Here is a 57,671-nt window from a genome sequence, read left to right as displayed (position 1 = left end):
GAGGATATTACCCGCCTGAAGGAAAGCCAGATGGATCGGCTGAAAAAACGCTTCGGCATGCTCTTTCAGTCGGCCGCTCTGTTCGATTCGCTTACCGTCGAGGAGAACATCGCGCTCCCGCTCAGGGAGCACACCAAGCTCGACGAGCACATCATAAAGATCATGGTAAAGATGAAGCTCAACCAGGTAGGCCTCCGCGGCTTCGGCCATCTTATGCCGTCGCAGCTTTCAGGAGGCATGAGGAAGCGCGTCGGACTCGCCCGCGCTGTGGCCCTCGACCCGGAGATAATCTTCTATGACGAGCCGTCGGCCGGCCTCGACCCTGTCGTGACCGCGGTCGTCGATAAACTGATAGTCGACCTCGCCGGCGCGCTGTCGATCACTTCGGTCGTGGTCACCCATGACATGAATTCCGTCTTTAGGATAGCCGACAGGATAGTGATGTTATATAAAGGCAAGGTCCTGCAGATAGGGACTAAAGACGAGATAAGGAATTCCAAGAACGAATATATACAGCAGTTCATAAACGGGACCATAGAAGGCCCGATGCGGTTCTTCGCGCCGGATGAGGGATACCTCGAGGAATTGACAAAATAATGGTTCGCTTGGCTCACCATAAAAAGGAGCAATGACATGGCTAAATTCAATAACGAGATAAAGACCGGGATAGTCGTCGTAGCCGCGGTATTGGTGTTTATGTATATCTCCGCGATGATGGGGGGCGGGAAGAAGGTTATCGGGGGCTACGACCTTAATGTCATGTTCAGTTACGTAAACGGCCTCGAAGACAAGGCGCCGGTAAAACTGGCGGGCGTCAACGTAGGAGAGGTGAAGAAGGTCGCGCATATCTATGATAATGATGAGACCAAAGTGCTTGTCCAGCTCACCCTTAACGACGGGACCAGGGTCAGGGAAGATTCAAAGATAATGATAAGCACGACCGGGCTGATAGGGGAGAAATACATCGAGATAACCGGCGGGAAAAAAGGTTCGCCAGTCGTCGAAAAAGGCAAGACATTGACAGGGGTAGACCCGTTCGTTATGGAAGAGCTCATAGCTAAAGTGGATTCCGCGGTGCAGGATTTGCAGAAACTTATGGGCGATGCCGACACCGTCCTCGTAGAGAATAAGGACGATATCAGGGCTACGATAATGAATCTCAAGGATTCATCCGCGAACCTCAAGGACTCTTCCGAGAACTTAAAGGAATTCAGCGACGAAGTGAAGCGGAATCCCTGGAAGCTTCTCATGAAAGGCAAGGAAGTCCCGCCAAAGTCCGGTCCCAAGAAGTAATAACAGAAGAGGAAGGATATGAGGCTTAAATTTCCGGTATATTTTTTGTTGTTCGGTTTCCTGTTCTTTAGCCCCTTGTCCCTTTGCGCCAAGGAGCTGGAAAGGGAAGCGAGGGTGATCTTCGCCAAAGGCGACGCGAAAGTCCAGAGGGCCGGCAAGGCCGAATGGATCTCCGCGAAAAAAGGCATGCTTCTAGCCGACGGCGATACCGCCAAGACAGGAAAGGGCGCGGCCATAGAGATCTCTTTTGATAGCGAGAACAAGAACCTGGTCAGGCTTGAGGAGAGCTCGACGCTTGTCCTGCGCGGAAGGATGCTTAAACAGATAGAGCTGCCCCAGGGCAGGATACGTTCGCTGGTCAAAAAGCTTGATAAAGGGACTTCCTTTGAGATAAAAACACCCACCATCATCGCCGGGGCAAGGGGAAGCGGATGGGATGTCTCCGCTTCCGAAAAAAGGGATAACGTCAAGGCCTTTGAGGATGAGATATTCGTCCAGGCTTACGACCAGGACGGTAAATTAATAAAAGAGATCCTGGTCAGGGAAGGGTGGGAGGTGATGATAGACAGGTTCCAGGCGCCCGGCGAACTCATTGAGCTGGCGGATAGGGACAAACAGGATTGGAACTCATGGCGCGACGACCTGAACGACCGCCTGCAGGCCGGCGGCGAAAAAGAAATAGACAGGTCCGGCGAATTTAATGATATCCAGGCGATAGAAGCGGCGACCGAAAAACGGGACGATTTTAAGCAGGACCTCCGGGAAACGGAAGACAAAAATATAATAAACGACAGGATCCGGCAGGAGGGGACGGTTGGAAGAGGAGGCGGCGGTCAAGTCGGAGGCCCGCATTATTAACATATCCGTAATGCCGCATAGGGAGATAATGAATAAATTGTCACTGTTTCTTTTCGCGCTGTTTATAGTATTGATATTCTCTTTTCCTGTAAACGCGGCTGACATAAAAGAAGAACAGACGACCGAAAAATACCTCGGAAAGTCAGAGGAGAAGGCCTACAAGAAGGTTGAGGCCGTAAAAGAAGGGCAGAGATACCGGACGAAATTGTTGGCCGCGGCGATCCAGGGATACGATAATAACGTCTTCCTTGACCCGCGCAGGGCCCAGGACACATTTTCAGAGGCCATCGTCGACGCCGGCGTCTCATATCCGTTAAGCGGCAGGTGGGATGTCACCGGCGGGATATCGGCGCATAACATAACTTACTGGAAGGAGACCGACGCCAACCTTACGGACGTGGACTTAAAATTCGGTTTCGACGGGAAACTCCCGGGCGGCATGACGCTTACGGCCTACAATGACGTCGAATTGGTCGAATACCAGGCGAACGCCGACGGCAATTACCTCGGCGACAAGGTCGGGCTGGTGCTGAAACAGAAGCTGCCGAATAATTTCTTCCATTCGTTCAATTACGAGTATTTCTACAGGCATTATTCCGACATGAGGACGCTCGACGCCTCGGGCATGATATCCGACCGTAAGAGGCAGGACAGCAGGAACACCGTCTATTACGACCTGGGTGTCTATTTGAAAAAGACGATGTTCAAGGTCTTCGGCGAATATTACTACAACGACTCCAACGACAATTTCCTCGATTATTACGATTATCAATCCCTGAGGCTCGGATCTTCGATGATATACCTCCTGACCGGCAAGATGAGCGCCTCTTTTTCATATTACAGGCAATTCAGGAATTATTCGGGCAGGACTATCCCGGGAGACGCTACTCAAGCGGAGAAAGACAGGACCTGGGTTTCATCCGCGTCGCTTTTTTACGACATTTACAAGAATGCGACTTTAGGCCTCAGCTATTCATACAGGCAAAACCTCTCTAATAACCCTACCCAGAAATACTCCGGCTCCATCACCTCCCTGGGACTTTATTGCAGGTTCTAGCGTAACTTCTTTTCCCGCCTTCCGAAAATATTTCAAAAATAATTGAAAGAATTTGCCCAAAACTTACGTCTATATAGCTGAAAGGAGGGCATGCAGATGCTCAATTTCAGCGTAAAGAGGCTGTACAGGTTCGACGGAGAAGGCTCGCTCAAGGCGTTCGCGGACGTCGCCATCGGCGAGGAGTTCCTGGTGAAGGGGTTCCGGGTGGTGGAGGGTAAGAACGGATTATTCGTATCCGGCCCCCAGCAGGCCGGTAACGACGGCAAATGGTACCCTACGGCCTACCCGTTAAATGACGAAGCCAAGAAAGAGATCGATAAGGTCGTGATGGAAGCCTTTGGAAGTGGGGAATAAGGAATTGGGGGACCTCGGCGAGACGCACGCGGCGAGGTCCCTCGCCTTAAGAGGCTACAGCATAATCGCGCGGAAGTTCCGCTGCAGGTTCGGGGAGATAGATATAATCGCGATGGACCGGGGAACGCTCGTATTTATTGAGGTCCGCTCCAGGTCGGATGACGGGTACGGGCTTCCGTACGAGACGATAAACCATACCAAGAGACAGCATATAAGGCGGGTCGCGACCGTTTTTCAGATGAAATATGGTCTTTTGGACCATGATTCAAGATTTGATTGTGTTTCGGTGATCTTCGACAAAAAGGGCAACATAAAGGATACTGAAATCATAAAGGACGCATTCTGGAGCTAAAATGCTTGCGAAAATAGAAAGCAGGACAGTGCTGGGGATAGAAGCGAAGAAAGTTGATGTAGAGGTGGATACCAGCGGAGGCCTGCCGGGTTTTACGATAGTCGGCCTCCCGGATACCGCGGTCAGGGAAAGCAGGGACAGGGTCGTCTCGGCGATAAAAAATTCCGGTTTTAAATTGCATCCGAAAAAGATAACGATAAACCTGGCGCCGGCGGATCTGCGGAAAGAAGGGGCTTCTTTTGACCTGGCCATAGCGTTGGGCTTGCTCGTCTCCGCCGGGGACCTGGAGCAGGGCCATGTGGACGGAAAAGTATTTTGCGGGGAGCTATCGCTTGACGGCGGGCTGAGGCCGATAAACGGCGCCCTGCCTATCGCGATAGGTATTTCGGAGAACGGGGGGAATGATTTTATCCTGCCGTCGGAAAACGCCAGGGAGGCGGCCATCGTCAGCGGGATCTCGGTCTTTTCGGCGAAGGACCTCGGCGAAGTGGTGAATTTCCTGAAGGGCAACGCGAAGATCGAACCGTTGAAAGTCGATCTTGCCGGGGCGCCGAAGCCGTCCGGCGGTTCTGATATAGATTTCAGCGACGTAAAAGGGCAATGGCACGTAAAGCGCGGCCTCGAGGTCGCGGCCGCCGGCGGCCACAACGTCCTTATGATCGGCCCGCCCGGCTCCGGCAAGACGATGCTCGCCCAGCGGCTGGTAACCATATTGCCGGGGCTATCCTTCGGGGAGATGCTCGAGACGACAAAGATCCACAGCGTCTCGGGGCTGCTCGACAGCAGGAACTTCCTGGTCTCGCGGCGCCCGTTCCGCATGCCGCACCATACGGTCTCATATGCCGGCCTTGTCGGGGGAGGCAAGGTTTTAAAGCCCGGGGAGATAAGCCTCGCGCATAACGGCGTGCTATTTTTGGACGAGCTCCCGGAATTCCATCGCGACGCTTTGGAGGCTTTGCGCCAGCCGCTTGAAGGAGGGACGATCACCGTTTCGAGGGCCGCGTATAATTTCAGTTACCCGGCCAAATTCATGCTCGTCGCCGCGATGAACCCGTGCCCGTGCGGATATTTTACCGACCCGAAGAAGGAATGCCACTGCGCCGCCGGCGATCCAACGTTACCTTTCTAAGGTCTCGGGCCCGCTATTGGACAGGATAGATATACATCTCGAGGTCCCGTCATTGAGATATAAGGAGCTCTCCAATAAGAGCAGGGGCGAGAGTTCGGCGGATATAAAAGAGAGGGTGGATAAGGCGAGGAAGATGCAGGGGGAAAGGTATAAAGGGCTGAATATATTCTGTAACGCCCATCTCTCCCCGAAACACCTCGAGCAATTCTGCCGAATAGATAAAGAAGCGGCGGAACTTTTGAAGCTGGCGATCCTGGAGCTAGGCCTGAGCGCGAGGGGCTATGATAAGGTGCTCAAGATCGCGAGGACGGTAGCCGACCTCGCGGGAACAGAGACGATATCTGCAGAACATATCTCCGAGGCGATAAATTACAGGAGCTTGGACAGGAATCTGGGGTTTTGAAAAAGTCGAGGTTGTTATACGTGTTTGCCGAAATCCGAGACCTTCGGTTTCGCCAGTTTTTCAAAATCCGCGTATTTCATCTTCACCGTATCGGTGTGAGTCCCGCCGTTGAATACGATCTCCACATCTTCCTTAAGCATCTTGTCGGCGCAGGTCTCGAGGCCGAAGAGGTTCCCGAACGGCGGCATCGAGCCGGGCTTGTAATCCGGGATGACCTTCTTGATATCCTTTTCAGTGGCGATCTTTATGGACTTGCACTTCAGGACGGCCTTGAGCTTCTTCGCGTCGATGAGGTGTATCGCGGGCAGGACAGCGAGGACGAACCTGTCGCCGGCTTTTACCAGCACCGATTTTACGACCTGTTTACCCGGCACTTCCTGCGCGGCCGCTATCTCCTGGGCGGTGTAGGCGAGTTTGTGCTTTAGCGCCTTGTATTTGACCTTGTTCGAGTCCAGGTATTTCTTTAACTTCGCCGCTATCGCCATCTCCATGCCTCCTTTCATTCAGGTTGGATCAAATGGTGCCGAAGGAGAGATTTGAACTCTCAAGACCTTACGGTCACTGCGCCCTGAACGCAGCGCGTATGCCAGTTCCGCCACTTCGGCCCGTCTAATTCTTATCGAACCACATCTTGTCGCGGTATTCCTTGACCATCCTGCAGGTGTTGAAGTAATGGCTTTGTATCATACAGTTTATCATAATATCGATCCATTTGGAACCCGCATTGGCGTTGCCGTCCCGGTTTGTCTCGTAATAGAGTTTTACCAGCCTCTCCAGCGCGTTATAGAGCTCGCCGGAATCGGCGTCAAGGCGAAGGTCAAGTTCATTGCCTATCGGCTCGCCTGTCTTGTGCCGGTACCCGAATATCTCGCCCATGCCCGCGTCCTCGGCCTCCACGACCCACCCGTCGAGCGTGGAGAGCTGGACGACCCCGTTTAGTATAGCCTTCATCCCGCTCGTGCCGGAGGCCTCGAACGGGGGAAGGGGATTATTAAGCCAGACATCGACCGAGTTACTGAGGATCTTCCCGAAAAATATGTCATAATTCTCGAGCATTATTATCCTGATGGACGAGCCCTGTGTCCCCAGCGCGTCTATCGTGTTCATTATGTTGTTTATGAATGTCCCGACGAGGTTGTCGTTGGGATGCGCCTTCCCGGCGATGACCACCTGGATAGGGCCGACCCTGTTCGCTATATCGACCAGGCGCCGGGGATCCTGGAATATCAGGCTCGGCCTCTTGTAAGCGGCTATCCTTCGCGCCCAGCATACCGTAAAGACGTTCTCCCTGATGTCCCAGTTCTCGAATATCGACTGCAGGTTGCGCTTGTTCTCCTGGTGAGCTTTCCATAGATCAAGCCTGAACTCGTTATTGTTCCTGAGTTTCTCGAGGTCGGCAGGTTCCGCGTGCCCGGAGGCGCATTGGCCGATATCGTTCCCGTATTTTTTCAACAGGTCGGAGAAACTGCCGGATATCCACGTCGGGATGTGGATGCCGTTGGTTATCGTTTGTATCTTGTCCGCATGCTGCGGGAATTGCAGCCGGGTCACCTCGCCGTGTTTTTTCGCGACCGCGTTCACATGGTCGCAGCAATTAAGGAGGAGCTGCGTGAAGTTCGCGGTGTCATCTCCCTCGAGGCCGTGATTTCTTATGAAATCGACATTCTCCAGGGGAAGGATCTTCTCAAGCTCTTTTATCGGGAAACGGTCATGGCCGGCCGCGACCGGCGTATGGCATGTGTAAATAAAATCTTTTTCGAGCGAGGCCAGGCCGTCTTTTTGCAGCGCGTCCGCCTTCTGGACGAGCGCGAGAGCCGCGTGCCCCTCATTTAGGTGGTATTTCCTTATCGAATAGCCGAGAGCCTCGAGCGCTTTTATCCCGCCTATCCCGAGTATCACGCGCTGAACGATCTTTATGTAGGAATTATCGCTCCTGTAGAGCTGGTCGGTGAGCGTCCTGAATTCCGGGTTATTTCCCTCGACGTCGGAATCAAGGAGGGTAAGCGGTATGACGTGTTTCTTGTCGAAACTGTATACGTAATATTTCCAGAGCCGGAGCAGCAGGTCGCCGCCGCTTAGCGGTATCTTAATGACCGTATCGAGGGGGATGAGGCCCGGGTACGAATACGGGTCCCAATTGAGCTCCTCAGGCACCTGCCCGTCCTTGTACCAGAAGTTCTGCTTGAAATACCCCTTGCGCCAGAGTATACCGATCGCCGCCAGGGATACGTTTAAGTCCGCCGAGGATTTGAGCGTATCTCCGGCTAGGACGCCGAGGCCGCCGCTGTAGATAGGCAGGTCCATTATCCTGTGGTCCACCTTGAAACTGAAGTAATAATCCCGTATCCTCATATTCGAAAATATGTTCTGCCTGGGCAGGATATTGGATTCCGAAACGGGTTTCGCCGGGATAAATGTATTGTAGATGCTGGTCCCGAGGCCGTATTCCATCGAGAGATAGGCCACCGACGGTTCTTCCGCGGAGAGGAGCCTCTTCTCCGCCTCGACAATGCTCCGCAGGGGGAAGCCGAAGTAGTTTTCAGCGGTTATATCTTTCGAATATAACTCCTCGAACCGGTGGACTTTGACAAGATCTAGGAATTCTTTAAGGTAGTCTTCCATGGTTTTCTTTAAAACTTAATAGATTATACCGATAATCGGGGCGTTTTTCAATGGAAAATGCGAACATCCCACCTCAGTGGGGCGCGGAGACCCCCCGGCGGCCCCATTGCTTTATCAGCTTCGATATGATATATTATTACCACAAAATGGCAGACGAGACAGTTGCCACAAATAGGGAAGCCCGTCATAATTACCACATCCTCGAGACCTTCGAGGCGGGTATAGCCCTTCAGGGCGCGGAGGTAAAGTCCCTGAGGGACAAGAAGGCAAACCTGAAGGACAGTTTTGCCAGGATAGACGATGACGAGCTTTTTCTCTATAATATGCACATATCGCCGTATCCTCAGGCCGGCAGGTTCGCGCCCGACCCTAAGAGGCGGCGCAAGCTATTGATGCATAAGCCCCAGATAAACAAGCTTCAGGGGGATCTGGCCCAGAAAGGCCTTACTCTTGTCCCGCTGAAGATATATTTCAAGAAGGGCATGGCCAAGGCAGAGATCGCCCTGGTGAAGGGCAAAAAGCTCTATGACAGGCGTGACGATATCAAGAAACGCGACTCCGACAGGGATCTGCGTCGGGAGTTTAGAGGAAAGTGAGGGGGCGAAAGGCTTCGACTTAAGAAGCAAGTTAAGGGTTGCGTGCCGAGGGTGTCAGGTGGCCTCGTTAAAACCTGGCAACAAAGTTAAACGCGAATGAACTCGCGCTAGCTGCTTAATTAAGCAGCATGTCCTCCGGTTTTGCCTGCGAAGCCGGGTCGGACACCGCAGCAGGCTGGTCCCATTCCTTTCGCCTTTAAGAAATGGGACAAGAAGATCAAAAGGCTAGTCTTTCCGGCAGCGGGCCTGCTCGCGCGGCCGTGAAGGGCGAATGACAAAACGCAGGAAACGCACGTAGGAGCTCTTATCGAGTGACTTAAGGACCGGGGTTCGAATCCCCGCGCCTCCACCATTTAAGGGGAGAATGATAACGAGAAGGCTGTTCCTGGTGATTTTCGCGGCGCTTCTTCTTTTTACCGCGGGATGCGCGACCGCCCCGAGGATGGGAGAGATACGGGGCGCGCTTTCATCGCAGGCCGTGAAGATCGACGGCAAGAGTTATATCCCGCTGACGCTCATCGCCGGATACTACCAGGCCAGGTGCGAATGGGACCCGGTGGCGAGAAGGGCCGACCTAATCAAGGAAAACAAGATATTCGCTTTTTATGTCGGCATGGACTACGCCGCTATAAACGGAAAGCCGGAAAGATTAAGCTCCCCGGTGGTTTTTTATGAGGGTTCGGCCGCGATACCCGCCGATTTTGCCATCAATTCGATAGCTAGAGTGCTCAGCCCTCCGCGGATCACCGGCCCCAGGCCGCCGGTCACACAGAAATACCTGGTAAGGAAGGTTGTTATCGATGCGGGCCACGGCGGCAATGATCCCGGGGCGGTAGGCCGGACCGGATTAAAAGAAAAAGACCTCGTCCTCGATGTAGCCAGGCGCGTAAAAGAACAGCTCAACGAGAACGGCGTCGATGTGGTAATGACCCGCGACAGGGACAGGTTTATCCCGCTGGAAAAGAGGTCGCAGATAGCCAACGAGAACAACGTAGATTTCTTTGTCAGTATCCATGCCAATTCGGCGAGACTGAAAGGCGCGAAGGGGTTCGAGGTATATTACCTGTCGACCGCGGTCGATGACAACGCCCGCGCCGTGGAGGCCGCAGAAAATTCTTTCCTGAAATTTGACGATTCCTCTTTCCAGCGCCGCAATACAGACCTCGAGGCGACGCTCTGGGACCTCGTATATACCGAGAACAGGGAAGAATCGATAGAGCTAGCCCGGAATATCTCGAAATCCGTGGACGCGTCTACCTCCCTTTATTGCCGCGGCGTCAAGAGCGCGAGGTTCTATGTATTAAAGGGCGCGCAGATGCCGGCCGTGCTGGTCGAGATCGGTTTTATATCCAATCCCGCGGAAGAAAAAGACCTTAAGAGCGCCTCGTGCAGGGAGGATGTAGCATCGGCGATAGCGAAAGGGATACTCAATTACAAGAAGATCTATGAATCTACCGACGGATTTACCAAATGAGAGATAAGCCTATAGGGGTCTTTGACTCGGGTGTAGGCGGGCTCACCGTCGTCAAGCAACTGGCGAAAGAGATGCCTGCCGAGGATATCATCTATTTCGGCGACACCGCGCGCGTCCCTTACGGCACGAAATCCCCGTCGACGATAAAGAAATTTTCGATAGAGAACGTCCTCTTCCTGCTGAATTTCGACGTGAAGCTTATTATCATCGCCTGCAACACTTCGTCCGCGATAGGATTGCCTTTCCTCTCCAAATATTTCAGCGTGCCGATAATCGGCGTCATCAAGCCCGGCGCGAAGGCGGCGATACGCTCGACCAGGAACGGCCGGGTGGGCGTAATAGGGACGACGGCTACGGTCCTGAGCAAGGCCTATGAGAAGGAGATAAATGCCCTCGACCCGAAGATCAAAGTTTACAGCAAGGACTGCCCTCTATTCGTCCCGCTCGTCGAAGAGGGTTGGGCCGGCGACGGCATAGTCGACATAGCGGCGGGGAAATATCTCTCCGGGCTCAAAGAAAAGAAGATAGATACGGTGATCCTCGGCTGCACGCATTACCCTCTCCTGAAACCCGCCATACAAAAGGTGATGGGTAAGGCGGTAAAACTTGTGGATTCGGCCGAGGAGACCGCCATAGAGGCGAGGAACTTGCTTGAGGAGTGCGGGTTGAAATACCCGGGCCGGAGGGCGGGACGTTCCAGATTTTATGTAAGCGACGCGCCGGGTAAGTTCCTGACCGTCGCGAAAAGGTTCCTCGGCACGGACGTCAAGACAGCGGAGCAGGTGAAGGATGTTTGAGGTATCGGTAAAAGGGAGTTTCAGCGGCGCGCACAGGCTGAAGGGCTACCGCGGCAAATGCGAGGCCCTCCACGGCCACAATTGGGACGTCGAGGTTTTCGCGGCGACGAAAAAACTGGACCACGGCGGCCTGGCGATAGATTTCAGGACCCTTAGGAATAAATTGAACGCCGTCCTGGATTCGCTCGACCACCGCGACTTGAACGGCATAATATTCTTTAAAAAAGGCAATCCCTCCGCGGAGAATATCGCGAAGTATATATACGATAATTTAAAGAAGGCGCTTAAGGGCGATAAGGTCTCGCTGAGGCGCGTGAGCGTCTGGGAGACGAGGGATTCCTGCGCCACGTATTTTGAATGAAGAATCGCACGCGCAGGACAAGGAAGGCGGTGGTATTGCTGTCGGGCGGGTTGGATTCCGCGACTACGCTTTATTACGCGAAGAGCAAGGGATACGATTGCAAGTGCCTGGTCTTTGATTACGGACAGCGCCATAAAAAAGAGATCGAAAGCGCGAAGAAGATCGCCGGATCCTGCGGCGCGGATTACGAGATCATAAAGATCGCTTTGCCGTGGAAAGGGAGCGCCCTCCTTGACAGGCGCATAGCCGTGCCAAAGAGCGGAAGGCATCCGGCAAAAGGGATACCGGCCACTTATGTGCCGGCAAGGAACACGGTATTTCTGAGTTTCGCGGTTTCCTGCGCCGAGGCGACAGGCGCGACCGCGATATTTATCGGCGCGAACGCGGTCGATTTCAGCGGGTATCCCGATTGCAGGCCCGGATATTATAAAGTTTTCAATAAATTGATTAAGCGCGGAACAAAAGCCGGCGCCAAGATAAAGATATTTACGCCGCTCATAGGCATGGCAAAAGCGCGGATCATCAGGTTGGGGACGAAATTGGGCGTGCCGTACGAATATACGTGGTCGTGCTACGCCGGAGGCAAGGGCCCTTGCCTTACGTGTGATTCGTGCATCATAAGGGAAAAAGGTTTCAGGGAGGCCAAGATAAAAGACCCCTCGAAAAAGAGATGAAAATAATATTCAAACAACCTACTGCGAAAGTGACCGAAGTCTTCCTCTCTATCCAGGGCGAGGGTGTCTATGCCGGAGAGGACCATGTCTTCGTCCGTTTCCACGGCTGCAACCTGCGCTGCGCGTTTTGCGATACGCCACAGCCGGAAGCGCCCGAAGAGTCTTCGATAAGGGCTGTCGTCGATAAGGTATTCGACGCGGATAAAGGTAAAAAAGCGAAGGCTGTCACGATAACGGGAGGTGAACCTTTACTTCACACGCAATTCCTGAAAGTCCTCCTGCCGGCGCTAAAGGAAAGGGGATATAAGATACACCTCGATACGAACGGGACCCTCCCGGATAAGGCGAAGGAAGTGATAGGCCTTGTCGATGTCATCGCCATGGATATCAAACTGCCGTCCTCGACGAAGAACAGGCATTTTTGGGAAGAGCACTTCGAATTCCTGAAAGCGGCTAAAGAGAAAGAAGTTTTTATCAAGATGGTCGTCACGAACGAGACCCACGACGCCGATGTCGAAAAGGCTATCGCGTTGATAGAGAGCATCGACAGGAATATACCGCTTATATTCCAGCCGGCCTCTGCCTTCGGGGAGTTCAAGGGCGTCCCTGAAAACGCCAAACTTCTCGATTGGCAGAAGAAGGCGCTGGCGAAACTGAAGGACGTGAGGATAATACCGCAACTCCATAAGATCAAGGGTGTAAAATGAAAAAGATAAATGTCAAAAAAATAAAGTCCGCGGTCGCGAAGCTCGCGGTCGAGGCAAACCTCATCCTGCGCGGGGATATTGTCCGCGCCATAAGGAAAGCATACCTGGCCGAAAAAGACCGGAAGGCCAAAAATATCCTTAAAATACTCCTCTCCAACGCCGCGATAGCGAAATATGAAAGAATAGCGATCTGCCAGGATACCGGGATGGCAGTCGTATTTATAGAGATAGGACAGGGCGTCAGCCTTACGGGCGGCAGTCTTTCCGGAGCGGTCAATGACGGTATCCGCGAAGGATACAAAAAAGGCCACCTGCGCAAATCTGTTGTCGCCGACCCTATCCTGAGGGTCAATACAAGGGATAACGCGCCTGCGGTCATACACGAGGAGATAGTCCCGGGGAACAAAGTAAGGATAACCGTCGTACCCAAAGGGTTCGGCAGCGAGAACAAGACCGCCGTCAAGATGCTCAACCCTACCCAGGGCGCGGATGAGATCGGGGCGTTCGTGATCGAATCGGTAAAGAAAGCCGGCGCCGACGCATGCCCGCCGTATATTATAGGCGTGGGCCTCGGCGGCACCCTTGATAAGGCATGCCTTTTGTCTAAAAAAGCGCTGATGCGCCCTATAGATAAACGGAGCGCAAAACGCCATATCGCGGGGTTGGAAAAGGAATTATTTAAGAAGATAAACGCCTTAAAGATCGGCCCGATGGGGTTCGGCGGCGGGGCCACCTGCCTGGGCGTCAATATAGAGACATATCCGACCCATATAGCCGGCCTTCCGGTCTGCGTAAGCATATCCTGCCACGCGACGAGGAGCGCGACAGCCACACTTTAGAATGATACGCTCTATCCAGTTACCTCTTAAAGACGACGTAATAAAAACTCTCAGGGCAGGCGATGAGGTGTTGCTGAACGGCCCTGTCTATACCGCCCGCGACCAGGCGCATTTCAGGCTGGTAGGGGCATACGCGAAAAAGAAGATGCCGTTGGACCTCAGGGGCCAGGTGATCTATTACGCGGGGCCCACTCCCGCGCGCCCGGGGAAAGCCGTAGGCTCATGCGGCCCGACCACTTCAAGCAGGATGGATTTCTTTACGCCGCACCTCTTGAAGGCCGGGCTTAAGGGAATGATAGGAAAAGGTTCGCGTTCCGAGGATGTCAGGCGCGCGATAAAGAGGCATAAGGCGGTCTATTTTATCACTATCGCCGGCGCCGGCGCGTATCTTTCCAAAATGATAATAGACGCGAAGCCGGTCTTGTATAAAGACCTGGGCGCGGAGGCTGTTTACGAATTGAAGTTAAAAGATTTTCCCGCTATCGTCGGGATAGACGCAATGGGAAAGGAAATATAGAATGATAAAAAGAGCGGACGGGCGCGGCGCGGAATTCTTAAGGAAGGTGAATGTCACGCGCAATTATATGAAATTCGCCGAAGGGTCGTGCCTTATGGAATTGGGCGAGACGAAGGTCATCTGCTCCGCCTCGGTCGAAGAGAATGTCCCGATGTTCCTTAAGGGCAAGGGGACGGGCTGGGTGACTTCCGAATACGGTATGCTTCCCCGTTCGTGCCAGCAGAGGGTGCAGAGGGAAGCGGTCCGGGGCGCGATAGGCGGAAGGACGCACGAAATACAGCGCCTGGTCGGGCGTTCGCTCAGGGCCGTGGTCGACCTCCCGGTATTAGGGGAAAGGTCGGTCTGGATAGATTGCGACGTCATCCAGGCGGACGGCGGCACGCGTTGCGCCTCGATAACCGGAAGTTTCATCGCGCTTGCCGACGCGTTATCATGGATGAAGAAGAAGGGCATGATAACGAAGATCCCGGTGCTCGATTACGTGGCCGCGACAAGCGTAGGCATGATAAAAGGCGAGCCGGTCCTCGACCTGACTTTCCAGGAGGACTCGAACGCCGATGTCGACATGAATATCGTCATGACCGGCGGGGGGAAGTTCATCGAGGTCCAGGGAACGGCCGAGGGCGAACCTTTTGACGGCGAAGAGCTGCATAAATTGCTCGAACTCGCCAAGAAGGGCATAGGCCAGCTTATCGACATACAGAAGAAGACATTGGGTATTTAAGTGTTCGAGATAGTCATATCATCAAGGAATAAAGAAAAGAAGCGTGAGCTCAAAGCCCTCCTTAAAGGCCTCGGCATAAAAGTCCTCGACCTGAACGATTTTCCCGGTGCCCCGAAGGTAAAAGAGACGGGAAAGACTTTCGAGGCGAACGCCAGGCTCAAAGCCCTTAAGATAGCGAAATACACAAAACGGTTGGTTATGGCCGATGATTCGGGCCTTGCCGTCAAAGCGCTCGGCGGAAGGCCGGGCGTCCGTTCCGCTAGGTTCGCGGGAAATAAAGCCGACTATGAAGGTAATAACCGGAAACTGTTAAGGCTTCTTGAGAGTGTGCCGGGGAATAAGAGGGGAGCTAAATTCGTTTCTGTGGTCGCGATCGCCGGGCCTGACGGCATTAAAGGTATAGTCAGGGGAGAATGCTCCGGCAGGATAACTTTTGAACCCAAGGGCGCAAACGGCTTCGGCTACGACCCGGTATTCTTTTCGCCGGAATTCAAGAAGACTTTCGCGGAACTTTCCGCTTCACAGAAGAATTCTATAAGCCACCGCGGCCGCGCGTTAAAGAAAGCGCGGACCATCATTCGTTCCCTCCGAAGATCCCGTTCTTGATGTTATTGAAAAGTTTGTTTTGGAATATCCTGTCAAAGCTAGGCGCGTTGGTCTTGAACTTCGGGTCTTTTGTCGTCCCGTTCAGTGTTATGATGCCGAGATAATTGCCTTCTTTATCTATTAAGAAGTCGCGGAACGGCCCGAGGGGAGAAGCTATCTGAAGAAGGCCTTTGTCGAAAGTCACGGTGGTCTGGAAATCGAGGTTGCCGTCGAAATCCACCGTGCCGTTGCCTGTCAGTTTCATCTGCTCGGAGACCATCTGGGTATCTTCCGTATATACTTTTTTGTTCGCGATACTAAAGGTCCCGCGCGCTTCGCCGAAGGCTATATTGCTTACCCCGGGTATATAAAGGATATTCGCTATCCCGGAGAATACCGGCAATTCCCAGAAATGCCCGTCTTTTATCTCGAACTTTCCTTTGCCTTTCAGAGTCTCCAGGTTGCTCCCGAACCCGCCCAAATCGGCGTTCGCCGAAAAACGCCCCTGCAGTTTTTTATCTTTCATATCGGTATCATCCTTCCACCTGCTGATATCGATATCCCGCACCGCGACCTGCACGACATACTGGGGATTCTGCTGGCTGAAATCGATGACCGCGTTAGCGGCTAATGCGCCGTCATACGGGTTGGCGGTGACGCGGGGGAAAGTCAGGAACTTATCCTTGAATTTGGCCTCGAGATGGCAACCGGCTAATTTAAATTTCTTGATGTTGACCTGCGGGGAATCGGCAATCAGGTCGGCCTGCCAGGTATCCTGGGACTTTTGCTTGCCTTTAAATACGAATTTCAATGTAAGGTCCCCGCCGACCTCGCTCTTTGTGAGCATCTCCGCCTGCTGCGGCGCCAGGAATTTTTTCAGCTCCTCAACGGTCGTGTTAAGGCTGCCGCGGAGGTCCAGAGAAGGGTCTTTGAAATCCGATATGGAGCCGAAAACCGCCAGGTCTACGGCGCTTGATTTCCCTTCAAATTTATTAAGCAGGAGGTCCCACGTCTCCTGTTTCCTTGCCTTTCCTTTGAACTCAAAAGAGGAAGAGAGGGATGTGGCGGGATTGAGTTTATTGAGGAATTCCGCGCTCTCCTTCGGGAGATGCCGGGATATCTCGCCAATCCTCGTCACGACCGTTCCCTTTACGCTGACGGCAGGATCCTTGAAATTAGCGTAAGACCCGGAGAGGTTGAAGACCGTATCCTTGTACCGTCCGTCGAATTTTCCGAACGTCACGGAATCTTCCATGTACTTGAACGCCGTCCTCAGCTTAAGGTCATCCGAGGAGAGCGAGAGGTCGCACGCCGGCGCCTTGAAGCCCGTTACCTCTCCGCTTAAAAGGTATTTTTTGTCGTCAAAGAACGCCGAGATATCTTTCAGCGCCAGCGAGTCCTGTTTCACGACGAGCTTCCCGTTTATCGATTTGACGGGCTTATCCAGGAAAGCCGTTTTTACGCCGCAATCCAAAAGTTCGGAAGTAACGATGTAGGCGAGGGGGACCTTATCCTGCTGTTTCAGCATGCCGCTGACGTTAAGCGAGAGCTTGCTTATCCCGCTGAATGTGTAACCCTTAAGTTTTTCCTTCATATCCGGCGCAAGCAGTTCGTTGAGCCGCGCGAGGTCGAGGTCGGTCTTTGCGGTCAGGTCCAGGCGGGGATTGCTATAGTCCTTTACCGTCCCGGAGAATACGCAGTCGAAACCCTTTGCGAGCCCCTTAAGCAGGTCTGTCCAGAGTTTCGTCTCGTCGAAGTATATTTTTCCGTTTATCCTGTCTATTGCGCCGAAGACCGGCACTCCGGCGATCTTCGTGTCGCGCAGCTGCGTGTCGGCCGTATATTTCAGGGGAACGGTCTTGTCCTTAAGGTCGAACGAGAATTTGCCGTTCGCGTCGACGTCGCCTTTTACCGAGAAATCTTTCGATACGAGCTCGACCACGGCCAGTTTAGCGGCGGCGTTTATGACGCATGGCATCTTTGCTCCGGCCTTGTCCTTTAGGTCTAAAATTATCTTTCCGCTCAGGTCGATGGCGCCTTTCGCGGTGTAATCCTCGCGGCCGAAGACCAGCCCGGTGACCGACGAGACAGTCGCGACCGTCAGGCTTTTCTCATGGGAATAGGAAGCGCTGATGTTCCCGCTCAGGTTCCCGGCCAGGGCCTTGAACGGCAGATCCGTGTAATACGGCTGGAATTCCGCAAGCGGTATGTCCTTAAGCTTAAGATTGAGTGTCGCGCTTTTTTTGAAGGGATCGAATTGCCCGTCGGCCGAAAAGAAATTAGCCTGTTTTATGTCAAGCCCGGAGTTTAACCTGTATTTGATCTTAAGCGGGTACGAGAGAGATACCTGGAGATCCGTATCCTTCAATTCTTTCCTGAAAGCCGGTACGGCGGCGAGGTCCTCGAGCGCTATCCGCGCGTTGGATATGATGACGCTGTTGACGATGGTGGTCATATCTCCGCCCCCGGATTTAGGCTGGTTAAGGAAGGCGAGCGACTGGAAGTTCCACTTGTCCCGATCGTCTACGGTGAGGGCTATTTTCGGCGAGTCGATCCTTACCGACGAGATCACCAGCTTCTTCTCATGGAGAAGGGGGATATAGAGGATATTCAGGTAAAGCTTTCCGACCTCCAGGAACTTCCTTTTATATTTCGGTTCGTCGGAGATCGCCAGGTTCCTCAGGACGATGCCCCTGAACGGGTTGTAATAGACGCTCTCAAGCGTGACCTCGCGGCCGGTCGCCTTTGTGAGGTACTCGATAATGAGCGACTTACCCTTCGTGGGCATGATATTCTCGTTGACATACCAAAGCCCGATAGAGCCCAGGATGACGAACAATATGAATAAGAAGAATATCTTCCGTAAAAAGGGGATACCCCTGCGTTTCGGTTGTTCCTGCATGGCATATATTCTATATTAAAAGGGTTTGACTTTGCAAGCGCGAATTGGTAAAATCTAAATGGCAAATTTCGTTCGCTCCCCGACGATTGGGAGCGTTTTTTAATCTTCGGGGCGTAGCGCAGTTTGGCTAGCGCGTCTGCTTTGGGAGCAGAAGGTCCTCGGTTCAAGTCCGAGCGCCCCGACCAAAAATTAGATTTACCCGCTCAGATGGGCGGGCCAACGCGCCTGTAGCTCAGTTGGATAGAGCACCTGCCTTCTAAGCAGGGTGTCGGGCGTTCGAATCGCCCCAGGCGCGCCAAAAATTGAAAATTAGATCTGCGGTGGCTGTAGCTCAGCTGGTTAGAGCATTAGATTGTGGTTCTAAGGGTCGCGGGTTCGATCCCCGTCAGCCACCCCAAAATTTATTCTATATCATGAAAGGAAAAATACATTGAGAAAATATCCGGTGGTTTTAGTATTTGTTCTTTTATCCGTTATTTACGCAAGCCATGCGTTGGCGGCAGCGTCCAAAGGTGAAGAGGCTGTATACGTGGCGAATTTTGATTATACGCCCTCTTCGCAAGAAACGCCCGGTTCAGCCGGAGTAACTTTTGCGATAGCAAATGTTAGTTTTGAATCTAATAGTTTTACACCGTGGCCCACCTGGCCGCAATTTGCCAATTTAGATACTGCGATAAAACAAGATTTAAATAAACTTCTTGCGGCAAAGGGCTTTACTGTCCGCGGCCCTTTTGATTCTTATGATTTGATACCATATCAAGACAAGAAAGCCATTGATTTATATGCAATGCCAAAGCTGGAGTTATCGGTTGTCCAAAAAAGCAATGGTAGTACCTTGAAAATCAGCGGGAAGCTCACTCTGGTATTAAAAGAAGTTGTAACCGGTGAACTGATGTGGTCCAAAACCACCCCCTTGAGCGAATTTGATTTCCCCATAACATGGGCAACGGCCAAGTGGGGAAAAGGATTGCCATGGGAAAAAATAACTGCTGGTACTGAGGCACCTATCGCAGATATGGATGTGGAGCCGAGGAATGACATGGCTAAGGGAATAGAAAAACAATACCCCGAGCTTATGGCTACCATCTCTAAACTCATTGACCCGGAAGAGATGAGGATAATCAAAAAACAGTGCCAGGAACTTAAGAGCAAAAAAGGATATTAAGCGAGGAATTACCTCTCTGGTCCCCAAAAATCCTTGATATAGTAGGATATTACCTCTATAATAAAGCCTGCCAAATAAGAGAGGTTTTCCCTCGCCTAATAGGAAAGGGACCCCAATTCTCAACGGTAACTTAAATGATAAAAGATATTTGGAATATCGGTTATGAATGGAGGAGCAAGACGGAAATTTTCGGCTTACCCTTCGTGCACATCGCCTTCGGGAAAGACCGCAAAACAGGAAAACTTCTTGTGGCAAAAGGCGTTATTGCGATCGGGCAATTCGCGATAGGCATAATCGCAATAGGGCAGTTCGCAGTCGGTTTAATATTTGGTTTAGCGCAGTTTGCTGTGGGAATATTTGCGGTCGCCCAGTTTGCATTGGGATTAATATTTGGTCTGGGACAATTCGCGGCAGGGATGAACGCTATCGGTCAATTTAGGTACTTGTTATGGTGATGCGTAGGGCACGTTTAATTTTTATCGTTTCTTTTCTCGTCACCCCACTCTTATTATCTGCAGCCTATTCCGCAAACGACAGCTTAATCGGCAGCTCCGCCCCTTCTTTCAAAATCATATCGGGAGATAAAGAAGCATTGACCTTAGATGATATAAAAGGCAAAGTGGTGGTATTGTTTTATGAAGCAAAAATCGCTATCGAGCAAAACCGAAAACTAAAGACCAGCCTTGATGTGTTTTACGACGAACAATCCGATTCCGTAAAAAAAGATATTGTCAGGATAGGAGTGATCGATTGCCAAGGCGTATTGTTTAGAAGAGAGTGGGAAAAGAACCTCCGGCATAATTCGGAAAAGGAAAAGTTGACGATATACGGCGACTGGGATGGAAAAATGTCCGCTGATTATCACGCCAAGGAAGACGAAAGCAATGTGATAATCATAAATAAGAAAGGTATCATAAGATATTACGCTTCAGGCCAGGTTGAGGATAAAGATATCGGCATTATTGAAGACCTGCTGAAAAATCTCGTTAAGGAAAATTGAGAGGTTTCCCCTCATGAAATAGGAGAGGGACCCCAGTAATTCCGTTCTCCTCGGATAATGGGAGAGATTAACGGCTATGGTCGAAACAGCGATCATAGCCGTTTTTTATTTTTTCAAAAATTAATTACTTGACTTATAACTTAACTGTGATAAACTTATATAAATAAGTTAGGATAACCTAACATTAAGACCATGAAAAAAGAAGATTACCTCGAAGAAATGTATATGATCCAGTACCGCAATAACCGCGCTGCAAGGGTTACTGAACTGGCACGTGTGCTTAAGGTTTCCGATCCAAGCGTTTCCGAAATGATAAGAAGGCTTGAAAAGGAGAAATTAGTTACTTTCGAGCGTTTCGGCGGGATCAGCCTTACTGCCTTAGGGATCAAAGAAGCCAGAAAAATAGTCAGAAAGCATCAGCTTCTGGAGGTCTTTTTCAGCAGGGTACTAAATCTGAAAATAAAAAAAGATATCCATGAGGAAGCGCATGCCATGGAACATGCTTTATCTGACGCGGCAACGGATAAGCTTGATAGCATGCTGAAGAAGCCGAAGCTTTGTCCGGATGGCAATCCTATTCCCGACAAGAACAGCAACGTAGTAGAGTTGACTCAGCTTCCGGAGAAAAGCAAGGCAGAGGTTGTGTTTGTAGCCAGCAAGAGCAAGGCATGCTTTGAGCGCTTGAATTCACTCGGGTTTGTTCCTCAGGCAAAAGTCAGGGTAGTGCGCAAATTAAACGGAGGACCCCTGATCTTGAATATAAAAGGAAGCAAGATCGCCCTAGGGCCCGATGTTTGCGCGAGCATATTTGTGGAGAAAAAATGAGCTGCCATCCCCGGCTTTCAGGGAAAGCCTATATGCATAAATTCGGCGCAAAAGTTTGCGGCGCAGATATTGTGCTTGCCGGAAATCCAAATACAGGCAAGAGCTGCCTTTTTAACCAGCTTACTACTACTGATGCTATAGTATCAAATTATCCGGGAACGACTGTCGAGATCCTTGAGGGCAAAACCGCAATTGGCGATAAGGTTCTGCATGTAGCTGATCTGCCAGGCATATACAATCTTGGCTCATCAAGCGATGATGAAAGAGTCGCCACCGATTATATTATTGAGAAAAAGCCCGGCGTAATAGTAAATATGGTGGATGCCGCGCTTTTAGAGCGCAATCTTTACCTGACCCTGCAATTACTGGAGCTGCAGGTCCCGATGGTCATAGCCTTGAATTTTTATGAAGAGTTAGAAGATAAGGGCATCAGCATAGATTATAAAAACCTGAGCGCATTACTGGGCGTGCCTGTTGTGCCTATTGATGCGTTGCGCGGAGCAGGCATAGACCTGCTGGTCAGGACAATAGATGCTGTTATGAGCGGTCCTGCCGATCTCGATCATTATAATGTTATATATGATGACCATATAGAAAGGGCAATTGATAAGATCGCGGGGATCGTCGAAGAGGATGATATCCCGAAACGAGCGGCGGCAATCAACCTGCTTGAAGAAGATGATGTTGAATGGGGGAAAGCCGGGCATAAGGAAAAGATCAGAAGGATCATAGATGAACTCAGCAAAGAGCATGCCCTTGATCTTAATACGGAGATCGCGCGGGAGCGCCATGGCCAGGCGGCATTAATAGCCCAGAAAGTAATGATTAAGGGCAAGCCGAAAAAGCATTTTAAGGATTTTCTCGACAGGTTTACGACCGAGCCCCTGACGGGAAGCATCTCGCTGGTTATTGTAATGAGCGTGATTTTCTTCGCCCTGTTTACGGTGGGGAATTATCTTAGCGACCTGGTCGGGAAATGGTTTGACATAATTGTCACTAACCCAACGGCCCCCCTCATAAAGGTGATCCCGAGTACGATTTTGCAGACAACTCTTAGCTGGGGGCTGCAAGGCGTAAATGCAGGGATGCAAATAGCGCTGCCGTATATCTTTGTCTTTTATCTGGCGCTGGGCGCATTGGAAGATACAGGGTATCTTCCCCGCATGGCTTATCTTTTGGACAGGTTAATGCATAAGATGCACTTGCACGGCAACGCCATCATACCAATGATGCTCGGATTCGGCTGCAGCGTTCCGGCAGTGCTTGCAACGCGCATATTGCCTAATAAGAAAGACAGGATATTGACCTCCATTTTGATTTGCATGATCCCATGTTCAGCAAGGACTGCTGTTATCTTCGGCGCAGTCGGGAAATTTATCGGGGCAGGTTATGCGCTTTTGATCTATGGGATCGTGTTATTGCTTATATTTGCGGTTGGCTACATCCTTGGGAAGTTCCTGCCCGGTGAATCGACCGGGCTTATAATGGAGATGCCGGAATACCGGTTACCCCAGCTTAAGAATGTCTGGAAAAAGACATGGATGAGAGTAAGAGGTTTTATCGGGATCGCATTTCCCTTGATTATCATAGGCTCTATTGTCTTGGGCCTGCTCAAAGCTTATGGTATCCTCGAAATCCTCGCAAAACCCTTTTCTCCGATTATTAACGGCTGGCTTATGCTCCCTGCTGTTGCGGGTATTACGCTGATCTACGGAATACTAAGAAAAGAAATGGCATTAGCATTGCTGTTTGTGCTCGGGGGAAGCTCGAGCCTGTTGAATTTTATGACTCCTCTGCAGATATTCATATTCGCCCTGGTTGTTGCCTTGTACTTCCCTTGCATTGGGACCCTTGCGGTTTTAAAGCATGAGTTTGGCTGGAAGAAAAGTCTGATAATATCATTGTTTACCATTGTCCTGGCTGTTACGATAGGCGGGCTTGTCGGGAGATTGTTTCTTATAATAGGGATTCCTTAATGGGGAGCAACATAAAAAAAGGAGGGTTAAAATGGGCAAGAAAGCCAGGGAAATAGTCGGGATCGACCTGAAGGACCTTATCAAGGACCTGAATAAGGCGTATTGCGACGAGTGGCTCGCTTACTACGCGTGGTGGTTCATGTCTCAGACCGTTGACGGGAAGGGCTATGAGGATATGGCCGAGTTCCTGGGCAAGATTGCCAAGGACGAGCTCGAGCATGCCACGGAATTGGCGGACAGAATAGTCAAGCTTGGCGGCATCCCGACAAGCAGCCTGAGCGACATTGAGAAGAACGCGAACAGCCCGTATCCGGGCGTGATGAAGAACTTACACGATTACGACACGATAATCAAGCTAGTCACAGCCGCGGAAGCTGGGGCGATAGAGGTCTATAACAAGATCGCCAAAAAGACCTTCGGTAAAGACCACGCGACCTACCAGCTCGTCACCCACATAATGAGCGAAGAGATAACCCATGAGGAGACCTTCGAGAACCTGAAAGAAAAATAAGATAAAATTCCCACACAGTGCACAAATGTCCGCCCCTAAAGGGGCGTGGTGTGCCTCGCTTGATATTTGTACCACTGAAATGGTATAATTAATTCAAGGCCGTATACTTATATAATATCATCATAAAAGGAGGCGGAGCATGTTATACACAATCGCGGTTATTTTGGTCGTGCTTTGGCTGTTAGGTCTGGTCACCTCATACACTTTGGGCGGGTTTATACACGTCTTGCTCGTCATCGCTATTGTCGTTATTCTTTTGCGTTTGATCAGCGGACGTAAACCGCTTTGATCGCCACCAGTAAATCTACAACTGAATTAAGACCAAAGGTTTCAATCATCGGTTGCGGTAACGTGGGGATGCGTTATGCCTACGCGCTGATCATGAAAGGGCTGGCAAGAAGCGTTGTTATAACCGATATGGACAAAAAGCGCCTTGAAGGGGAAGTCATGGACCTGTCCCACGGCGCGCCTTATCTCTCACCGGTTGAGATCGCCTCCGGAGACTACCCGGATATAAAAGATTCCGATCTGGTGGTGATAACCGCCGGTAAGAAGCAAAAGCCCGGCCAGACCAGGCTCGCGCTTGCCAAAGACAATGTAGAGATCTTCCGGCAGGTAGTATCTCAGATAGTCAAATATGCCCCTTCGGCCATCCTCTTGATTGCAACCAATCCCGTAGATATCCTATCGTACGCGGCTTACAAATTTTCGTCTAAGCCGGCAAATGAAGTGATCGGCTCCGGGACGGTTCTGGATACGGCGCGCTTCCGGTTCCTTTTAGCCAAGCACTGTAAAATAGATCCGCACAACGTCCATGCCTATATTCTGGGCGAGCACGGGAATAGTGAATCGCCTATTTGGAGTAACGCTACGATCGGCGGGGTTTTGTTTAAAAATTATTGTTCAGTGTGCGGCGACAGACACGGGTGCCGCCACGAGGAAAAGCTGGAAGAAATATTTTTCGAAGTAAGGGATTCCGCCTATAAGATCATAGAAAAGAAGGGCGAGACGTCATATGGGATCGGCCTGTCTTTGGCAAGGATAACACAGGCGATCCTTCATGATGAAAACGCGGTCTTGCCTGTGTCAAGCCTGATCACCGGTTATCTGGATATGCGCGATGTATATCTAAGCCTTCCCGCCGTAGTTAACAAGAACGGCGTTAGAGGGCTTTTGACACTCGAGCTTACTAAAAAAGAAGAGAAGGCGCTCAAAAAATCTTCAAGCGCTATCAAAGAAGTTATTAAAGAAGTCGGGTTGTAGGAGAAAAGAGGATGCCAAAAAAAACCAATAACGCGATAAAGCGCCCGAGCATGGGGGCCATACCCGGTGCAAGGGGTGTAACGTTTCGCGTATGGGCGCCGCATGCAGAAAAGGTTTATGTGGCCGGAACCTTCAACGAATGGAACGATACCTCGATACCCCTGGCCAAAGAAGAGGGCGGTTACTGGTCGATCGGCGTGCCGGGAGCAAAAGCGGGAGATGAGTACAGGTATATGATCCACACCCCTGTCGATTGGAAGCTTCCTCCTCTTTCCCGCATCGATCCTTATGCCAGAAAGGTGACCGGCTCAACCGGCAACGGAGTTATCTATGACCCCAAAGCCTTTGACTGGGGTGATAATAAGTTTCATATGGCCACGGGGAATGAGCTTGTCATTTACGAGATGCACATCGGCACTTTTAACGTCAAAAAAAAGGGACAACCGGGCACTTTTGATAGTGCCATTGAAAAATTCCCTTATCTCAAAAAATTGGGTATCAATGCCATCGAAGTGATGCCTGTCGCGGAGTTTGCAGGTGATTTTTCGTGGGGCTACAATCCGGCGCTTCCCTTTGCCGTTGAGAGTATTTACGGCGGGCCGGATGCGCTCAAGCGATTTGTGAAGGCGGCCCATGAACATGGTATCGCTGTTATCATAGATGTCGTCTACAACCACTTTGGCCCGGGCGATCTTAGTTTGTGGCAGTTTGACGGTTGGAGCGAAAATAATAAGGGAGGAATCTTCTTTTACAATGATCGTTGCTCGCAAACGCCCTGGGGCGAGACACGCCCCGATTACGGCCGGGGCGAAGTGCGCCAATATTTGCGCGATAACGCCCTGATGTGGTTCGAGGAGTACCGCGCCGACGGATTACGCTGGGACATGATAGCCTATATCAAAAGCATTGACGGTAGTGACAACAATTCGGCTAATGCCATCCCCGAAGGCTGGAGCTTGATGCAGTGGATCAATACGGAGATCCAACAATTGTTTCCCGGCAAGATCAGCATCGGCGAAAGCATGAAAAATAACCCCTGGGTCATCAAAAATGTAGGAGCGGGCGGCGCAGGTTTTAACGCGCAATGGGATGCCGAATTCGTTCACCCCGTTCGCCAGGCCGTCATCACACGTGATGATAAACTCCGTGATCTGGGGGCAGTCAGTAAAGCTATCGAGCATCGTTACGATCTAGACGTCTTTCGGCGGATTATTTATACAGAGTCCCATGACGAGGTCGCCAATGGCCGGTCCAGGGTGCCGGAGGAGATCTGGCCGGGCAAGGTGGATAGCTGGTTTTCCAAGAAACGTTCTACTTTGGCCGGCGCTCTTGTCCTTACTTCACCGGGCATCCCGATGATTTTTGAAGGGCAAGAGTTGCTGGAAGACCGCTGGTTCCAGGATAAAGACCCGATCGACTGGTCCCGTGTTGAGGATGAACACGGTATTTTTGGAATGTACAGGGACCTGATCGCGTTGCGGCGCAATCTATCGGGTGTGACGCGTGGGTTGTGCGGTCAAAATACCCATATCTATCATTTTGACGATGGAGCCAAGATCATCGCTTTCCATCGCTGGGACAAACAAGGCCCGGCCGATAGCGTAGTTGTGGTGGTAAATATGATAAATCAAAACTGCGATGGTTATGTCATCGGTTTTCCGCGGGCCGGATTGTGGAAAACGCGATTTAACAGCGACTCATATAAATACGGCCCAAATTTTGCAAATCATCCTACCCCTGATGTCGAGGCCCATGAGGAAAAAATCGATGGGTTGCCTTGCTCCGGAAAAATCAATATCGGGCCATACACAGTAGTAATATTTTCGCAGGATAACTAATGTGAGCGATATATATCTGACCGAAGAAGGTTATCAAAAATTGGTAAAGGACCTGGAGCGCTTAAAAACGGTGAAGCGCAGGCAATTATCGAAAGCTATAGGAGAAGCCAGGGATCACGGAGACATTTCTGAGAATTCCGAATATGATGCCGCCAAGGAAGATCAGGCTTTTAATGAAAAAAAGATAGCCGAGTTGGAAGCGAAGCTGGCCTATGTGCGTATTCTTAATGATGAAGAGATGCCTAAAGACAAGATTTTGATCGGCGCGACAGTAGAGCTCGAGGACCTGGATACAGAAGAGAAGATAGTGTATATGCTGGTTTCTGAGGTAGAGGCGGACTATAAGCAGGGGAAGATATCCGTTTCATCGCCTGTCGGCAAAGGTTTAATAAATCATAAAGAGGGCGAAGCAATAGAGATAAAAATTCCGGCAGGTATTCTACACTACAAAATATTAAAAATTTCGCGATAAAACCCCTCTCTAATTCCGCAAAAATTATTGAAATACTAAGATATAACCCTTATAATAAAACCAGCTAAATTAGAGAGGTTTCCCTCGGCTGAAAGGAAGATACAATGGTGGCGGCCAGAAGTAGTCATAGGGAACATCATCGTACGTACCGGATTGGTTGGTTACGTGCCGCAGTTCTGGGCGCGAACGATGGGATAGTATCAACCGCAAGCCTCATTGTGGGCGTAGCTGCGGCTCACGCGTCTAGAGGTTCAGTATTGGTCGCCGGCGTCGCCGGTTTGGTCGCAGGGGCGATGTCAATGGCGGCCGGCGAGTACGTATCGGTAAGCTCACAGGCCGATACCGAAAGAGCAGACCTGGCGCGCGAGCGCAAGGAACTCGATGTAGATAATGAAAACGAGCACAGGGAGCTGGCGTCAATCTACGAGGGCCGGGGACTGGATCCGCCGCTCGCAAAACAGGTTGCCGAGCAATTGATGGCCCATGACGCATTGTCGGCACACGCCCGTGACGAACTCGGCATCTCTCTTAATTTCATCGCTCACCCGTTACAAGCCGCGTGGGCATCGGCAGCGAGTTTTTCTGTCGGCGCAGCGATGCCGCTTCTCATCGTGTTTGTAGTTCCGGGAACGAAATTGGTTCCCGTTGTTTTTGGGGTCACGCTTGTTTTTCTCGCGGGGTTAGGGGCGCTGGCGGCATTCGTAGGCGGAGCACCCATAGCGAGAGCAGCTATTCGCGTTACGTTTTGGGGAGCATTAGCAATGGCGTTGACGGCCGCCGTGGGTGCCCTTTTTGGAAAAATCGTGTAATTGGTGTAGCCTTGCCAAGAATTCCCATAAAAAAAGCAGTAAATTTCTCTTGAAAAAGGGTGATTATGTGTTAAACTATGCCCACGTGGGCAATATAAAGAGAAACAATGAAAAAAGGAGCTATTATTAAATGATTTGTATAAAAAGGAGCAAAGGTATGAATATGTTTAAGTACATTTTCGTCACACTTCTGGTAACATTCACTATATCATGCGGCGGACTCCAGGGTTTTGGATCAGAAACTCAAGCTGTTGCCGCGACCGCTATCGACAAAGCTGAGAACCTCGCGCCGGTGCCGGCAATTGAAACACGCATCAATGACCTGCTGAAGCAGATGTCGCTGGCCGAAAAGCTTTCGCTTTGCCACGCCAATTCGAAGTTCAATACCGCCGGGATTGAACGGCTGGGGATCCCCCGTGTGGCGATGTCCGACGGCCCGCACGGAGTACGGCGCGAAACCGCCGCCAACTCCTGGGAGCCCGCGGGGTGGGAGGATGACTACGTGACCTATCTCCCGACCGGCTCCGCGCTGGCATCGACTTGGAATCGGGAAATGGGACGCCGATTCGGCGAAACATTGGGCACGGAGGCGCGTCATCGTAACAAGGACATCCTCCTGGGCCCCGGCATCAACATCGTCCGCACTCCCGTCTGTGGCCGCAATTTTGAGTATTACGGCGAGGACCCGTACCAAGTCGGCCAGATGGCGTCCGAGGTGGTGCGCGGCATCCAGAGCAACGATGTGGCGGCGTGCGTGAAGCACTACGCGCTGAATAACCAGGAGTGGAACCGCGGTTGGGTCAACGTGGTGGCCGACGAGCGCACCCTGCGCGAAATTTACCTGCCGGCGTTCGAGGCGGCCGTCCGCGCGGGTGCCTGGACTATCATGACCTCCTACAACAAGTTCCGGGGACAGTGGTGCGGGGAGAACAAGTACCTCGTGAACGACATTCTCAAGGGGGAGTGGGGGTTCGACGGCGTCTGTATTTCGGACTGGGGCGGAACGCACAGCACGCGCGATGCCGCGGTGAACGGGCTCGATATAGAGATGGGCACGTCGGACAACTACGACACCTTCTTCTTTGCGAATCCCCTTCGGCAGGCCGTCGAGCGCGGGGAGATTCCGGAGAGCGTCGTCGACGACAAGGTCCGGCGGATCCTCCGCTTCATGATCCGGGCCGGTATGCTTGATCCGTCGACACGCAAGACCGGATCGCGCAACACCGCCGCAAACCAGCAGGCGGTCCGGGATGTCGCCGGCGAGGCGATGGTGCTGCTGAAGAACGACGGCGTCCTGCCGCTCGACATTAACAAGACACTGAAGCTCGCGGTGATCGGCGAGAACGCCGTCATGCAGCATGCGAATCAAGGCGGCAGTTCGGCGATCCGCGCGCTTTACGAAATCACCCCGCTCGAGGGGCTGAAACGCAAGGGCGGGGGAATGGTTAAGATCACGTACGTGGAGGGCTACCGGGACACGGGCGACGCCACGGTCTTCGAAGCGATCAGCGATAAGTATGTGCAGACCACGGATCCCAAGTCAAACATCCGGAGTTGGAAGGGCGAGTACTTCAACAACCGTAATCTGAATGGTCAGCCGGTCGAGATCCGGTATGAGAAGGCCATGGACTTTAACTGGAAGGACCTGGGTCCGGCCGCAGGTGTATCCAAGGATAACTTCTCCGCGCGGTGGACGGCTGATATCCTGCCGACTGCCAACGGGATCTATAACTTGGGCCTCACGAGCGACGACGGTTCGAGGCTGAAGATCAACGGCAAGGTGGTGATCGACAACTGGGCCGATCATGCAGAGGAACGGAAAGACGCGAAGATCGAGTTGGCCGCGGGCCAGACCTACCGCTTCGAGGTGGAGTACTATGAATCCAGCGGCGATGCGATGGTCAAACTGGGTTGGGTCCGGCCGGACTCCCGCGTCGGCCCCGAAGTCGAATTTGCCGAGGCGATCAAGGCGGCGCGCGCGGCAGATGCCGTGCTGGTGTTCGCGGGCCAGAACCATCGGTACGACATGGAGGGTGAGGACCGTCGTGACATCCGGCTGCACGGGCGGCAGAACGAGTTGATCGAGGCAGTCGCGGCGGCCAATCCGCGCACTGCCGTGTTCCTGATCTCCGGCAGCGCCGTAGAGATGCCGTGGATCGACAAAGTGCCCTGCGTGGTCCAGACGTGGTATGCCGGCATGGAAGCCGGAAACGCCGTGGCCGACATCGTGTTCGGTGACGTCAACCCCTCCGGCAAGCTGCCGATCACGTTTCCCAAGCGGCTCGAGGACTGTCCAGCCCACGCGATCGGGCAGTACAACGATAAGGACTGCGAGTATAAGGAAGGCCTGCTGGTCGGCTACCGTTACTACGACACTCGGAACGTGGAACCCCTTTTCCCGTTCGGGCACGGATTGTCCTACACGACATTCAAGTACAGCAACCTGAATGTGGACCCCAAGACCCTTGTCGCTAGCGTGGACATCACGAACACGGGCAAGCGCAAGGGCAAGGAAGTCGTGCAACTCTACGTCCACGATGTCGAGTCCCGCCTGCTCCGCCCCGTGAAGGAGCTCAAGGGGTTCGAGAAGGTGGAGTTGGCGCCGGGCGAAACGAAGCAGGTCATCTTCCGTTTGAACGAGCGAGCCCTCGCGTTCTACGACGCTGAGGCGAAGGGTTGGGTCGCCGAACCCGGCGAATTCGACATTCTCGTCGGCAGTTCATCCCGCGACATCCGGCTCCAGACCCGCTTTGCGTATGCGGGGCGATAGGGAGATGACGCCTTTAATCCCCAAAAATCCTTGATATAGCAAGATATTATCCCTATAATAAAACCAGCTAATTAAGGAGAGAAGGAGATTAAGGCTTCAATGTCCCTTAGGGAAATAGGAAAAAAATTAAAAGTATCAAGGTTTACCGTAGCGCGGGTCTTAAGGGAAGACAGGTATGTTTCGGAAAAAACCCGCGCTTTGGTGCTGGATTACCTTAAAAAAGAACCCTACGCTCCTAATATCCATTCCGCCAGACTTCTTTCGGGAAAAATAAACGTCCTTGGGCTTCTTTTCTTTGGAGGAGGCCTCTTTAGTATGGAGCCTTATGTCCAGGAAATAATCAAAGGTGTAAGTGAAGCCGCCAAGAAAGAAGGCTATCAAGTCATGTTATTTACCCAGGATAAATTTAATAGTTTTGAATGTTTGAATACGTATCTGAATAAATCAGTATCAGGTTTTATCTTGCCGGCTATCGGAAAAGACAATTATAAAGACGTGCTTGGATTGCAGGATAAAAAGGTACCCTTAGTCCTTTTATGTTCGCATCTTAAGGATCTTTCTTCTTTCGACTGCGATAATGTTACGGGAGGCTATCTGGCAACAAAATATTTATTGGATTCCGGCCGCAAGAGGATAGCGTTCATTCATGGCCACAAGAACTGGGTGGATGCCGAGGATAGATTCAGAGGATATAAAAAAGCTTTACAAGAGGCGGACAAACAGGTAATAATTGAATACGTGCAATATAACGATGATAATAATCATGTTAATTATGAGAAACTGGCCATCGAAAGGCTGTTATCATTAAAAGAACCCCCCGACGCTGTCTTTGCCGCAAACGATAGGATGGCCCTTGCGGCGATGTCAGCTATTAAACAAGCCGGCAGGGATATACCCAAAGATATAGCCGTGATCGGCTTTGACAATATACCGAGCTGTGAAAATTTTTCTCCTTCCTTATCTACGATTTCTCAGCCGGTAAAAGATATGGCCTTTGCGGCTGCCGAGACATTGATCAAAAATGTCATCCCCCAAGGCAAAAATAAGGACTACACGCGTTTTTTTGAGCCAAAACTTGTTATTAGAAAATCAACCTAAAAAAAGCAATAAAATCGGCTTGACATTATAAAGCCTATATGGTAACCTATGTTTATGCTCACGAGAGCATAGGCATCAAAAAAAGGAGGAAGGGAAGCATGAAAGGGGTATGCGTAGGCTGTATTCTTGTTTTCGTTTTGACTTTCTTCATTTTGTCCTTATTCGCTGCTGACGGTAACTTGCTTGTCAACCCGGGTTTTGAAAAAGCTGATTCGCTTGGATGGGATCTGTACGGCGACTCTACATATGATACTGAAACCTATAAGAGCGGTATACAATCCGGAAAGGCTTGGGCTTGGGATTATGGCGATGGAGTATTCGAGCAGTATGTCGATGTAATTCCCGGCACGCAGTATAAAGCGAGCGTCTCTGTTTTAAGTAAACCCAGCGACCCTATTTCCGGCGATTCTAAGGTGTGGATACAGATAGAATGGTGCACTGCCGATAGCGCCATAATTGGTGACCCGGTAAAGAGCTCTCCTCTTGCCGGCGCCAGCGACACTTGGGCGATCTTATCAACTCCGACGGCTATTGCGCCCCCAAGCGCCGCTAAAGCAAAGATCAAGGTAGTGATCCAGGCTGCCCAAAAGAACACTCCGGGGTCTTGCTATTTTGATGATGCGGATTTCAGGACGGTCCCGTAATATATTAATGTAAGCAACAGATCTTATTCCCGATGAGAAGGATATTAGAGACAGATTTTTAATGTTTCTGCTCTCGTGAGCAGAAACATACAAGAATAAAGAAAAGAGAGGAGGTGAAATAGTTAAATGAAGAAATTCTATTTTGCAACTTTGGTGATCATGGCAGTCGCGCTTATCTCAACGCCGTCAACAGCATCCGCTAACTTGCTCAGCGACCCTGGGTTTGAAACCGGCACTGGTTGGAGCAACTGGGGTGATAGCAACTATGTTACAGAGGTAAAGATGAGCGGCGCCCAGTCAGCGCATGCTTGGTCATGGAACTACGCCGATGGGAAGTTCGAACAGACGGTTGATGTTACGGGGGGTGTTGCCTATAAGGCAAGCGGCTATCTGAAATCTGCCGGTTTAGATACCGGTAGCGCTTGGATACAGTTCCAGTGGGATGGTGCGGGAACGGCCGTAGAGAGCGCCAAGCTTACAACCGCTAATACCGACTGGACGTACTTTGAAACTCCATGGACGGTAGCGCCGGACGGCGCCACGACGGCAAAGCTGGGTTATGTTCTGGTATCTCCTACTAGCCATAGCGGCAATGATGTCTACTTCGACAATGCCAACTTTGATGCGCAGGCAGTTCCGGAACCGGCAAGCATGCTTTTGCTCGGCTCAGGATTGGTCGGTTTGTTTGGTTTCAACAGAAAAAAGTCAGTTAAGTAAGTTTCGTTTAGAGATGGGGCAGGGGTCCAAGATCCCTGCCCCAAAATTTTCTTAATAGTGGCCTCAAATTCCGCGAGTAAATCCCTCCCTGATACCCAAAAATCCTTGATATAGCAAGACATTACCCCTATAATAAAACCAGCTAAATAAAAGGAGGAACATAAGGATGAGAAGATCATGTCTTATTTGTTTTCTTGTCCTTGCCCTGAGCTCTGTTGGTTTATCCTCGTTCGCTGAGCAAGGTAATTTGCTTGTCAACCCGGGTTTTGAAAAAGCTGGTCCGTCCGGATGGGGTTTGTACGGCGACGCCACATATGATACGGGAACCTATAGGAGCGGCAAACAATCCGGAAAGACTTGGGTTTGGGATTATGGAGACGGATCATTTGAACAGTACATAAAAATAATTCCCGGCATGCAGTATAAAGCGAGCGTCTATATTTTAGGCAAGCCCGGCGACTCTATTTCCGGCGATTCTAAAGCGTGGATACAGATAGAATGGTGCACTACCGATAACGTCATAATAAGTGAGCCGATAAAGAGCCCTCCGCTTACCGTCGCCAGCGATACTTGGAAGCTTTTATCAACTCCGGCGGTTATTGCGCCCTCAGGCGCCGCTAAAGCAAAGATCAAGGCAGTGATCCAGGCTGCCAAAAAGAAGACAGGGGGGTGCTGCTATTTTGATGATGCCAATTTCAGCTCCTTGCCCCCTATGTGACGATTCGTGGTGTGCTCGGTGGAAAAAAGTCAATAAAAAGGTGAATTAGCCAATTCTCATATTTTTTTATGCGTCTATAATTACGTATATCCGGAGAGATAGGTCAAAACGAAGATGAAGTTCTTAAGCAATACGGTCAAAAACAATAGAAAGGAGCCGAAGATGGGAAAAATGCGTATGGTAAAGAGAGCGTTGGCTGTTTTATGCATGGCTTTTGCGGTAATGTTTTGCCTGGAGACGTATTCGTATGCTGTAAGCGCAAAGGATATAGATGCCGGAGTGGATGTATCGCTTAAAACCCTTCAGGATATAAAAGGAGGCGGTGACGTCATAGATAAGGCGAAGGGTCTGCTTATTTTTCCGTCAGTCTTTAAAGGGGCTATTGGAATAGGCGGAGAATACGGAGAAGGGGCCCTCAGGATACGCGGTAAGACGGTCGATTATTATAGTACTGCCGCCGCTTCGATAGGATTCCAGCTTGGCGGGCAGAAGAAGACCATTATAATCGCGTTCATGACCGATGAGGCTTTGAAGAATTTCAGGGATAGCCAGGGCTGGAAGATCGGCGCTGACGCATCCGTAGCTGTCATAGCGCTCGGGGCAGGCACCCAGATGAGCAGCGCTATTTCCAACAAGCCGATCGTCGCGTTCGTGTTCGGAGAAAAAGGACTGATGTATGACCTCAGCCTGAACGGCGCGAAGGTCACGAAGCTCCAAAGATAGATGCATAATCGGTTCTCACAATACAAATGTCCGCCTCTAACGGGGCGGACATTTTATATCCGGGGAGAAGGCGATGAAAACGCCGGGCCTTGAAGCAGTTATTCCCGCGGTAGTCAGCGGTACGCTTGCCACCGTTGACCGCCAGAAAATATCATTCCAGCATTTTAAGAATGGCGGGCTCGCCGTTATCATTATTGCGCATGGTTATTATAATAGTAAACAGTGCCTGCTTTTGCAGCAGTTGACTCAGGCGCTTGGCGGAGAGTACGATATTTTTATGTTTGATTTTCGCGGGCATGGCAAAAGCAGCGGCGTGTTTACCTGGACGAGCCGGGAAGAGAATGATTTACGGGCGGTATTAGATTTTATCGCTCCGCAATACCCTAAGATCGGGTTGGTTGCTTTTTCTATGGGAGCAAGCATCAGTATTAATCTCCTCGCTAATGATAAACGCGTGGATAGTTTTATTTGTGTCAGCGCGCCGTCGAATATATCGAGAATTGATTACTGGGTATGGGCCCTTGACTGGAAAGGTGACGTGGCGTACATTTTATCGGATCCTAAGGGAAAAATCGGTAAAGGCGTGCGACCGGGGCCATTCTGGCTGGCTAAGAAGAGGCCCATTGATAACGTCGGTAAGATCACCATTCCGATCATGTTCATGCACGGCAGCCGGGATTGGGTGATCAGGCCGTGGCATTCCGAGGCCCTATACCAAAAGGCAAGCGGGACGAAGAAAATGATCATTATAAAGAACGGGCCGCACGCAGAGTACTTAATGCGGGATTATCCCGGGCAATTCGTCACAGAAGTAAAAAAATGGTTTCTTGGTACACTATGAAAAAGGAAGATATGGTCATCCATAAGATATTTGCCCAAATTTCTTCCCGGTTTTCAGACAGGGTGTGCCTTCAGATAAAAAAAGGCCCTGCCTGGGAGAGATGGACATATGGGCAAACAGAAGACCTCTCCCTGAGGATAGGCGCGTTTCTTATTAAAGAGGGTTTTAAGAAGGGGGACTTCGCGGCTATATGTTTAGAGAACCGTCCGGAATGGGCGGTGATCTATTTAGGCATAATGGCTGCGGGCCTTACCTGCGTTCCTTTAGATCCGCAGCTGACCGAACAAGAGATAGGAAATCTCATCAATGACTGCGCCGCAAAGGTCATATTTGTCTCCTATGCCGTTTTTCAGGCGAAAAATATTAATAAGATAAAGTCAGGGCTGGACAAGATCGTCATCCTGGACCTTGATATTCAAAAGGATAACCTTATAGGCCTGTCTCAGGTAAAACTTACTTCATCTGAAGGCGCCGCATGGCCCGAGGTCCTTTCCGAAGATATCGCTTCGCTTATCTATACATCAGGCACCACCGATAAGCCAAAAGGGGTGATGCTCACGCATGAGAATATTTACTCTGATTTTCAAAGTATCGACAAGCTGAAACTCTTCTCGGATAAGGATATTTTCATATCGATATTGCCGTTGCATCACGCCTACCCATTTATGATCACGCTGATCACGCCTCTTTTCTGCCGCGCGGGGGTCACGTATACTTCGAGCATTAGGAGCGATGAATTGCTGGACCGGATGAGGGAGGCAGGGGTAACGGTATTGGTAGGCGTGCCGCAGCTCATTTCCCTGTTTTATATGAGTATATCGGATAAGATAAAGAAGATACCGTTTATGTTAAGGATGCCTCTTTTAGGGCTGATAGAGATATTATGGCTAATAAGAAGGTTTAGCGGAATAAATTTAAGCAGGTTTGCCCTGCCGGCAATACACCGGCCATTCGGGCGGGCTTTAAGATTTTTTGCCTGCGGCGGCGCAAAGTTAAATGAAGAAGCGGCGAGATTCCTTGTGAAAATAGGTTTCACTATACTTGAAGGATACGGACTTACCGAAACATCGCCAGTAGTAGCTTTCAACCCGTTAAAGAAGCCGAAGATCGGTTCTGTCGGCAGAGTGATCCCGGATGTGGAATTGAAAATTGACAGTCCCGACGCAGCGGGTATGGGCGAGGTGGTGATCAAAGGCCCCAATGTCATGAAAGGCTACTATAAACGGGCGGACGAGACCTCGAGCGTTTTAAAGGACGGCTGGTTTTACTCCGGCGACCTTGGCCGTATAGACAAGGACGGCTATCTTTATATTACAGGTAGGAAGAAAGAGATAATTGTTTTAAGCTCCGGGAAAAACATCTATCCCGAAGAGGTAGAATCCCATTATACCAAGAGCCCTTACATTAAAGAAATATGCGTCCTTGGCGTCGGCGGAACGGAGGAAGAGAGGCTGTCCGCCGTAGTGGTGCCTGACGCTGACTATTGCCGCGAGAAGGGAGAGGTCGATCTTAACAGTACGATCAGGTGGGAGCTGGAAAACCTGTCTGAAGGACTTGCTCCCTACAAACGCATCAAGGGCTTTATTATTGTAAAGGAGGGCATACCGCGCACGCGGTTAGGCAAGATAAAAAGATATGAAGTTAAGAAAAAATATCTGGATGAGCTTAAAGGTATAAAATTAGACGGCGCGGCGGAGGAAATTCCCGCTACAGATGAGGACCTCAGGTTGCTCTCTTCCGGTGTCAGCAGCAGGATAATAGAAGCCCTTAATAAACATGCGAAGTTAAAAAGGGGGATATCCCCGGCCGATCATCTGGAATTAGATCTAGGTATCGATTCGCTGGGCCGCGTGGAGCTGATGGTGATGTTGGAGCAGGCGCTTAACATTACCATACCGGATGAGGTAATGGCTAAGGCCTCTACCGTTAAAGAACTTATTCTCGGGATAGAGAGGCTGGTCCCGGGTGAAGGGGTCCAGGGAGAGCTCATTCCGCAGGTCAAGAGCCGCGCTCTATGGAATGAGATCTTAAATGAAAAACCCGCCGAAGATATAATAAAAAAGGTCAATCTGGCGCCGAACCGGATGGCAATTTTAGGGATGCTGCTATTCTCTGAAATTTTACGCCTTGTCTTCAGGGTGATCTGGCGGCTTGAGGTTTTCGGGACAGAAAATATCCCGAGAACGGGAAAGTGCATCCTGTGCGTCAACCACGGCAGTTACCTGGACGCGTTTATCATTGAGGCTTCTATGCCTGCGAGTTTACGAAAGAGTCTTTTCTTCGTAGGTTTCAGGGCCTATTTCGAACAGTTCTTAATCAGAAATATCGTAAAATATATCAGGGTCATTCCCATCGATCCGGGTATGCACTTCGTGGAAGCTATGCAGGCATCTTCTTATGTTCTTCGAAATGACAAGATAATCTGTATTTTCCCGGAGGGCCAAAGGACTATCGACGGAAATATTAAGGAATTCAAAAAAGGGGTCGGGATATTGGCGAAAGAGCTGAATGTCCCTCTGGTTCCCGTATTAATGACGGGTTCATACGAATCCTGGCCGAGGACAAAGCCGCTTCCGAGGCCTCATCCGATCAAAGTAACTTTTGGAAGGCCTTTTGATTTTGGCGAGCTCATGAAAGAGGGGCTAAGATCGGGGGTCAAAGATGAATATGAGGCAATAGCCTTTGGCATAAGGGAAGAGGTTATAAAGCTCAAGGGGAAACGGAGCATATAATAAGGAGAGTAACCCTAACAAAGGAGGAATAATGGAGAGTAATGACAAGATTGAAAGTGCAACTGTGCATGTCTTACCGCCTTTACCATATGCGCAAGACGCGCTTGGTCCCGCAATCTCCGCGAATACGATCAGTTTTCATTATGGCAAGCATCATAAAGGGTATGTCGACAATCTGAACAAGCTGGCGGCGGGAACTGAATTTGCCGGTATGACGTTAAAGCAAATCATCGCCGCGACAGCCGGCAAAGCGGACAAAGCCGCGATCTTCAATAATGCATCGCAAGCGTGGAACCACGCGTTTTACTGGAATAGCTTGACTCCGAATGGCGGCGGCGAAGTACCCGCAGCGCTGAAAATAAAGATCGAGGCTTCTTTCGGGACCGTGGATGCGTGCAAGAAGGAGTTGGCGGCCGCGGCGACTACTCAGTTTGGCAGCGGCTGGGCGTGGCTTGTGCTGGATGGCGATAAGCTTAAGGTGATCAAGACCGGCAACGCGGATTCACCTTTGACTAAGGGCTTGAAGCCGCTATTGACCATCGACGTGTGGGAACACGCCTACTACCTGGATTATCAGAACCGCCGCGCGGATTATGTTAACGCCGTCCTCGACAAGCTGATCAATTGGAGTTTTGCGGAAGATAATCTCGAAAGCAAGTAACCATATGAAAGGAGGTGGGATAATGCTATACACGCTTGCAGTTATTCTGATCGTGCTTTGGTTGTTAGGGTTGGTTACGTCATACACCTTGGGCGGGTTTATCCACATCCTGCTCGTGATCGCCATTGTCGTTGTTCTTTTGCGTATCATCAGCGGCCGAAAACCGCTTTAATAGCCGCGTAATAAATCCCTCAACAGGTTGACTGTTGAGGGATTTATTATTTCTTCTGTTCTGCAAATTGTTTGTAAGGTTATTTAACCGTTGTAGTCGTCGTCGTTGTAGTCGTGGTAGACCCCGCCGCCGGAGCAGGCATCAGCGTTATATAGTGCGCGCGCTGTTTTCCGCTATCCGGCAGGAATTCAACTTTTACCCTGTCCCCTCGCTTGACCTGCAGGTGCACGGGTTCTTTGCTCGGGCTCTTCATATAGTAGATATCATCCGGCTGAAATACGAAATATGACACTTCGTTCTGTCCCCGGCCTATTACCTGCAAGGTCATCATCCCTGTTTCCGTATCTATAGCTACGACATCCCCCGTAACTATTTCGAAGACAGGCAAGGGTTCGGCGATTATCTTACTGACGATCTTCCAGTCGCGGACGGCGGGAAGCTCTAATGTTACATCCTGGCCTACACGCAGGTCGTTCAGCGTGAGGAATTCCTTGCGCGCCGGATCGGTAACAAACGTGTCATGCGCGTTGATCCTGTACTCAACCGCTTTTTTGCGGTTTCCCTCCTGCCTAAGTTGCAATGTACCTTGTTTGAGGTCGATCCACACGATCTCTCCCGAGACTTGACGCACCTTGTCCGTACCGGGCGCCGTTACGCAAAACCCGGATCGCGCGAATACGAAAATTAAGACTGCACTCAAAATCCCCGCCAAAACCATTCCCTTACGGCTAAACATGGTGCACCTCCTTTATCTGATTATAAGTATACCTGAAACCTGTATTTTGTAAATTGGCGGATTCCTCTTTTTGTTGACTTATTTCTATAGTAGAAAAAAGTCAGAAAAATACGGAATCTCGCAATTGTTTTATCTCCAGGAAAGTGGTAAAATTATTGCAAAAGCAGGAAACAAACAATAGGAGGATATATGAATAAGGGTGCATCAGCCGCACTTCTGGTCGCAGGGATTATCTTGCTAGTTTTTGGGTTTAGCGCCTACCACTCAGCAAGTTCCGACGTCTCGCGCTTTTTCACGGGTGCGCCTACAGATAAGGCGCTATGGCTACTGATCGGCGGATTTGCTGCTGCCATAGTCGGGTTTTTAGGTTTAATTCGAAAATAAAGAAGATACGCAGGGGGTAGGTTAAGGTCAATATGCGAATTCATTCGAAAAAAAGCCGTTGTTCTATTGTCCTCGCGCTGATTGTTTTTCTTCTTAGCGGATGTGCCGGTATCAATAAAACGGCAATAACAAAAACGGTACCGCACAAGTTTACATTTCCGAAAGATTTTATATGGGGAGCTTCCACCTCCTCTCACCAGGTCGAGGGGAATAATACTAATAATGATTGGTGGGAGTGGGAACAAACCCGGCCCCCGGTAACTCGTTCAGGCCAGGCGTGCGACCAATGGAACCGTTTTGAAGAGGATTTTAAGCTTGCCCAGACTTTAGGACACACAGCCCACCGTTTCTCCATTGAATGGAGCCGCATTGAGCCCCGGGAAGGCCAATTTGACGCCTCTGCCTTGGATCATTATCGCGAGGTCATCAATTCGCTTAAGTCAAAGGGGATAGAGCCTGTTGTGACTTTGTATCATTTTACAGTTCCCGTATGGCTGGCGCACCAGGGAGGGTGGCTTTCAGAGAAGACCCCGGAACTATTTGCCAGATACGCCCAGAAAGTGACCGATGCTCTCGGAGGCGATGTCCATTATTGGATAACGCTGAATGAGCCGGTTGTCCACGCCTTCAGGGGATATATGAGCGGCGAATGGCCGCCGGGAGAAAAATCAACGGATAAAACATTAAAAGTTTTCAAAAATTTACTTCTGGGGCATGTCCTGGCGTATGAAAAGATCAAAGAGACCTATGCTCAAAAAGGCTGGGAAGTGCCTATGGTCGGGATTGCCCAAAGCGTGCTCGTATTCCAGGCTTCATCGGGCTATTCGTTAATGGACCGGGTTGCGACAGGTTCTTGCGATTTGATGTTTAACCGATTATTTGTCCAGGCTTTGGTACAGGGAAGAGCCTGTATTTTAGGATTTTTCTATGTTCACTTGCCGAGAGGAAAAACCCTGGATTTTATAGGTTTGAATTATTACACGCGGGTTTTTGTCACCAGCCGCGGGTTTGGATTCCCGGAAATTTCAGGTAATGCGCGCGAAGCCGCAGAACAGTTCCGTCATTCAGGTAAATATAATTTTCTTTCATGGGAAATTTATCCGAAGGGATTGTATATGTTCCTTAAAGAATTTTCGCGGTACAAATTGCCCCTTTTGGTTTCAGAAAACGGGATTACTACCAACGATGATACCGAGCGTGTGGCATTTATCGTAGAGCATCTTAAGGCTGTGGCGCAGGCGATGGAAGAGGGGGCCCCTGTCATCGGTTATCTTTATTGGTCGCTCTTGGATAATTATGAATGGAACGAAGGGTTTGTCCCGCGATTTGGGTTGATAGGGGTGGACTATACGACGCAGGAACGAATAATACGGCCATCGTCAGAAAAATTCGCAGAAATCATCCGTTCGGGAATAATGATCCCATAGGAGAATTATGAAGAGTCGATATCGTAAGGTTATTTATGCGCTGGTGACAATATCCTGCTTCCTGGCATCATCAGGTTGCGCCCATGTGCGGCATGCCGTACCGGAAAATCTTGTCGGGAAGGCCGTCGTTGTCGGTATGCCGGATCTACGCTACTATACGTATAAGGCCGATTCTCTCTTTATGCGGAAAAGCCTGGCAGATTCGTTTAAAGAAGAAGGTAAATCGGACTATATGGTTGACGGTATAAAGACCTATCCCGCGCTCATTATCGGAGGCGGCGTATCGAACAGCGCCTACGGTATAGGGTTATTGAGAGGGTGGTCAAAGGAAGGCTCCCGGCCGGTATTTAAAATAGTTACAGGCTACTCAAGCGGGTCGCTCCTAGCCATTGCCGTGTTTTCAGGAAAAGAATCTGAAGACCAGCTTGCGGACCTGTTTACCTCGATATCGACCAAAGACGTGGTGAAACAAAAGGGCATCTTTAGCATCCTATTCGGAAATTCCGTGAACAGCTCATCCCTGTTCTCTAAAAAGATAGATGATATGGTAAATGAGGATCTGATGGCGAAGATCGCCAAAGAGCATGCGAAGGGGCGCAGGCTATATGTGGGGACCTCGGATCTTGATGCTCAGGAGTTTGTTATATGGGATATGGGAGCGCTTGCATCCAAAGGAGGCCCGGATTCGGTGAAGGTATTCCGCAAAATAATCCTGGCCTCATGCTCGTATCCGGCTATGCTTCCTCCGGTCTATTTTCAAGTCGAAGCCGGCGGCAGGCGCTATGACGAGATGCATGCCGATGGCGGGGTCATCGGAGGGGTTTTTTATATTTATCCGTTATTGGAAGGCGCGGGATCCGCGGCGCGATCTTCCGGGATCGATCCCAAGGGATTCAGAACGCGGTTATATATCCTGAATTGTTGTTATATGTCGCCGCACTCGAAACAGGTGGAAGACAATCTGACTGCGATAACCTCGCGCCTGATCGAGACCGCCACAGCGTCAAAAATGGGCGGGGACACGTACAATCTATACTCATTCGCGAAGGAAAAAGGATGGGATTACAATTTAGCGTATATTCCGGAAGATTTTAAGCCTAATCAACAGGAGATGTTCGATAAGCAGGAAATGAAGAGGCTCTTTGAGCGCGGATATGATGACGCGATAGAAGGGTATAAGTGGCACAAGGCTCCGCCCGGGCTTGTGGCGGAGGGAAAATAGCTTACTATACCTAAGGAAATAAAGTCTGCCTATCGGCAGACGGAAAAGGAGGACGCATGGGAAGCATGCTAGTAGGGCTAGTTGTTTTGGTTCTAGATATTATTGCCATCCTTGATGCAGTAAAAAGTTCAATGGAGACAGGCAAAAAGGCATTATGGATCATCCTGATACTCTTTTTGCCCGTTATCGGCATGGTGCTGTATTTTTTTCTCGGCAAAAAGAAATAGCTGAGGACTAGATTCTCACGAACGCCCCCCGGCAATGATTCGCGGGGGCGTTCGGCGGTATTATGACGGCCATAAGGAGGAATTCCCTTTAAAACTGATATGAAGACTAAAAAAGAAATAATCCGGTTTTTAATCGCAGGGACTATCGTCAATGCGACAGACTTTAGCGTCTATTATATTTTATTTCATTTTTTGTCTTTTAGCATATCTAAAGGGATTTCCTTTACGTGCGCGGGCATTGTCGGGTATTTGCTTAATAAATTTTGGACGTTTAAACACAACCAACAATCGTACGCTGAGGTTGGCCGGTATACGCTGATTAATTTTTTAGCTTTGGGAATTAATGTTTTTACAAATCAAACCATTCTCAATGTGCGGCCCGGGGCTGTTTTTTTAGCTTTGATCATTGCCACGATATTAACAGGTATATTTACCTTTGTTTGTTTTAAATGGTGGGTTTTCAGGACTTTATCGAAGGAAAAGTTTAGTTTTGCGCAATGGAAATGGTCACCGTTAAAATTCATAGTCAGGACCGTCGCGCGCCGGCGGGGGTTTTTAGACCCGATTAAATTTATTTCTCAATTACAGAATTTCACGCAACCCTCAGAGGTGGCGATTCCGACTGAACTATTGCGTTCAGGCGTGGTCTTGCATGCCCGGGGCCTGATCAATAGCATAGCCATTCAGCATAACCTTGATTGGATCTGGCCTTATTGGGTGGAATGCCAATATGATCCGGAGTGCGAGGCCTTTATCCCGCGGTCATTTTCATTAACTCAAATTAATCTTACACATAGAAATTGGACCGCTTTGGGCGTTCCTGACAGCACCGAATTTCCTATTGTAGATCCTTGCGGCCTTGTTACTCCCCGTTATGACGGTTGGTCTATTGATGTTTGGATCATTCCAAAAGAGGGGGACCCGTTGATCCCGTCGCGCAATCCAAATGTATCGCAAAAACTGTGTTTCGATGACAATCTTTGCGTGATTACAGAATTCAGTCTCGAGCAATTAAAGCTTCAATTAAATGCGCAAGTTACCGGTTCAGCCGAAGTGCCGATCTGCCAGGTTAATATCAGAGGTTCTGCTTCTGTTAATGCGCAGTTAGTAGTTTCTCTCAGGCCTTATAACCCTGAAGGCGTGAGTTTTATAAATAATATTACTCTCCTCGAAGGCTCGTCAGGCTGGCAAGTAAATCGAGAAAACTTCGTATATTTTGATAAACCTCCGGATCGATGCGTATTTTCAGATTATCAGCGAGGAGATGTTTATAGCTGCTTGTCAGCCAAGGAAGATGAAAAAGAAATTTCATGTAAAGTCGGCATGGCCACCTCTGCGGCCATTTTTATATTGAAAGCGGGAGAACCGCAAGAAATTACCGTTTCTGTGCCTTTAACTAAGAATAAAATTGAAAAAGATTCCTATTCCAGCCGCCGGGAAACTGCGAAGCTTGCGTGGAAGAAAAGCCTCCAGGGCGCGTGTTCATTGCAGATCCCCGATAAAGATTTTCAGTTCCTTTACGATGCTGCCATCCGCACCATGATTTTGCATTCTCCCAAGGAAGTTTATCCCGGGCCTTATATTTACCGGCGGTTTTGGTTTCGCGATGCCGCTTTTATATTACATGGTTTGCTATGCGTCGGGTTAAAGGAACGTGTCCGGCGCTCATTGGATTGTTTCCGCTCCCGTCAGACAGCCCAAGGTTATTTCCTCTCTCAGGAAGGAGAATGGGATTCTAACGGCGAGGCATTGTGGATAATGCGTCGGTATTGTGAGATGACAGGAAATCTCCCGCCTAAAGAATGGGGAAAATCGATCTATAAAGCGGGCAAGTGGATCTATAAAAAACGACTGCCCGCCAATGGGCCATACCCTCACGCAGGTTTATTGCCGTCCGGATTTAGCGCTGAGCATTTGGGGCCGAATGATTTTTATTACTGGGATGACTTTTGGGCGGTTGCGGGATTGAAAGCAGCGGCCTTTTTGTGCGCTGCTTATAAGGATAATGATGAGGCCGCTCATTTTGAAACGGAATCGCAGGCATTATTGGAGAGCATAGATCAAAGTTTAAAGAAAGTAGAAGTTCGTTTAAAAAGACCCGCGATACCGGCCTCTCCTTATCGCCGTTTAGATTCGGGAGCGATCGGCTCTTTGGTCGCCAGCTATCCGCTTCGAGTTTTTGAGCATAACGATCCAAGGGTCTTAGATACAGCCGATTATTTAATGAAAAATTGTTTAGTCCACGGCGGTTTTTTTCATGACATGACCCATTCAGGGATCAATCCTTACCTTACGTTACATTTATCACAGGCGCTCTTGCGCGCAGGTGATCCCAGGTATTTTGGTTTGATGACAGCAGTGGCTAAATTGGCTTCGCCAACAGGACAATGGCCTGAGTCGGTACATCCGCGTACAGGCGGGGGATGTATGGGAGACGGGCAGCATGTCTGGGCCGCGGCGGAATGGGTTTTAATGATAAGGAATTGTTTTGTGCGCGAAGAAGGCAACCGATTAATTTTATGTTCGGGGATCCCGCGAGCCTGGCTGGAGAAAAACCAGACGATCGCGTTTGGCCCCGCGCCGACAAGTTTTGGGGATATTCAAATTTCCATAAAACTACGAGGGGAAAATATCCTTGTCGAATGGCGCGGACAATGGCTTGCGAAAGAACCGCCGATCGATATCCGATTACCCGGTTTTAAGAGCGTAATAATTACACCCGCAACAAATTCTATTGAATTGAAATATGAGGCGGGTAAATGATAAAAGACCTTGTGGCCAGATTTAAAGAGTTTATCATATTGAAGTCGGGGAAGAAAATTTACCCGGAAGAGATCGAGGAGTTCTATAAAAAGGCCGCCCCTATTACAGAGATGTGCGTCTTTACAGTCTCCGGAATGGATGATGTAAAGGGATCCAAAATTCTTTGGGCTATCATCCGGCCGGATCTTGATAATTTCAGGAAATTCGCCTCAGTGAACCTGCATTTAGCCATTAAGGAGAGATTTGATAATGTCTTGCCATCGCTCCCTATTTATAAAAGGCTTAAAGGTTTTACTATTACGCTTGATGATCTACCGTATGACCTGCTTGGTAAGTTAGATAGAAATGCGATCAAGGAAATATATGAGCCTAGGGTGAGGGCAGGAATAGAAGGCGCTCTTCCGGTAACGGGGGAGCTAACGGCCGCGGACCAACTGTTGATAGGATCCGGGACCGGCATAAAAATATTAAAATGCCTAAAGGAGCAAAGCGGTATTAAAAGACCGATAATACTTGAGGATTCTTTGGAGCTGGACCTTGGCGTAGATTCATTAGGCAGGATAGAGCTTGCTTCGCGCCTTGAGCTGGCTTTTAGCGCCGATATAAAAGATGAGGCGATCTCGCGGGCCTTTATTGTAAAAGACCTCATTCTGGGGATAAAGGATGCGTTAAAAGGAGCAAAAGGCATCCGCCCGGAGGAGGATAAAAGTTTACCTTTAAGTCCGGACTACTGGAAAAAACATTTACAAGTCCTTCCGAAAGAAGAGCATCTGGGAGCGCTCGAATTCAGCACCGGTTTTTTCGCCTGGCTGCTTAGATTCAGCATAACAGCCATAGATTGTTTGATCTTCAGATTGTTTTTCAGTATTAAGTCAGAAGGAGAACAGAACGTGCCGAAAGAAGGGGCTTATATCCTGTATCCAAACCACACGAGCGATCTTGACGGGCCTGCCATTAACGCTTGCCTGCCGCGCAGGCCGGTGCTGCAAATGTTTTACTTCTTATTCATACCGTATTATTTTAGGCCGTTTGTAAAATCCCGTTTTTTAAGGGATATCGTAAAAATGGAAAGACTTATTCCATTTGATTATTCAACGCATTTTCTGGAGGCGCTGCGCAGCGCTTATTTAGTATTACAACGCGGTAAAGGTTTGTGTTATTTCCCGGAAGGGTTGCGCAGTACTACCGGCAAAGTCGGGAAATTTAAAAAAGGGTTCGGTATCCTGGCTAAGGAGACGGGAGCAAAGCTTGTGCCTGTGGCTATAGAAGGAGCTTATGAGGCATGGCCCAGCACGGCAAAGTATCCCAAACGCCACCCGATCAGGGTGAGATTCGGCAAGCCGCTCCTCCCCGAAGATCTGGAAAAAGAAGGGCTGTCCATGGGCGCGCAAGATCATTACGACGCGATATGCGTGGCGGCCAGGAAAGCGCTCATAGAACTAAAGGATAAATAATGAATATTCTCATGATGACGAATACCTATTTTCCGATGGTGGGAGGGTTAGAGCAATCGGTTTATTCTTTTAGCGAGGCATTTAGAAGTTTAGGGCATGAGGTTTTGATCGTTACTCCTGCCTTTGGGGGGGCGCCGACAGAGGAACCGGGCGTTATCCGGATTCCGGCCATCCAAAAATTTAGGGGGACTATTTTTTCCATTAATTTTCCGATCTCTAGGCTCTTAAAGCGATACATGAAAGAATTCGTGCCGGATATTGTGCATAGCCACGGCCCGTTTTTCATGGGAGATTTTGCATTACGGCTCAGTCGACAGCACGCCATACCGCTTGTATTTACTTATCACTGTATGTTTGAGCAGTACGTGCATGATTGGCCGGTTCACAATGAGGGAGTGAAGCGATTTATGGTCAAGCTTGCCGCCGGATATTCCAATTTGGTGGACCAGGTAATTGTGCCCAGCGAAAGCGTGCAGGATATCTTACTTAAAAGAGGTGTTAAGACCCCCATGGAGGTTATCCCGACAGGGGTAGACGCGGAACGTTTTTCAAAAGGCGATGGAAAAGCTTTTCGCCAGCGGAATAACATCCCTCCAGATGCTAAAGTAGTCGGCCATGCCGGGCGGCTGTCTCCGGAAAAGAATCTGGAATTTCTGACAAATTGTATGATCGAATTATTAAAAAAAGATCCAAGGGTCCATGCCCTTATCGTTGGCAAAGGGCCATCTGAAAAAATGATCAAGGACGCCTTTGTGAAGGCAGGCCTTGAAAAAAGGTTACATTTAACCGGAGTTTTGCAGTATCAGCATCTGGTTGATGCTTATTTTGCCATGGATGTTTTCGCGTTCGCTTCATTAAGCGAAACGCAAGGGATCGTTCTTATTGAAGCCATGGCGGCAGGGGTTCCGGTGGTAGCATTGGATGCTCCGGGAGCGCGGGAAGTCGTAGAAGATTACCACAACGGCCGGTTGCTCAATGAGATGGACCAGCAAAGTTTTGTTGATGCCCTTGCCTGGTCTTTATCCCGGACTCCTGAAGAGTTGCTAGCCATGAAGCAGATCGTAAGAATGACGGTACAGAAATACCCGATTAAGTCTGCCGCAAAACACATGTTGGAAATTTATGATAAAATCAGATCAAGAAAATCTGTTTCCCTGGGCAAGAAAAACAGTTCGCGGTATCTTTTCCAGTGGCGCATGAAAGCGGAGTGGGATATTTACAGCAATTATATCAGGTCCGTTGCCACATCAGTGTTCGAAGGAAATTTTCAGAAAACAGAACCCGTAAAGATCAAAGATACGACGGAAAAGAGCGAAGACCCCCGATCTAATGGCACGACCAAGGAAGGGAAACTTTAAAAGAGGCGAAACCATGAAAGATATAAAGAAAAACAAAAAATTATGTAAGAATCAGGCAGGAATCCGTACCGTCGCAGAAAGAAGGAATGTTAAGAAGCTTCACCAAGAAATTGAACAGCGTAAGAAAACAGAGCGATTAGCCCAAGATGCCCGCAACTATGCCGAGAGCATCATCAACACCGTGCGTGAATCCCTAATCGCTTTGGATCAAGATCTAAGGGTGGTCTCCGTCAGCCGCTCCTTCTATGATGTCTTTAAGGTAAAACCCGAAGAGACCGTGGGACAACTTATTTATGACCTGGGCAATAAACAGTGGAATATCCCCAAGCTGCGGGAACTGCTGGAAACCATCCTTCCCCAAAAGGCAACCTTCGATAACTATGAGGTTGAACACGATTTTACTACCATCGGCAGGCGCATAATGCTTTTGAATGCCCGGCAAATTGAAAGAGCGCTTGGCAAGGAGCGGATCATCCTCCTGGCTATCGAGGATATTACCGGGCGCAGGGAGATAGAAAAAGGCCTGGAAAAAGCCCATGAAGAGTTACAGGAGTTGGCCGCCGAGTTAAAACGTACCACCCGGGCAAAATCCGAGTTCCTGGCCAATATGTCGCATGAGCTCAGGACCCCGCTTAACTCCATTAACGGTTTCTCCGAGATATTATACGACGAGACTTTCGGGCCGCTTAATGAGAAGCAGAAAAAATACGTTGAATATGTTCTAACCAGCGGAAAACATCTCCTCTTACTGATAAATCAGATACTTGATATGTCAAAAGTTGAAGCGGGGAAGATGAAGCTGGCATTATCCAGCTTACCCATGAAAAGCCTGTTAAATGACATTTCACTGCTGGTAGCGGATATGGTCAGTAAAAAGAAGCTTCAAATGTTGCTTGAAATAACCGAAGATCTGCCGAATATTGAGGCGGATGAGCTCAGGGTAAAAGAGATACTTTACAACCTGCTTTCAAACGCGGTAAAATTTACTCCCGAGGGTGGTAAAATAGGAATGCGGGCCTCTACGAGAAAGGTTGATTCCGAGATAGAAATAGTGGTATGGGATACGGGGGCCGGGATCGCATCTGAAAACATGGGGAAAATATTTGAAGGGTTTTTCCGTGTCGATACTCCATATTCCCGGGTAACTGAGGGAACCGGTCTCGGTTTGCCGCTCTCCAAGAAGCTGGTTGAGCTGCATGGCGGGAAGTTTTCCGTAGTATCAGAGGGGCTAAATAAAGGCACTCAAGTCAGGTTTACTTTGCCGGTTATATCCAGAAAGGCGGTGTGAGATGGGGAAGAAAGTCTTAATTGTCGATGATAACGTGAATAATCTGACGCTGGAAAAAGACCTCCTGGAGGTCGCCGGCTTCGAAGTATTTGTAGCTCAAGATGCTTCCGGCGGAATTGCCATTGTCAGGAAAGAAAAACCGGATGTCATAATTATGGATGTGCGGCTTCCGGATATGCGCGGTAGCGAAGCTGCCAGGATATTGCGTCAAGACAAAGAGACAAGCGATATTCCCATTGTTTTTGTAACTGCTTCCGTAATGGCAGAAGGCAGGGAAGAGATAAAAGACATATCTAACTCCGGATTTATAGGCAAGCCGATAAATACGCGCACTTTCGCGAAAGAAATCAGTAAATTTATCAAGGGGTAGAGGATGAAAGACAGACCGGTAATTTTAGCTGTTGATGACCAGCTCCAAAGCGTTGAACTTCTCGAAGCGTATCTTGTTCCGCAGGGTTATGAGATTGTCAAGGCGGCAAGCGGTGAAGAAGCGCTGAAAATACTTTCCGGCGATCAAATCGATCTGGTCCTGCTGGACATAATGATGCCCAGGATGTCCGGCATAGAAGTGCTGGAAAAATTGCGCGCCGATGAAAAGACACGCCTTATCCCGGTGGTCATGGTAACCGCGCTTAGGGAGACCGAAGACAAGGTAAAAGCCCTTGAGGCAGGATGCGATGATTTTATCTCCAAGCCCTTTGATAAGGTTGAACTATTAGCAAGAGTCAAGTCCATACTCAAGATAAGTTATTATCTCCGGCAGTTGGATGAAAAAGAGAAATTCAAGGCAGTGGTCGATAAAATAAGCGATGGCATTGCCATCTGCAGCCCGGATTACCTGATCAAAGACAGCAATGCGGCGATCTTAAATTACTTAAATATTACCGATCCGGCAAAAGTCAATTTGGTCGAAACGCTATTTAAGAATTATTCTGTTTCTATAAGTAAAGAAGCGCTTACGGATCTAACGATTGCGCATAAAACATTTGATATTGTACGCCAAAAATCAGAAACGGCGGAGGCATTATATTTAGAGGCGAATTTGGACCTGATAAAAAATTCCGCCGGAGAGCTGTTAAGCATTGTTTTTATCTTGCGTGATGTTACCGCAGCGCGCAGCGAGGAATTTCTAAAACAGGATACTTTAACTCTTATCTCGCATAAACTGCGCGCACCGCTGGGAGTGATCAGCGGGAACATATCGTTACTTCAGGACGGGTCATATGGCCATCTTAATGAGGAGCAAAAGAAAGTAATCGATGCCATGTCTAAACAATCTGCTTTGCTCATATCGATGGTGGAGGAACTGCTTGGGTTTACCATAGCAGGCGGCCACTCCTCGTGAAAGGAGGTTAATATGCAAATCCGACCGCAAACAGCCGGACATGAGGTTAAAAAAAATATTTGCGCAGGCCTCTCCTTATTTCTTATTATTTTTATGGTTCCGGGATATATCGGCGCCGATACTTATGAAAGATCTAACATAACAACAACAGTACCTACGCTGCAGGAATTTACATTCCCGAAAGGATTTTTGTGGGGGGCAGGCACATCTTCTCATCAGGTCGAAGGCAACAACACCAATAACGACTGGTGGCAGTGGGAACAGAAAGTTCCCCTGAAAATGCGTTCCGGACTGGCTTGTGATGAATGGAACCGCTTTGAAGAGGATTTTAAGATCGCCCAATCTTTAGGGTTTACAGCTTATCGTTTCTCCGTTGAATGGAGCCGCATCGAGCCGTCGCCGGGCCAATTTGACGGCTCAGCCCTTGAGCATTACCGCAAGATGATCCTTTCGCTGAAATCTAAGGGGTTAGAGCCCATTGTAACGTTGAATCATTTTACGATCCCTTTATGGTTTGTGAGCAAGGGGGGATGGCTTTCGGATGAAAGTCCGGAACTTTTCGCCCGATACGCGCGGAAAACGACAGAAACTCTGGGCAGCGATGTTCATTATTGGATAACGTTGAATGAACCGGCATCTTATGCGTATAACGGCTATATGGTCGGGAGTTGGCCGCCTGGGGAGAAGTCAACGGAAAATGCGTTTAAAGTCGTGCAAAATTTAGCCGAAGCGCATGTCCTGGCTTATGTAAAGATCAACGAAGCCTATGCCCAAAAAGGCTGGAATAAACCTATGATCGGGATAGCCCACCAGGTGATCATATTTTCGCCTCGCTCGAGCAACTCTTTGCCGGACCGGATCTCTGCGGGCTTAAGGGACCAGGCGATCAATCACTTATTTATTCAGGCCTTAATACGGGGGAAAGCGAAGATATTAGGTTTTTTCAGCATAAAACTTCCCAGAGCAAAAACCCTGGATTTTATCGGCTTGGATTATTTTAAGCGGGAATATGTTTCCAATCGCGGGTTTTTATTGCCTGAAATTTTAGGTGAGGGGCTCGCCGTAGAAGATCCTTTAGCCATGAGGAATTACCTTGGCTGGGAAATTTATCCGAAAGGGTTGTACACGTTGATCAAAAAATTTTCAAAATACAAACTGCCTATTTTGATCACGGGAAACGGCGTTTGCACAAATCATGATGCCAAGCGTTCGGTATTTATCTTAGAACATCTTAAGGCCGTAGCCCTGGCGATGAATGAGGGGGCTCCTGTGATCGGTTATTTCTATTGGTCGTTCTTGGATAATTATGAGTGGACAGACGGGTTCGCTCCGCGATTTGGGTTAATAGGGGTGGACTATACGACGCAGGAACGAACAATTCGAGGATCGGCAAGAGAATACGAGCAAATCATCAAGTCAGGAAAACTGGATTTCTGAAGCGGACAAAACGGACACCCTGCTTCGCAGGATTTCGCTAGATATCCCGCTTTGCGGGATATTATTAGACAAAAGCTTTAGGTGTTCAAAAAGTTCAAGGTGCTCAAATTCCGCGAGTGAATCCCTCTCTGATCCCCAAATCGTGAAACGTGAAAGGGTCCCTTTTTTCATTTTGAGAATTTAAAGGGGTAAATATGAATATGAAAAAATGTCGTGGCTTTTTGCGGGTAATAATCCGGGAGGATTAAGGATCACAGCTAAAAAAGGAGGGCGATGCATGAAGAGGATAGGAGTAGTTGCATTTTTTATAGTTTTTGTATTTACGGGAGTATGCTTGGCAGACGGAATCAGGGGAAAGGTCAATTCCATTGACAGGTCGAAAAAGACACTGCAGATCTCCGGAGTGGTAATACAGGCAGCGGATGCATGGATAGAGAACGAGCAGGATTATCCGCTTGCGATAAGCAAGCTTGCGCCGGGAGATTATGTTGAAATAGAAGGGAAGTTTACCGGTTCATCAGAGTTGAAGGCAGGGAAGATAGACAGGAAACAGCCGGAATGCTCAGCTATAGAAGGCAAGATAGCATCGATAGATTCCGCAAAAAGAGAAATTATTATAAGCGGGATCAAGATAAAAGTTCCGGTTGATGCCTGGCTGGAAGGACCGAATCGGGTTAGGATACCGCTTGAATTATTCGCTCCCGGCTATTCGGTTAAATGTAAAGGGGAATGGACAGGGTCCTCGGAATTAACAGCTTTTAAGGTAACTGTTGATTGAGGGCATTCGTTTTAAAGTAATTGGCTTGACATAAGCGGGAATAGATGGTATATAATTTATGAACATTCGTTCATTAATTAGATACAATTCTAGGCGAGGTGAAATGGCTGTATTAAACAGGAGAGAAAGGGACAGGCAGTTGCGGAGGTCGGATATCTTCGCGGCGGCGGAGCATATTTTCGCCCTGAAGGGATACCACAAGGCGACGATAAGGGATATCGCCAAAGAAGCCCAGTACGCGACAGGCACCGTATACCTGCATTTCAAGGATAAGGATGAACTGTACCGGTCGCTTTTTACGGAAAAGTTAAAGGGTATGCTGTCTGTAGTCGAAGAGAAGATGGCATCGGCAAAGGACTCGAAAGGCAAGCTGGGGGTATTCGTGCGCGAATCACTCGCGTATTTCGAGGAGAACCTGGACTTCTTCCGCATATTCGTCTCGGAATCCGACGATATGATGCTTGCGGAGAAGAGCATCAGGAACACCCCTTCCGGCCAAAAGTTCGAAAAATATATGGAAGATATAGTCAAGCAGGCCCAGAAGGAGGGGGTCATAAGCAGGGATTTTGAGCCCATACAAGTCCTTGATATATTGACCTCGATCATGAAATCCTTTGTCCTGAAATGGTTCAAGGAAAACAGCAAAAACAAGAAGAGCCTGGTCGGCATGTCCGGCATCATATTAAAGTGCCTGTTAAGAGGCATCTCCGAAGATAAATAGCGCGTAATCCCGCCTGAAATATCCATCTTGACAAAACCCCAAATGAATGATACCATTCATAAATGAACATACGTTCATATTAAGATATTAGTGTTCATTCAAGAAAACATACAAATGCGACGGGGAAGGATGCAATATGGCAAGTAAGAGTGTATTTGCGGTTGCGGCGGTTTGCGCCTTGGCGGCCTGTGCGGGCCACCTTGCCCATGCGGAGCAGGCCGCGGGAAAAAACGGCAGGCTGCTCACTATCCAGGAAGGAATTTCGATAGTGCAAAAGGACAGCCGCCTGGTTAAAATATCTTCCTTTGATAATGACATGGCTTTCCAGGACTCGATGATCGCCCGCTCCGTGCTGCTGCCGCACCTTAATATAGGCGCCGCGCAGACCTTCAATAATAACAAGCCCGAAATGAAATTCGGCGGCATGGTGGTACCGACCTCGGACCAAAATCCGTATTCCTTCGGGGCCAATGTTTACCAGACTTTGTTCGACTTCGGAAAGAGCCTCTCTAACTATCGCGCGTCAAAGGAGATGGTCGAGGCGGTAAAGGCCCGCAGCGAAAGCGTCAAGCGGGTAGCTACGCTGGAGTTTGTAGTGGCTTATTTCAACCTGCTGGAAGCGGAGAAGTTTATAAATGTCGCGGAGAAGGAAGTTGAAAGCCTTACCTCTTATATTAAAGATATGGAACATCTGTTTGAACAGGGGGTTATAGTAAAGAACGACCTGCTTCCCGCTAAGGTCAAGCTTGCCGACGCGAAGCAGAAATTGATAGCGGCACGCAATGGGAAAGAAGTCGCCGCCGCGCGCTTGAATAATATCCTGGCCCTCTCGTTGAGAGAGAAGCTCATCGCGCAGGATATAAATATGCAGTTGCCGCAGTTCCCCGAGATAGAGGATGCCTGGATCACGGCGCAGGAACAGAGGCCGGAGATCGTTTTCTATGAAAGCAGGATAAAAGCGTCTGTCTCGAGCGAAAAGGCAAAGGCGGTAGAAAACCTTCCGGTCCTTTATGCCGACGGCGGTTATAACCATACTAAGAACAGGTACCAGGTGCACGAAGACAATATGTCGGTCAACCTGGGGGTCAAGATGAACCTGTATGACGGCGGCGCGGCCCGGGCGGACCTGCTCAAGGAGCGCGCTCTGCAAAAGCAGATAAAAGAACAAAAAGGCAAACTTATCGAGGATATAAAATTCGAGGTTGAAAACAGCCATTTGAGCCTTAAGGATGCCTGCGAAAAGGTCTCCGTCGCCTCGGAAGCGCTCGAGCAGGCGGGCGAGAACGTCCGCGCATACCGCGTGAAATATACGGCCGGAGCCGCCACATCTACGGACGTGCTCGAAGCGATAACGCTGCAGACGAGGGCGCAGACAAATTATTACGGCGCGGATTACGAACTGAAGCGTAATTACGCGAAACTTATGTATTCGATGGGTATCGACCTCGCGCTTATCTACGAAACAATGGAGAACAAAAATGAACCTGCAAAACGTTAAGAAAAAGAAAGTGTTGGGCATATTTTTGGTCACGGGCGGAATCGTCGCTGTCGCATTGATCCTATTCGTCATGAGCGGCCTCAGCCTGGTATCCACCGATGACGCGTACATCGAGGGCAGGATCCATAGCATCGCGGCCAAGGTCCCGGGGACGGTCAAGACAGTGAATGCGGAAGATAACCGCATCGTGAAAGAAGGGGACGTCCTGGTCGAGATAGACCCGATAGATTACGAATTGAGGGTGAACGAGGCGCAGGCGGCCCTGGATATACGAAAGGTAGCTTTTGAGCAGGCATCGCGCGACAGGGACCGCGCCGAAGCCTTATATAAGGAAGAAGTATATCCCAAGGAGCGGTTCGAGAATGCCGTTACCGCGTATAACCTCGCGAAAGCGCAGGCCGAGGCTGCCGAAGCGCAGTTCAAGATCGCGCAGCGCAACCTGGAATATACTAAGATATGCGCTCCTTCGGACGGCCATGTGGCAAAAAGGTCCGTCGAGGCGGGAAACCAGATACAGCCGGGGCAGGGGCTTATGGCGGTCGTTTCGAATGATATGTGGGTAGTCGCCAATTATAAAGAGACCCAGCTTAAAAATGTCAGGCCCGGACAGGAGGTCAGGATAAAGATAGATACGTATCCCGGTAAGATCTTCGAGGGCCATGTGGACAGTATCCAGCGCGGCACCGGAGCAAAATTCAGCATGTTCCCGCCAGAAAACGCTTCGGGAAATTTTGTAAAGGTGGTCCAGCGCATACCGGTAAAGATCGTTTTTGACGGCCAACCCTACAATAAGTACGATCTTGGCGTAGGCATGTCGGTCATTGCCGAGATAAAGGTCCGGTAGTGAACAGGGGAAGCGGCGCTCTTCAACCTGAAGAATGGCGCCCCAAAAGCAACCCATGGCTGATCTGCATCGCGGTCATGTTGGCCGCGACCATGGAAGTCCTGGATACCTCCATCGCGAATGTGGCCTTGCCGCAGATCGCGGGAAACCTCTCCGCGACTACCCATGAGGGGACCTGGGTCTTAACAAGTTATCTTGTCGCCAATGCGATCATTTTACCCGCTTCGGCATGGTTCGGCGGTTTTTTCGGCCGTAAAAGGGTGCTTCTTATCTGCATATCCCTGTTCACCCTATCCTCCGTCCTTTGCGGCATAGCGAGCAGCCTAAATCAATTGGTCCTGTTCCGGATATTCCAGGGCATAGGAGGAGGGGCCCTCCAGCCGATCTCCCAGGCAATATTGCTGGAAAGTTTTCCGAAGGAGAAGCGCACTTCAGCCATGGCGGTTTTCGCGATGGGAGTCATCGTGGCGCCTATTATAGGCCCCGTCCTCGGCGGTTGGCTTACCGATAATTTCTCATGGCGGTGGATCTTCTTCATCAATGTGCCTGTCGGGATCATCGCCATCCTGATGTCTAAGGTGTTCGTGGAAGACCCGCCGTATATCCGGAAGATCAGGACCGGCATAGATTATTACGGGTTCGCGCTGATGGCTATCGGCCTGGGCGCGCTGCAGCTGGTCCTCGATAAGGGCCAGGAGGCGGATTGGTTCCAGGCGTCCTGGATATGCTGGACGGCGATCGTTGTCGTCATCTCGCTCATCGCGTTCGTTATATGGGAATTCCGCGTGAAGCATCCGGTGGTCGACCTGCGCATCCTCAAGGACAGGAACCTTACCGGTGGAATGATCATCGCTTTTATGATTGGCGCGATCATGTACGGTGTAATGGCGCTCATGCCGCTCTTTTACCAGACGATGATGGGGTATACGGCCTATTTAAGCGGGCTTATACTGGTCCCTCTCGGGATAGGGGTATTTATCGGGGCCATGTCGGTCTCGCGTTTATGTAAA

At 49.7% G+C, this 57,671-nt stretch carries 57 protein-coding genes, 4 tRNA genes, 1 other RNA gene and 1 pseudogene (1 of these 63 running past the window's edge); 58 read left to right on the top strand and 5 right to left on the bottom strand.

All coding sequences use genetic code 11. The features are described 5' to 3' along the window. The 7 genes and pseudogenes from WC317_00315 to WC317_00285 all read left to right on the top strand — a co-directional run. A protein-coding gene (locus WC317_00315) for an ABC transporter ATP-binding protein (GenBank protein MFA5338575.1) crosses the window boundary here: on the top strand, positions 1 to 597 show its 3' portion. It extends 195 nt beyond the left edge of the window; only the last 597 of its 792 coding nucleotides appear in the window; its start codon lies beyond the left edge, outside the window; its stop codon occupies positions 595 to 597. 36 nt (positions 598 to 633) lie between these two features. Beyond that, a complete protein-coding gene (locus WC317_00310; GenBank protein ID MFA5338574.1) occupies positions 634 to 1,293 on the top strand; it encodes an MlaD family protein in 660 nt (219 codons plus the stop codon). Positions 1,294 to 1,311: 18 nt separating this feature from the next. Beyond that, the gene (locus WC317_00305; GenBank protein ID MFA5338573.1) at positions 1,312 to 2,151 is read left to right on the top strand and encodes a FecR family protein; all 840 of its coding nucleotides are present in this window, start codon (positions 1,312 to 1,314) and stop codon (positions 2,149 to 2,151) included. Next, on the top strand, positions 2,108 to 3,208 hold the full coding sequence (locus tag WC317_00300) for a hypothetical protein (GenBank protein ID MFA5338572.1): 1,101 nt from the start codon (positions 2,108 to 2,110) through the stop codon (positions 3,206 to 3,208). Before WC317_00305 ends, WC317_00300 begins: the two co-directional genes overlap by 44 nt. Positions 3,209 to 3,298: 90 nt before the next feature. Next, positions 3,299 to 3,562, top strand: a complete 264-nt coding sequence (locus tag WC317_00295; GenBank protein MFA5338571.1) for a SpoVG family protein — start codon at positions 3,299 to 3,301, stop codon at positions 3,560 to 3,562. Next, a complete protein-coding gene (locus tag WC317_00290; protein MFA5338570.1) occupies positions 3,552 to 3,914 on the top strand; it encodes a YraN family protein in 363 nt (120 codons plus the stop codon). Before WC317_00295 ends, WC317_00290 begins: the two co-directional genes overlap by 11 nt. Position 3,915: 1 nt before the next feature. Further along, a pseudogene (locus WC317_00285) lies at positions 3,916 to 5,446 on the top strand (YifB family Mg chelatase-like AAA ATPase). A 14-nt stretch (positions 5,447 to 5,460) separates the two neighbouring features. On the opposite strand, the gene WC317_00280 reads toward WC317_00285, so the two are convergent. From WC317_00280 to glgP, 3 genes are all read right to left on the bottom strand, one after another. Next, positions 5,461 to 5,931 carry a YbaK/EbsC family protein gene (locus tag WC317_00280; GenBank protein MFA5338569.1) on the bottom strand — a complete coding sequence of 157 codons (471 nt, stop codon included), beginning with the start codon at positions 5,929 to 5,931 and terminating at the stop codon, positions 5,461 to 5,463. Between the two features lie 33 nt (positions 5,932 to 5,964). Continuing rightward, positions 5,965 to 6,051 (bottom strand) — tRNA-Leu (locus WC317_00275). Positions 6,052 to 6,055: 4 nt separating this feature from the next. Continuing rightward, positions 6,056 to 8,068 (bottom strand): alpha-glucan family phosphorylase, encoded by a 2,013-nt coding sequence (gene glgP, locus WC317_00270; protein ID MFA5338568.1) that lies wholly within the window; start codon positions 8,066 to 8,068, stop codon positions 6,056 to 6,058. A gap of 146 nt (positions 8,069 to 8,214) precedes the next feature. On the opposite strand from glgP, the gene smpB reads away from it, so the two are divergent. From smpB to WC317_00215, 11 genes are all read left to right on the top strand, one after another. Beyond that, positions 8,215 to 8,664 carry an SsrA-binding protein SmpB gene (smpB, locus tag WC317_00265; GenBank protein MFA5338567.1) on the top strand — a complete coding sequence of 150 codons (450 nt, stop codon included), beginning with the start codon at positions 8,215 to 8,217 and terminating at the stop codon, positions 8,662 to 8,664. Then, positions 8,665 to 9,016: a transfer-messenger RNA gene (ssrA, locus tag WC317_00260) on the top strand. It begins immediately after the preceding gene. 12 nt (positions 9,017 to 9,028) lie between these two features. Continuing rightward, complete coding sequence (locus WC317_00255; GenBank protein MFA5338566.1) at positions 9,029 to 10,138, top strand: N-acetylmuramoyl-L-alanine amidase; 1,110 nt, start codon at positions 9,029 to 9,031, stop codon at positions 10,136 to 10,138. Next, positions 10,135 to 10,935, top strand: coding sequence for a glutamate racemase (gene murI / locus WC317_00250; protein MFA5338565.1), 801 nt, complete (start codon positions 10,135 to 10,137; stop codon positions 10,933 to 10,935). Before WC317_00255 ends, murI begins: the two co-directional genes overlap by 4 nt. Continuing rightward, positions 10,928 to 11,296 (top strand): 6-carboxytetrahydropterin synthase, encoded by a 369-nt coding sequence (locus WC317_00245; protein ID MFA5338564.1) that lies wholly within the window; start codon positions 10,928 to 10,930, stop codon positions 11,294 to 11,296. The genes murI and WC317_00245 overlap by 8 nt, the downstream gene beginning before the upstream one ends. Further along, the gene (queC, locus tag WC317_00240; GenBank protein ID MFA5338563.1) at positions 11,293 to 11,970 is read left to right on the top strand and encodes a 7-cyano-7-deazaguanine synthase QueC; all 678 of its coding nucleotides are present in this window, start codon (positions 11,293 to 11,295) and stop codon (positions 11,968 to 11,970) included. The genes WC317_00245 and queC overlap by 4 nt, the downstream gene beginning before the upstream one ends. Beyond that, the gene (locus tag WC317_00235) at positions 11,967 to 12,677 is read left to right on the top strand and encodes a 7-carboxy-7-deazaguanine synthase QueE (protein MFA5338562.1); all 711 of its coding nucleotides are present in this window, start codon (positions 11,967 to 11,969) and stop codon (positions 12,675 to 12,677) included. The genes queC and WC317_00235 overlap by 4 nt, the downstream gene beginning before the upstream one ends. Beyond that, the gene (locus WC317_00230; GenBank protein MFA5338561.1) at positions 12,674 to 13,516 is read left to right on the top strand and encodes a fumarate hydratase; all 843 of its coding nucleotides are present in this window, start codon (positions 12,674 to 12,676) and stop codon (positions 13,514 to 13,516) included. The genes WC317_00235 and WC317_00230 overlap by 4 nt, the downstream gene beginning before the upstream one ends. A gap of 1 nt (position 13,517) precedes the next feature. Next, complete coding sequence (locus tag WC317_00225; protein MFA5338560.1) at positions 13,518 to 14,033, top strand: FumA C-terminus/TtdB family hydratase beta subunit; 516 nt, start codon at positions 13,518 to 13,520, stop codon at positions 14,031 to 14,033. Position 14,034: 1 nt separating this feature from the next. Beyond that, entirely contained in the window at positions 14,035 to 14,757 is a 723-nt protein-coding gene (gene rph, locus WC317_00220; protein ID MFA5338559.1) for a ribonuclease PH, read from the top strand. After that, positions 14,758 to 15,363 (top strand): XTP/dITP diphosphatase, encoded by a 606-nt coding sequence (locus WC317_00215; GenBank protein MFA5338558.1) that lies wholly within the window; start codon positions 14,758 to 14,760, stop codon positions 15,361 to 15,363. Here the strand turns inward: WC317_00215 and WC317_00210 are convergent. Further along, positions 15,332 to 18,244, bottom strand: a complete 2,913-nt coding sequence (locus tag WC317_00210) for an AsmA-like C-terminal region-containing protein (GenBank protein ID MFA5338557.1) — start codon at positions 18,242 to 18,244, stop codon at positions 15,332 to 15,334. The two genes, WC317_00215 and WC317_00210, sit on opposite strands and share 32 nt — an antisense overlap. Positions 18,245 to 18,351: 107 nt before the next feature. On the opposite strand from WC317_00210, the gene WC317_00205 reads away from it, so the two are divergent. The 24 genes from WC317_00205 (at position 18,352) to WC317_00090 (ending at position 39,179) form a co-directional block, all read left to right on the top strand. Then, positions 18,352 to 18,429: transfer RNA gene (locus tag WC317_00205), tRNA-Pro, on the top strand. 36 nt (positions 18,430 to 18,465) lie between these two features. Beyond that, positions 18,466 to 18,542: transfer RNA gene (locus tag WC317_00200), tRNA-Arg, on the top strand. 22 nt (positions 18,543 to 18,564) lie between these two features. Further along, positions 18,565 to 18,641 (top strand) — tRNA-His (locus tag WC317_00195). A gap of 33 nt (positions 18,642 to 18,674) precedes the next feature. Then, complete coding sequence (locus WC317_00190; GenBank protein MFA5338556.1) at positions 18,675 to 19,409, top strand: hypothetical protein; 735 nt, start codon at positions 18,675 to 18,677, stop codon at positions 19,407 to 19,409. Positions 19,410 to 19,543: 134 nt separating this feature from the next. After that, positions 19,544 to 19,864 (top strand): hypothetical protein, encoded by a 321-nt coding sequence (locus WC317_00185; GenBank protein ID MFA5338555.1) that lies wholly within the window; start codon positions 19,544 to 19,546, stop codon positions 19,862 to 19,864. After that, positions 19,858 to 20,409 carry a redoxin domain-containing protein gene (locus tag WC317_00180; GenBank protein ID MFA5338554.1) on the top strand — a complete coding sequence of 184 codons (552 nt, stop codon included), beginning with the start codon at positions 19,858 to 19,860 and terminating at the stop codon, positions 20,407 to 20,409. The genes WC317_00185 and WC317_00180 overlap by 7 nt, the downstream gene beginning before the upstream one ends. Before the next feature lie 192 nt (positions 20,410 to 20,601). Then, positions 20,602 to 21,234, top strand: coding sequence for a metal-dependent transcriptional regulator (locus WC317_00175; protein MFA5338553.1), 633 nt, complete (start codon positions 20,602 to 20,604; stop codon positions 21,232 to 21,234). Further along, on the top strand, positions 21,231 to 23,210 hold the full coding sequence (gene feoB / locus WC317_00170) for a ferrous iron transport protein B (protein ID MFA5338552.1): 1,980 nt from the start codon (positions 21,231 to 21,233) through the stop codon (positions 23,208 to 23,210). Before WC317_00175 ends, feoB begins: the two co-directional genes overlap by 4 nt. Before the next feature lie 31 nt (positions 23,211 to 23,241). After that, the gene (locus tag WC317_00165) at positions 23,242 to 23,721 is read left to right on the top strand and encodes a ferritin-like domain-containing protein (GenBank protein ID MFA5338551.1); all 480 of its coding nucleotides are present in this window, start codon (positions 23,242 to 23,244) and stop codon (positions 23,719 to 23,721) included. A 139-nt stretch (positions 23,722 to 23,860) separates the two neighbouring features. Next, positions 23,861 to 24,010 (top strand): lmo0937 family membrane protein, encoded by a 150-nt coding sequence (locus WC317_00160; protein ID MFA5338550.1) that lies wholly within the window; start codon positions 23,861 to 23,863, stop codon positions 24,008 to 24,010. Beyond that, on the top strand, positions 24,010 to 24,984 hold the full coding sequence (locus tag WC317_00155) for an L-lactate dehydrogenase (GenBank protein MFA5338549.1): 975 nt from the start codon (positions 24,010 to 24,012) through the stop codon (positions 24,982 to 24,984). The genes WC317_00160 and WC317_00155 overlap by 1 nt, the downstream gene beginning before the upstream one ends. A gap of 11 nt (positions 24,985 to 24,995) precedes the next feature. Beyond that, positions 24,996 to 26,822 carry an alpha-amylase family glycosyl hydrolase gene (locus WC317_00150; GenBank protein ID MFA5338548.1) on the top strand — a complete coding sequence of 609 codons (1,827 nt, stop codon included), beginning with the start codon at positions 24,996 to 24,998 and terminating at the stop codon, positions 26,820 to 26,822. 1 nt (position 26,823) lies between these two features. Further along, on the top strand, positions 26,824 to 27,294 hold the full coding sequence (gene greA, locus WC317_00145) for a transcription elongation factor GreA (protein MFA5338547.1): 471 nt from the start codon (positions 26,824 to 26,826) through the stop codon (positions 27,292 to 27,294). Positions 27,295 to 27,398: 104 nt separating this feature from the next. Then, positions 27,399 to 28,103, top strand: coding sequence for a VIT family protein (locus WC317_00140; GenBank protein MFA5338546.1), 705 nt, complete (start codon positions 27,399 to 27,401; stop codon positions 28,101 to 28,103). Between the two features lie 157 nt (positions 28,104 to 28,260). Further along, the gene (locus tag WC317_00135) at positions 28,261 to 30,873 is read left to right on the top strand and encodes a glycoside hydrolase family 3 C-terminal domain-containing protein (protein MFA5338545.1); all 2,613 of its coding nucleotides are present in this window, start codon (positions 28,261 to 28,263) and stop codon (positions 30,871 to 30,873) included. Positions 30,874 to 30,972: 99 nt separating this feature from the next. Beyond that, positions 30,973 to 31,971, top strand: coding sequence for a LacI family DNA-binding transcriptional regulator (locus WC317_00130; GenBank protein ID MFA5338544.1), 999 nt, complete (start codon positions 30,973 to 30,975; stop codon positions 31,969 to 31,971). Between the two features lie 98 nt (positions 31,972 to 32,069). Then, positions 32,070 to 32,615 (top strand): hypothetical protein, encoded by a 546-nt coding sequence (locus tag WC317_00125; GenBank protein MFA5338543.1) that lies wholly within the window; start codon positions 32,070 to 32,072, stop codon positions 32,613 to 32,615. Positions 32,616 to 32,741: 126 nt separating this feature from the next. After that, on the top strand, positions 32,742 to 33,332 hold the full coding sequence (locus WC317_00120; protein ID MFA5338542.1) for a PEP-CTERM sorting domain-containing protein: 591 nt from the start codon (positions 32,742 to 32,744) through the stop codon (positions 33,330 to 33,332). A gap of 166 nt (positions 33,333 to 33,498) precedes the next feature. Further along, positions 33,499 to 34,050 carry a hypothetical protein gene (locus WC317_00115; protein MFA5338541.1) on the top strand — a complete coding sequence of 184 codons (552 nt, stop codon included), beginning with the start codon at positions 33,499 to 33,501 and terminating at the stop codon, positions 34,048 to 34,050. Between the two features lie 177 nt (positions 34,051 to 34,227). After that, complete coding sequence (locus WC317_00110) at positions 34,228 to 34,773, top strand: YSC84-related protein (protein ID MFA5338540.1); 546 nt, start codon at positions 34,228 to 34,230, stop codon at positions 34,771 to 34,773. A 73-nt stretch (positions 34,774 to 34,846) separates the two neighbouring features. After that, positions 34,847 to 35,614: an alpha/beta fold hydrolase gene (locus WC317_00105; GenBank protein MFA5338539.1), complete on the top strand. Its 768-nt coding sequence runs from the start codon at positions 34,847 to 34,849 to the stop codon at positions 35,612 to 35,614. Further along, positions 35,611 to 38,346 (top strand): AMP-binding protein, encoded by a 2,736-nt coding sequence (locus WC317_00100; GenBank protein MFA5338538.1) that lies wholly within the window; start codon positions 35,611 to 35,613, stop codon positions 38,344 to 38,346. The genes WC317_00105 and WC317_00100 overlap by 4 nt, the downstream gene beginning before the upstream one ends. A 31-nt stretch (positions 38,347 to 38,377) precedes the next feature. Beyond that, positions 38,378 to 39,007 (top strand): superoxide dismutase, encoded by a 630-nt coding sequence (locus WC317_00095; protein MFA5338537.1) that lies wholly within the window; start codon positions 38,378 to 38,380, stop codon positions 39,005 to 39,007. A 22-nt stretch (positions 39,008 to 39,029) separates the two neighbouring features. Beyond that, on the top strand, positions 39,030 to 39,179 hold the full coding sequence (locus tag WC317_00090; GenBank protein MFA5338536.1) for a lmo0937 family membrane protein: 150 nt from the start codon (positions 39,030 to 39,032) through the stop codon (positions 39,177 to 39,179). A gap of 79 nt (positions 39,180 to 39,258) precedes the next feature. Here WC317_00090 and WC317_00085 read toward each other — a convergent pair whose 3' ends face one another. Next, the gene (locus WC317_00085) at positions 39,259 to 39,915 is read right to left on the bottom strand and encodes a hypothetical protein (GenBank protein ID MFA5338535.1); all 657 of its coding nucleotides are present in this window, start codon (positions 39,913 to 39,915) and stop codon (positions 39,259 to 39,261) included. Positions 39,916 to 40,104: 189 nt separating this feature from the next. Here WC317_00085 and WC317_00080 point away from each other — a divergent pair, with 189 nt between their 5' ends. The 16 genes from WC317_00080 to WC317_00005 all read left to right on the top strand — a co-directional run. Beyond that, positions 40,105 to 40,299: a DUF3185 family protein gene (locus tag WC317_00080; GenBank protein ID MFA5338534.1), complete on the top strand. Its 195-nt coding sequence runs from the start codon at positions 40,105 to 40,107 to the stop codon at positions 40,297 to 40,299. Between the two features lie 32 nt (positions 40,300 to 40,331). Continuing rightward, positions 40,332 to 41,726, top strand: coding sequence for a glycoside hydrolase family 1 protein (locus tag WC317_00075; protein ID MFA5338533.1), 1,395 nt, complete (start codon positions 40,332 to 40,334; stop codon positions 41,724 to 41,726). 43 nt (positions 41,727 to 41,769) lie between these two features. Beyond that, positions 41,770 to 42,948: a patatin-like phospholipase family protein gene (locus tag WC317_00070; protein ID MFA5338532.1), complete on the top strand. Its 1,179-nt coding sequence runs from the start codon at positions 41,770 to 41,772 to the stop codon at positions 42,946 to 42,948. Between the two features lie 56 nt (positions 42,949 to 43,004). Further along, positions 43,005 to 43,175, top strand: a complete 171-nt coding sequence (locus WC317_00065) for a PLD nuclease N-terminal domain-containing protein (protein MFA5338531.1) — start codon at positions 43,005 to 43,007, stop codon at positions 43,173 to 43,175. A gap of 99 nt (positions 43,176 to 43,274) precedes the next feature. Further along, on the top strand, positions 43,275 to 45,938 hold the full coding sequence (locus WC317_00060; protein ID MFA5338530.1) for a GtrA family protein: 2,664 nt from the start codon (positions 43,275 to 43,277) through the stop codon (positions 45,936 to 45,938). Then, entirely contained in the window at positions 45,935 to 47,392 is a 1,458-nt protein-coding gene (locus tag WC317_00055) for a 1-acyl-sn-glycerol-3-phosphate acyltransferase (GenBank protein MFA5338529.1), read from the top strand. Before WC317_00060 ends, WC317_00055 begins: the two co-directional genes overlap by 4 nt. Beyond that, positions 47,392 to 48,750, top strand: a complete 1,359-nt coding sequence (locus tag WC317_00050; GenBank protein ID MFA5338528.1) for a glycosyltransferase — start codon at positions 47,392 to 47,394, stop codon at positions 48,748 to 48,750. Before WC317_00055 ends, WC317_00050 begins: the two co-directional genes overlap by 1 nt. Positions 48,751 to 48,763: 13 nt before the next feature. Beyond that, positions 48,764 to 50,038 carry a PAS domain-containing sensor histidine kinase gene (locus WC317_00045; GenBank protein MFA5338527.1) on the top strand — a complete coding sequence of 425 codons (1,275 nt, stop codon included), beginning with the start codon at positions 48,764 to 48,766 and terminating at the stop codon, positions 50,036 to 50,038. A 1-nt stretch (position 50,039) separates the two neighbouring features. Beyond that, entirely contained in the window at positions 50,040 to 50,408 is a 369-nt protein-coding gene (locus WC317_00040; GenBank protein ID MFA5338526.1) for a response regulator, read from the top strand. Positions 50,409 to 50,411: 3 nt separating this feature from the next. Beyond that, positions 50,412 to 51,383, top strand: a complete 972-nt coding sequence (locus WC317_00035) for a response regulator (protein ID MFA5338525.1) — start codon at positions 50,412 to 50,414, stop codon at positions 51,381 to 51,383. 12 nt (positions 51,384 to 51,395) lie between these two features. Beyond that, a complete protein-coding gene (locus tag WC317_00030; GenBank protein ID MFA5338524.1) occupies positions 51,396 to 52,820 on the top strand; it encodes a glycoside hydrolase family 1 protein in 1,425 nt (474 codons plus the stop codon). A gap of 277 nt (positions 52,821 to 53,097) precedes the next feature. Continuing rightward, entirely contained in the window at positions 53,098 to 53,598 is a 501-nt protein-coding gene (locus tag WC317_00025) for a DUF5666 domain-containing protein (GenBank protein ID MFA5338523.1), read from the top strand. A 103-nt stretch (positions 53,599 to 53,701) separates the two neighbouring features. Further along, the gene (locus WC317_00020; GenBank protein MFA5338522.1) at positions 53,702 to 54,319 is read left to right on the top strand and encodes a TetR/AcrR family transcriptional regulator; all 618 of its coding nucleotides are present in this window, start codon (positions 53,702 to 53,704) and stop codon (positions 54,317 to 54,319) included. Positions 54,320 to 54,455: 136 nt separating this feature from the next. Next, the gene (locus WC317_00015) at positions 54,456 to 55,817 is read left to right on the top strand and encodes a TolC family protein (protein ID MFA5338521.1); all 1,362 of its coding nucleotides are present in this window, start codon (positions 54,456 to 54,458) and stop codon (positions 55,815 to 55,817) included. After that, on the top strand, positions 55,798 to 56,661 hold the full coding sequence (locus tag WC317_00010; protein ID MFA5338520.1) for an HlyD family secretion protein: 864 nt from the start codon (positions 55,798 to 55,800) through the stop codon (positions 56,659 to 56,661). Before WC317_00015 ends, WC317_00010 begins: the two co-directional genes overlap by 20 nt. Further along, the coding region (locus tag WC317_00005; protein ID MFA5338519.1) for a DHA2 family efflux MFS transporter permease subunit at positions 56,661 to 57,671 on the top strand (1,011 nt) is incomplete at its 3' end. The genes WC317_00010 and WC317_00005, both read left to right, overlap by 1 nt.

Source organism: Candidatus Omnitrophota bacterium (genome assembly GCA_041653595.1).
Lineage (GTDB): Bacteria > Omnitrophota > Gorgyraeia > Pluralincolimonadales > Pluralincolimonadaceae > Pluralincolimonas.
Note: the sequence above shows the minus strand (reverse complement) of the source record. Positions and strands in the feature narration are given on the sequence as shown.

Coding starts and splice junctions, on each gene's coding strand:
- WC317_00310 (MFA5338574.1), top strand. CDS start 634: ATGGCTAAATTCAATAACGAGATAAAGACCGGGATAGTCGTCGTAGCC.
- WC317_00305 (MFA5338573.1), top strand. CDS start 1,312: ATGAGGCTTAAATTTCCGGTATATTTTTTGTTGTTCGGTTTCCTGTTC.
- WC317_00295 (MFA5338571.1), top strand. CDS start 3,299: ATGCAGATGCTCAATTTCAGCGTAAAGAGGCTGTACAGGTTCGACGGA.
- WC317_00280 (MFA5338569.1), bottom strand. CDS start 5,931: ATGGCGATAGCGGCGAAGTTAAAGAAATACCTGGACTCGAACAAGGTC.
- glgP (MFA5338568.1), bottom strand. CDS start 8,068: ATGGAAGACTACCTTAAAGAATTCCTAGATCTTGTCAAAGTCCACCGG.
- smpB (MFA5338567.1), top strand. CDS start 8,215: ATGGCAGACGAGACAGTTGCCACAAATAGGGAAGCCCGTCATAATTAC.
- WC317_00255 (MFA5338566.1), top strand. CDS start 9,029: ATGATAACGAGAAGGCTGTTCCTGGTGATTTTCGCGGCGCTTCTTCTT.
- murI (MFA5338565.1), top strand. CDS start 10,135: ATGAGAGATAAGCCTATAGGGGTCTTTGACTCGGGTGTAGGCGGGCTC.
- WC317_00245 (MFA5338564.1), top strand. CDS start 10,928: ATGTTTGAGGTATCGGTAAAAGGGAGTTTCAGCGGCGCGCACAGGCTG.
- queC (MFA5338563.1), top strand. CDS start 11,293: ATGAAGAATCGCACGCGCAGGACAAGGAAGGCGGTGGTATTGCTGTCG.
- WC317_00235 (MFA5338562.1), top strand. CDS start 11,967: ATGAAAATAATATTCAAACAACCTACTGCGAAAGTGACCGAAGTCTTC.
- WC317_00230 (MFA5338561.1), top strand. CDS start 12,674: ATGAAAAAGATAAATGTCAAAAAAATAAAGTCCGCGGTCGCGAAGCTC.
- WC317_00225 (MFA5338560.1), top strand. CDS start 13,518: ATGATACGCTCTATCCAGTTACCTCTTAAAGACGACGTAATAAAAACT.
- rph (MFA5338559.1), top strand. CDS start 14,035: ATGATAAAAAGAGCGGACGGGCGCGGCGCGGAATTCTTAAGGAAGGTG.
- WC317_00210 (MFA5338557.1), bottom strand. CDS start 18,244: ATGCAGGAACAACCGAAACGCAGGGGTATCCCCTTTTTACGGAAGATA.
- WC317_00185 (MFA5338555.1), top strand. CDS start 19,544: ATGATAAAAGATATTTGGAATATCGGTTATGAATGGAGGAGCAAGACG.
- WC317_00180 (MFA5338554.1), top strand. CDS start 19,858: ATGGTGATGCGTAGGGCACGTTTAATTTTTATCGTTTCTTTTCTCGTC.
- WC317_00175 (MFA5338553.1), top strand. CDS start 20,602: ATGAAAAAAGAAGATTACCTCGAAGAAATGTATATGATCCAGTACCGC.
- feoB (MFA5338552.1), top strand. CDS start 21,231: ATGAGCTGCCATCCCCGGCTTTCAGGGAAAGCCTATATGCATAAATTC.
- WC317_00165 (MFA5338551.1), top strand. CDS start 23,242: ATGGGCAAGAAAGCCAGGGAAATAGTCGGGATCGACCTGAAGGACCTT.
- WC317_00160 (MFA5338550.1), top strand. CDS start 23,861: ATGTTATACACAATCGCGGTTATTTTGGTCGTGCTTTGGCTGTTAGGT.
- WC317_00150 (MFA5338548.1), top strand. CDS start 24,996: ATGCCAAAAAAAACCAATAACGCGATAAAGCGCCCGAGCATGGGGGCC.
- WC317_00140 (MFA5338546.1), top strand. CDS start 27,399: ATGGTGGCGGCCAGAAGTAGTCATAGGGAACATCATCGTACGTACCGG.
- WC317_00135 (MFA5338545.1), top strand. CDS start 28,261: ATGAATATGTTTAAGTACATTTTCGTCACACTTCTGGTAACATTCACT.
- WC317_00130 (MFA5338544.1), top strand. CDS start 30,973: ATGTCCCTTAGGGAAATAGGAAAAAAATTAAAAGTATCAAGGTTTACC.
- WC317_00125 (MFA5338543.1), top strand. CDS start 32,070: ATGAAAGGGGTATGCGTAGGCTGTATTCTTGTTTTCGTTTTGACTTTC.
- WC317_00120 (MFA5338542.1), top strand. CDS start 32,742: ATGAAGAAATTCTATTTTGCAACTTTGGTGATCATGGCAGTCGCGCTT.
- WC317_00115 (MFA5338541.1), top strand. CDS start 33,499: ATGAGAAGATCATGTCTTATTTGTTTTCTTGTCCTTGCCCTGAGCTCT.
- WC317_00110 (MFA5338540.1), top strand. CDS start 34,228: ATGGTAAAGAGAGCGTTGGCTGTTTTATGCATGGCTTTTGCGGTAATG.
- WC317_00105 (MFA5338539.1), top strand. CDS start 34,847: ATGAAAACGCCGGGCCTTGAAGCAGTTATTCCCGCGGTAGTCAGCGGT.
- WC317_00100 (MFA5338538.1), top strand. CDS start 35,611: ATGAAAAAGGAAGATATGGTCATCCATAAGATATTTGCCCAAATTTCT.
- WC317_00095 (MFA5338537.1), top strand. CDS start 38,378: ATGGAGAGTAATGACAAGATTGAAAGTGCAACTGTGCATGTCTTACCG.
- WC317_00090 (MFA5338536.1), top strand. CDS start 39,030: ATGCTATACACGCTTGCAGTTATTCTGATCGTGCTTTGGTTGTTAGGG.
- WC317_00085 (MFA5338535.1), bottom strand. CDS start 39,915: ATGTTTAGCCGTAAGGGAATGGTTTTGGCGGGGATTTTGAGTGCAGTC.
- WC317_00080 (MFA5338534.1), top strand. CDS start 40,105: ATGAATAAGGGTGCATCAGCCGCACTTCTGGTCGCAGGGATTATCTTG.
- WC317_00075 (MFA5338533.1), top strand. CDS start 40,332: ATGCGAATTCATTCGAAAAAAAGCCGTTGTTCTATTGTCCTCGCGCTG.
- WC317_00065 (MFA5338531.1), top strand. CDS start 43,005: ATGGGAAGCATGCTAGTAGGGCTAGTTGTTTTGGTTCTAGATATTATT.
- WC317_00060 (MFA5338530.1), top strand. CDS start 43,275: ATGAAGACTAAAAAAGAAATAATCCGGTTTTTAATCGCAGGGACTATC.
- WC317_00055 (MFA5338529.1), top strand. CDS start 45,935: ATGATAAAAGACCTTGTGGCCAGATTTAAAGAGTTTATCATATTGAAG.
- WC317_00050 (MFA5338528.1), top strand. CDS start 47,392: ATGAATATTCTCATGATGACGAATACCTATTTTCCGATGGTGGGAGGG.
- WC317_00045 (MFA5338527.1), top strand. CDS start 48,764: ATGAAAGATATAAAGAAAAACAAAAAATTATGTAAGAATCAGGCAGGA.
- WC317_00040 (MFA5338526.1), top strand. CDS start 50,040: ATGGGGAAGAAAGTCTTAATTGTCGATGATAACGTGAATAATCTGACG.
- WC317_00035 (MFA5338525.1), top strand. CDS start 50,412: ATGAAAGACAGACCGGTAATTTTAGCTGTTGATGACCAGCTCCAAAGC.
- WC317_00030 (MFA5338524.1), top strand. CDS start 51,396: ATGCAAATCCGACCGCAAACAGCCGGACATGAGGTTAAAAAAAATATT.
- WC317_00025 (MFA5338523.1), top strand. CDS start 53,098: ATGAAGAGGATAGGAGTAGTTGCATTTTTTATAGTTTTTGTATTTACG.
- WC317_00020 (MFA5338522.1), top strand. CDS start 53,702: ATGGCTGTATTAAACAGGAGAGAAAGGGACAGGCAGTTGCGGAGGTCG.
- WC317_00015 (MFA5338521.1), top strand. CDS start 54,456: ATGGCAAGTAAGAGTGTATTTGCGGTTGCGGCGGTTTGCGCCTTGGCG.
- WC317_00010 (MFA5338520.1), top strand. CDS start 55,798: ATGAACCTGCAAAACGTTAAGAAAAAGAAAGTGTTGGGCATATTTTTG.